This window comes from Nonomuraea sp. NPDC052129 (genome assembly GCF_040680095.1).
Classification (GTDB): Bacteria; Actinomycetota; Actinomycetes; order Streptosporangiales; family Streptosporangiaceae; genus Nonomuraea.
Genome location: NZ_JBFAVX010000024.1, coordinates 114449 through 169757 on the forward strand (window position 1 = coordinate 114449; position 55309 = coordinate 169757).

The following is a 55309-nucleotide window of genomic DNA, read 5'->3' on the forward strand; positions in this document are numbered from 1 at the left end:
CCGCCGGGCGTGCGCCGGGCCAGCTCCTCGGCCGGGACCAGCACCTCCAGCGTCCCCGCCGCCGAGTCGAGCCTGATCACGTCGCCCTCGCGGACCAGCGCGATCGGCCCGCCGTCCGCCGCCTCGGGCGACAGGTGGATGGCCGCGGGCACCTTGCCGGAGGCGCCCGACATGCGGCCGTCGGTCACGATCGCCACCCGCTGCCCCCGATCGAGCAGTACGGCCAGCGGCGGCGTGAGCTTGTGCAGCTCGGGCATGCCGTTCGCGCTCGGCCCCTGGTAGCGGATGACCGCGACGAAGTCCTGCCCGTCCAGCTCGCCCGCCTCGAAGGCGCGCAGCAGTTCGAGCTGGTCGTCGAACACCTTGGCCGGCGCCTCGATCACCAGATGCTCGGCCTTGACCGCCGACACCTTGCTGACGGCCCGGCCCAGGTTGCCCTCGACCATGTGGATGCCGCCGTCGGCGGAGAACGGCGCGGCCACCGGCCGCAGCACGTCGAGGTCGGCACTGCCGCCGGTCACCTCCGACCAGGTCAGCTTCCCGTCGGACAGCGTCGGAGCCGACCGGTAGTGGTCCAGCCCACGCCCCGCCACGGTCAGCACGTCGGCGTGCAGCAGGCCCTCGTCCAGCAGGTCGCCGATGAGCACCTGCATGCCGCCGGCGTCGCGGAAGTGGTTCACATCCGCCTGGCCGTTCGGGTAGATCTTGGTCAGCGAGGGCACGACAGCCGACAGGCAGGCCAGGTCGTCCCAGGTCAAGACGATGCCCGCGGCGGCGGCCATGGCGACCAGGTGCAGCGTGTGGTTGGTGGAGCCGCCGGTGGCCAGCAGCGCCACGCAGGCGTTCACGATCGACTTCTCGTCGACCAGCTCGCCGACCGGGGTGTACTCGGGGCCGTGCGCGGTGATCTCCACGGCCCGGCGCCCGGCCGCCTCGGTCAGCGCGTGCCGCAGCTCGGTGTGCGGGTTGACGAACGTCGAGCCCGGCAGGTGCAGGCCCATGACCTCCATCAGCGCCTGGTTGGAGTTGGCGGTGCCGTAGAAGGTGCAGGTGCCGGGGGAGTGGTACGACTTGGCCTCGGCATCCAGCAGCTCGTCCCGGCCCACCTTGCCCTCGGCGAACAGCTGCCGGGTGCGGGCCTTGACCTTGTTCGGCAGCCCCGAGGTCATCGGGCCGGCCGGCACGAAGATCGCGGGCAGGTGCCCGAAGTGCAGCGCCCCGATCAGCAGGCCCGGCACGATCTTGTCGCAGACGCCCAGCAGCAGCGACGCGTCGAACATGTCGTGCGACAGCGCGATCGCGGCCGACATGGCGATCACGTCCCGGCTGTAGAGCGACAGCTCCATACCGGCGCGGCCCTGGGTGATGCCGTCGCACATCGCGGGCACGCCGCCCGCCACCTGCGCCACGCCACCGGCCGCGCGCACCGCCGCCTTCAACTCGGCCGGGTACGTCTCGTACGGCTGGTGGGCCGAGAGCATGTCGTTGTAGCTGGTCACGATCGCCACGCCGGGCTTGGCCGTACCCATCAGGAGGGGCTTGTCGGCGGCCGGCGCGGCGGCGAAGCCGTGTGCCAGGTTGGCGCAGCCCAGGTGCGCGCGGGCCGGGCCCTTGGCGCGGGCGGCTTCACCTTCACGCCGGATCCGCTCCAAGTAGACGGTGCGGCTGGCTCGGCTGCGTTCGGTGATCCGGTCGGTGATCTCCTGGACGACGGGGTGCATCGACCCTCCTTCAGTGGGTCCTTGACCCCAAGTCGGCTTGTTCACGCTTGGTCCTCTTCGTGCCACTCGCGACCGCTGCGGGCGAGCAGCTCGTGGGCGCCCGCCGGTCCGGTGGACCCGGCGGGGTAGGGCTCGGGCAGTTCGGCGGACGACTCCCAGGCGGCCAGGATCGGGTCGATCCACTGCCAGGCGGCGGCCACCTCGTCACGGCGCATGAACAGCGTCGGGTTGCCCGCCAGTACGTCCATGAGCAGCCGCTCGTACGCCTCGGGTACGCGCGCGGTGAAGGTCTTGCCGAAGCTGAGGCTCAGCGGCACCGGCTTGAGCGCCACCTCGCCCGCTCCCGGCTCCTTGGCCATGATGTGCAGCTCGATGCCCTCTTCCGGCTGCAGTCGCAGGACGAGGCGGTTCGGCGAGCCGCCGGGGTAGATGGAGTGCGGCACGTCCTTGAACTGCACCACGATCTCCGACGCCCGGCGCGGCAGGCGCTTGCCGGTGCGCAGGTAGAACGGCACCCCGGCCCACCGCCAGTTCTTGACCTCGGCGCGGATCGCGGTGAACGTCTCCACCCGCCGCGACGCCTCGGTGGGCGGGGTGGAGGCGGGCTCGTCCAGGTAGCCGGGCATTCCGTCGGCCTCGGTGTACTGGCCGCGCACGGTGAAGCGGTCGACCTCGGTGCCGGTGATGGGCCGCAGCGCCTGGAGCACCTTCACCTTCTCGTCGCGGATCGCCTCGCGGTCGTTGCGGGCCGGCGGCTCCATGGCGGTCATGCAGAGCAGCTGGAGCAGGTGGTTCTGCACCATGTCGCGCAGCGCGCCGGCCTGGTCGTAGTAGCCGCGCCGGCCGGGCGTGCCCACGGTCTCGGCGGCGGTGATCTGCACGTGGTCGATCCAGAGGGAGTTCCAGATCGGCTCGAGGAAGGCGTTGGCGAAGCGGAGCACGAGCAGGTTCTGCACGGTCTCCTTGCCCAGGTAGTGGTCGATGCGGAAGATCTGCGCCTCGTCGAAGATGGCGCCGACCTCCTCGTTGATCCGCTGGGCGCTGGCCAGGTCGCGGCCGAGCGGCTTCTCCAGCACCACCCGCGAGCGCGGCGTCACCAGGCCCGCCTGGTCCAGCTCGCGGCAGAACGGGCCGAACGTCATCGGTGGGCTGGCCAGGTAGAACACCCGGTCGCGCTGCTCGTGCCCGCCCAGCAGAGCGGCCAGCGCGCGCCAGCCGGACCGGTTCGTGCCGCCCACGTCGACGGACACGTGGTGCAGGCGGCCGAGGAAGCGCTGCCACGCGCCGAGGTCGGCCGGGACCTGGTCCCGTACCTCGGCGTCCACCTTGCCGCGGAAGTCCTCGTCGGTCAGCCCGCCCCGGGACATAGCGATGATCCGCGTCTCGGGCGAGAGCCGGCCTTCCACGTCGCTGTGGTAGAGCGCCGGGAGCAGCTTGCGCATGGACAGGTCGCCGGTACCGCCGAAGACGACAAGGTCGGCGGCGTGCGCGGTGGCGGGGGTGGGAGAGGGGGACACGGCTGGGAACTCCGATGATCTACCAAGCAGGGACAGAACGGACACTAGTAAGAGTTGGGTAACTACACAAGCAGAGTTTTGCTATTTGAGATAAAAAAGTCGAGACTTTTCATTACCTAACCTCCTGTGATTCACTTGGCGGATGCCTCGACGTACCGCCGCGACGCTCGCCACGAGTGGCGAGGTGCTCCGCCTCATCCGCACCGGTGAGGCCGTGACGCGAGCGGATCTGGGCCGGGTGACCGGTCTGTCCCGCCCCGCGGTGCAACTGCGGGTCGGTGAGCTGCTCGACCGCGGTCTGGTCGTGGAGCGGGCCGACGCGCCGTCCACCGGCGGCCGGCCGCCGGTTCGCCTGGAGTTCAACGCCGTCGGCGGCGTGGTGCTGGTGGCCGCCCTCGGCGCCACCCGTACGCGGGTGGCGGTCTGCGACCTGGCGGGCCGCGAGCTTGAGGGGCGCGACTTCGCCATCGACGTCGAGCAGGGTCCCGACGTGGTGTTGCCGCTCGTCATGGACACCTGGGACGAACTCCTCGGCGACCGGCCGCGCTCGATGCTGCGGGGCGTGGGCATGGGCATGCCCGCCACGGTCGAGTTCGCGCAGGGCCGCACCGAGAGCGCCAGGGTGATGGCCTCGTGGACGGGCGTGGTGATCCCGCCGGTGGTCCGCGAGCGCTTCCCGGTGCCCGTACTCATCGACAACGACGTCAACCTGCTGGCCATCGGCGAGCACCGGGGCGCCTATCCCGACCTGGACGACCTGATGTTCGTCAAGGTGTCCACCCGGATCGGCGCGGGCGTCATCGCGGGCGGCGAGATCCTGCGCGGCGCGCTCGGCGCGGCGGGCGAGATCGGCCACATCCCCGTGCGCGACGGCGGCGGCGTGCTCTGCCGCTGCGGCAACATCGACTGCGTCGACTCGGTCGCCAGCGGCACCGCGCTGCTGCGCGACCTGCGGGCCGCGGGCAAGGACGTCAAGACCATCGCCGACGTGACCGCGCTGGTGCGCGCCGGGGACGCCGAGACGATGGCGATCGTCCGCGAGGCGGGCCGTCAGATCGGCGAGGTGCTGGCCATCGCCGTCAACATCCTCAACCCGTCGGTCGTGGTGCTCGGCGGCGACGTGGCCGAGGCGTTCGGGCCGCTGGTGTCGAGCATCCGCGAGGTCGTCTACCGCCGCTCCACCGCGCTGGCCACCCGTCGGCTGCGCATCGAGCCCAGCAGGCTGGGCGCCGGGGCGGGCATCAGCGGGTGCGCGGTCATGGTCCTCGACCACGTGCTCTCGCCGGACGCCGTCGACGAGAGCATGATCGCCCGCCTCAAGGTCACTTCCTGACGGTCGGGCTTCAAGATCACTTACTGACGGTCGGCCGCAAGGCCGCTTCCCGGCGGTCGGCGGCGGTCAGGCCCTCACCGCTGGGGATGCCGGTTCGGCCAGGGCTTCTTCGTCTTGCGCGGTGGCGTGATTCGGTCCGAGGGGATGCTCCTCGGTGGTTGCGTGCGGCCCATGGCCGCCTCGGGCAGCGCGGGCTGCAGCGTGGCGATGGCCGTGCGGTTGGGCTGCGGAGTCGGTGACGCGCTCTGGGTGGGGCTCGCCTGGGGGCGCGGGGTGCCGGTCGCCCGGGTGGCGTCAGGGGTGGCCGGGGCGGTCCTCTTGGCGCGGCGGGTGGGCACGGGGTCCGCGGGGGGCGGCGTGGACTGGACCGGACGCGTGACCGGGACACGATAGCGGGCGAGCTTCGACTCGATCACTCCTGGCTCGCGCCGCGCTGAGCCCGGGTGGTGGCCACGGTCGGGCAGGCTGGCCATAGTGAGCTGTGTCCCGGGGAAGACGCCGCCGACGAGGATCGCCGCGGTGGCCAGCATCAGGCAGCCGGCCATCAATCCGGCGACCATCAGAATCCGCCTGCGCCGCTCTGTGTGATCCACAGGCGCCGATGATAGTAACTCGGCACCCCATCTCGGGTGACTCCCGGCGAATCGTGATCAAGTTCCCCGGCGGTCAGCACGCGCACAGCAGACCGCGCAGCGCGGTCTCCAGGCAGAGCGCGGTGTGCGCGGGCGTCGGCCACGCGAAGCGTACGAGCTGCTCGTCCGCCCGGACCGTCGCGCCGTAGCGGTCCAGCTCCCACAGCCACACGTCCCCGGCGTCTCCGCCCAGCTGCTTGGCCACGCCGCCCGCGAGCTGGGCCCGGTGCGATTCGTTGATGTGGGCCAGCACGCGCTCGGCGGTGGTGGCCAGCGGGTCGGGGGTGGCGTCGAGGTAGTCGTCGGCGTCGAGCACCCCGGAGTCGTGCCCGGTCAGGTACACCACCTGGCCGACGTCGAGCCGCAGCAGCCGGGGCGCGTCCGGCCGGCCGTACCTCTCCAGCGCCTCGAACAGGGCCTCGTCGGCCGTGTGCGCCGCGACCGCGACGGCGGCCCCGCGCGCCTCGCTCTCGGGCACCGCCTGCGCCCATCCCTGCACCTCGAGCAGCCCGCGGGGATGCGACACCTGGCCGAGCACGCGCATGGCGGTCAGGTTCACCGCCACGACGGCGTCGTCGCGCAGGCCGTGCAGCGTCTCGCCCGGCCGCACCAGCAGCACCGGGCGGCCCCGCTCGTCGACCCCGCCGCGGGCGGGCGCGGGGGCGCCGTCGACGGACAGCCGGCCGACGCTCGCCGACGCGGCCAGAGTGCGGATCCGCTCGGGGATCGTGAGCATGGCGCCTCCTTGAGATCTCACTTAGCTATAGGTTAGCCTTGCCTAAGTAAGGACTACCTAACCATATGAGGTGAACGTGCGCTACACCGGTCCGAAGGTGCGACTGTCACGTCGCGCGGGCGTCCCGCTGACCAAGAAGGCCGTCCGCTACTTCGAGCAGCGCCCCTACCCGCCGGGCGAGCACGGCCGCAAGACCAACCGCCGCAACTCCGGCGACTACGGGCTGCGGCTGCTGGAGAAGCAGAAGCTGCGCTGGTACTACGACGTGTCGGAGCGGCAGCTGCGCCGCTACTGGGACCTCGCCGTGCGCAAGCCGAGCGCGTCGGGCGCCGAGCTGGTCACGCTGCTGGAGACCCGCCTGGCCTCGCTGGTGCTGCGGGCCGGCCTGGCCCCGTCGATCTACGCGGCCAGGCAGTACGTCAACCACGGCCACATCGCCGTCGACGGCCGCAAGGTGGACATCCCCAGCTACCTGGTCAAGCCCGGCCAGGTCATCACCGTGCGGGAGCGCTCACGCCGGATGCAGCCGTTCGTGGCCGCCGCTGAGGGCGTGTACGCCGATGAGCGGATCGCGGCCTACCTGTCCGTCGATCATTCTGACCTGCGATTCACACTGGTCAGCAGGCCCGAGCGCGAGCAGATCAGCGTACCGGTGGACGAGCAGCTGGTCGTGGAGTTCTATTCTCGTTAGCCGTGAGTGATGAAGGAGCCGCGAGTGCCGCGGGAGCCGCGAGTGGCGCGGAAGTCGCGGAAGCCGCGAGCGGCGTGGGTGAGCGCCATGCCAGCTGGCTGGAATTGTTCTTCGACCTCGTCGTGGTGGTGGCGGTCGCCCAGCTGGCGCACCGCCTGCAGCACCCGACCTGGGGCGATGTGGCGCTGTTCGCCATCCTCTACTACGCGGTGTGGAGCATCTGGACGTCCCTGACGCTCTACTCCAACGTCCGCGCCGAGAAGACGCACTTGCGCAGCATGCTGATCGGCATGTTCGGCATCGCGGTCATGGCGGCGGCGGCCCCCGACGTCGCCCACGCCATCCCTGGCGTGGGCACGCACGACAAGTGGTTCATCGCCGCCTACATCACCTGCCGGGTCAGCGCCTCCCGCTCGCTCCAGGCGGCCAGCACGGTGATGACCGCCTGGCCCGCGGCCCAGCTCGGCGCGGGCCTCACACCGTGGTTCGCCTCGCTCGGGGTGGAGGGCGAGTGGCGCTACTACCTGTGGGGCCTCGGCATCGCGCTGGACGTCACCTTCTCCATCCTGCAGAGCCGCCGGCCGGAGCGGTTGGTCAAGGAGATGACAGCACAGGCCGACCGGCTCAGGGCGCGCGAGCTGCGCCGGGCGGCCAGGGGCGGGAAGATCCTGGAGGCGCGCTACCTGGAGGCGCCGAAGGTCGCCGTGCTCGACCCCGCGCATCTGGGCGAGCGGCTCGGGCTGTTCGTCATCATCGTGCTGGGCGAGGCGGTGATGCAGGTCGTGATCGCCTCCTCCGGGCTCAACTGGGACTGGCCGCTCGGCCTGGCCGCCGTGGCCGGGTTCGGGCTGATCGTGTCGCTGTGGTGGCTCACCCTCCAGTACGGCCTGAGCGCCGTACCCGAGATCCACGAGCGGGGGCTCAAGCCGTACATCGCGCTGCCCGCGCACTACGCCATGACGGCGGGCATCACCGCGACCGCGGCGGGGCTCGGCGTGGTGGCGTCCGCGCCCGCCGAGCATCTGCACGGCGGGATCTCTTGGGTGCTGTGCGGTGGCCTGGCCGTCTACTTCGCCAGCTCCACCGTGCTCGGTGTGGCCAGCCGCGCCGGGCGCCGGTGGATCTGGGGCTGGGCCGTGCCCTCGATCGTGGTGCCGCTGCTGGTCGCCGCAATCGCGGGGCTGGTGCCGGCGTGGAGCGTGGTGGCGCTGCTGCTGGTGGTCGCCCTCTGGCGGGTGGTCTACAAGCCCGCCGCGCCTACCGTCGTCCCCGCTTGACCGAGCGGCCCCCGTTCCCGTTCCCGTTCCGGCTCCCGTTCCCGTTCCGGCTCCCGTTCCCGTTCCGGCTTCCGTTTCCGCTCCCATTCCCGTTCCCGCTCCCGCCCGGCTGAGCGGCCACTGCGGCCTCCGCCCGGTCGAGTAGCACGTTCTGCTCTTCGCGCAGCTCGGTGACCTCTTTGCGCAGTGCCGTCAGCTCGGCCAGGACCAGCTGGAGCGAAGCCGCGGTGTCGACCTCCTGCTCCGCGCGCTCGGCGGCCGACTCCTCCTCCATGGCGCTCACCACGACGGCCATGAACAGGTTGAGCACGACGAACGTGCACACCAGGATGAAGATCGTGAAGAAGATCCAGGCGGTGGGGTGGGTGTTCATCACCTCTCTGGCGATGTTGCCCCAGTCGTCGCCCGTCATCGTCTGGTAGAGGGTGAACAGCGAGGTGGGCAGGCTGCCGAAGCGGTTCGGCGCCGTGTCGCCGTACAACTTGGTGGCCATGACGGCGGCCACGTACAGGACCAGGGAGAGCAGCAGCACGATCGAGCTCATGCCAGGCATCGCGCGCAGCAGGGCCGAGACGACCCGGCGCAGGCTGGGCACCACCGACAGCAGGCGCAGCGCCCGCAGGATGCGCAGGGACCGCAGCACCGACAGGCCGCTCGTGAAGGGGGCCAGTGCGATCGCCACGATCACGGTGTCGAAGATGTTCCACGGATCGCGTGGGAAGCGCGAGCGTTCGACATAGATCTTGGCGAGCAGTTCGGCCACGAAGATGTAGAGCGCCGCATGATCGACCACGGTCAGCAGGTGACCGTAGCTCTCGACCACGGCGGGCACGGTTTCGAGGCCAAGGGTGGCCGCGTTGAGCAGGATGACGCCGACGATGAACCGCTGGAATCGCTGGTGCTCGACGAAGGCTCGGGTGCGTTCACGCACGGGAAGGGGCTCCTAAAGACGGATAAGTTGCCCCACCATGATGACGCAGGAGATCACTATGTCGGTGTCAGGCGAAAGACCCGCAGCTCCCGCCCGGACACCTCGGTGTAGCGGTCGAACAGCGGCCACCGCTCGATCAGCCACGGCCACGCCGCCTCGCGGTCGGCGCCGGTCAGCAGCGTGGCGGTGACGGGGAAGTCCTTCCCCCGGAAGCTGGCCGTGGCCGTGGGTGTCTTCAGCAGGTTGCCGCTCCACGCCGGGTGGTGGTCCTGGCCGAAGTTGCTGCCCACCACGAGGAGGGTGCCCTCGGGTTCGGGCAGGCAGGCGAGCGGCGAGCTGCGCGGCAGGCCGGACTTGGCGCCCGTGGTGACCAGGATCAGCGTCGGGATGACCGGATTGTTGCTGAGCAGCCGCCCCCGGGTCAGCCGGTGCACGGTCCGGTCGAGCTGCGGCATGAACTTGGGACCGGCCTTCATGAACCACTTGGCCGCCGCCAGCCGATGGAGGAAGAGCCTCAGAACCCGGAGCATGCGGCGAGTGTAGCAAGCGTTTGGTCAACTGCGGACGGCAGGGCGCCTGTGGTATAAAAAACCGCCTAATCGACAACGGGGGCGAGCGCAGATGTCCTATCCCAACTACGGCCCCTCCTACTACGGGCCACCGCCTCAGACGCACCCCAATGGCACCACGATCCTGGTCCTCGGCATCCTGAGCCTGGTCGTCTGTACGTTCATCGGCCCCTTCGCCTGGTCGATGGGCACCAAGGCGCTCCGGGAGATCGACCAGAGCGGCTACATCTATGAGAACCGGGGCATGGTGTCAGCCGGCCGCGTCTGCGGCATCGTCAGCACCTGCCTGATGCTAGCGGTGATCGGCCTCTACGCGATCATGTTGGTGGTCTTCGGTGGCGCCGCCATCCTCGGCGGCCTCGACGACTAGCGATCGGCGGCCATAGCCGCCGATCCCCGACTCCAGCAGGTCGAACGCCCTCGCCGCCTGCGTGCGCACGTCCGCCCAGATCTCCTGCCACTGCTCGCCCGCCATCTTGCGCCGTAGCGCGTGCCGTGTCAGCAGTCGCGTCGTGCTCAGGATCTGGTCCGCCACGAGCTGCGGAGTGAGGTCGTCGGGCCCGGCGCCGGTCTCCTCGGCGATGATGGCCGCCAGGTTGGTGGTGGAGATGTGCTCCACCTCGCGCATTTTGGCGATCAGCGCCGCGCTCTCCTCGACCATCCGGCCGAACACCTCGGCGCCCTCGCCCATCCCGTATCGCCACTCGCGGGCGTCGAGCGCGTCGAAGTAGTCGCGCCGGAAGGCGGCCACGATGCTCTCGCCGGGCCGCCGCTCGCGCACCACCTTGCTCGACAGGTCCACCACCTCGTCCTGCCGGTCGGCGAACAGGTCCTCTTTGGTGCCGAAGTAGTTGAACACCGTGTTGACCGACACGTCGGCGGCCCGCGCCACCTGCGCGACGGTGACGTTGTCGAATCCGTGGATCATGAACAGCCCCATCGCCATGTCGGCGATGCGCTGCCTGGTCTCACGCTTCTTCCGCTCGCGCAGCCCCTCTTCCATGCCTCCATACTACCAATATTGCAGTAGCACCAAAATTGTGGCTACTCTATTTTTGGAGGCGATGAAAATGATCAAGACCGTAGGTCTGCGCAAGACCTTCAAAGGCGGCGTCGAAGCCGTCAAGGGTGTGGACATATCGGTGGAGCCAGGCGAGATCGTCGGCTTCCTCGGCCCCAACGGCGCCGGCAAGACCACGACCATGCGCATGCTGACCACGCTGCTCCAGCCCACGTCGGGCACCGCCACGGTGGCGGGCCACGACCTGCTGGGCGACGCCCGCGAGGTGCGCCGCCGCATCGGCTATGTATCGCAGGGCGGAGGGATCAACCCGGCCGCCCCGCTCGGAGAGGAGCTCGAACTCCAGGCCATGCTGTACGGCCTCTCCCGCGACGAAGCCGGGCACCGGGTGCGCGAGGTGCTGGCCCGGCTCGACCTGACCGGCCTGGAGTCCAGGCCCGGAGGCGCCCTGTCCGGCGGCCAGCGGCGCCGCTTCGACATAGCGTTCGCCCTGCTGCACCGGCCCGTGCTGCTGTTCCTGGACGAGCCGACGACCGGGCTCGACCCGCAGAGCAGGGCCAACCTGTGGGACCACATCCGGGCGCTGCGCGCCGAGCAGGGCGTGACGGTCTTCCTGACCACGCACTACCTCGACGAGGCCGACGCCCTGTGCGACCGGCTGCTGATCATCGACCACGGCGGCATCGTGGCCGAGGGCGCCCCGGCCGAGCTCAAGACCGGCGGGCGCACGCTCGACGAGGTGTTCCTGGACATCACCGGCAGGTCCCTGCGCGAGGAGGCGGGCGTCTGATGCTGCGCGACACCTATCTGCTGTTCCGTCACAACCTGCGCGCCACGCTGCGGCAGAAGATCGCCATCGTCTTCGGCGTCATCCAACCGCTGGTCTTCCTCGTGCTGTTCGGGCCCATCTTCGCCACGATCGGCACCTGGGAGACGCTGGTGCCGGGCCTGATCATCCAGCTCGGCCTGATGAGCACCGGCATGGCCGGGTTCGGCGTGGTCTTCGAGAAACGTTCGGGCGTGCTGGAGCGCATGCGCGTCACCCCGGCCAGCCGCCTGGCCCTGCTGCTCGGCCGGGTGTTCAACAACGCGGTCACGCTCATCATCCAGGCCGTGCTGCTGGTCGCGGTCGGCTACGCCTTCGGCCTGCGCGCCCCTGCCGCGGGGGTGGCGGCCGGGCTCGTGCTGGTGGTCGTGCTCGGGCTCAGCCTGGCCGCGCTGTCGTACGCGGTCGCGCTGACGCTCGATGACCAGCTCTTCGCGCCGGTGATGAGCACCGCGGTGCTGCCGCTGGTCCTGCTTTCGGGCGCGTTCCTGCCCATGTCGATGGCGCCCGGCTGGCTGGACGCGCTCTCGCACATCAGCCCGTTCCGGTATGTCCTGGAGGCGCTGCGTGAGCTGTTCGCCGGACATTACGCCACCGGCACGGTCGGCGTCGGGGTGGCGGTGACCGTGGTCTTCGCCCTGGTCAGCGTCACGATCGGGACGCGGGTGTTCAACCAGGAGAACGCCTGAGCCGAGCCTGAGGTGGCGGCGGGCGCGGCCACCGCCACCACAGCGCTCGTCAGGACATGCTTCTGGCCCGGCGCTGGAGCGCGGCGATGATGCCGGCGGTGTCGACGATCCCGTAGCCGTAGTCGTAGTCGAAGCCCACCTCGCTGCGGTCCTCGCCCGTACGGCGGAGCAGCGCGCGCAGCTGCGCGGGCCGCAGCCGCGAGGCGGGCCAGCGCGTACGGATCGCCGCGACCAGCCCGGCGGCGACCGGAGTCGCGGCCGAGGTGCCCGAATCGGGCTCGGCATCGCCGAACGCCTTGGACCCGGAGAAATGGGTGTAAGCGCAGATGTCGGGCTTGCGGGCGGTCAGCCGCCCCGGCCCCTGCGAGGAGTAGCCGACCCGGGTGCCGCTCACGTCGACGCCGCCGATCGACAGGGCCCTGGGATGGGAGTTCGCGCCGGTGATCGGCCGGTTCGGGTAGGCGCACCGGCCGTCGCGGCACTCGCGCCCGCAGTTGCCGGCCGCGAACAGCACGTCGGCGCCCGCGCTGTCGAGGCTGGAGATCATCAGGTTGAACGGGTGCGCCGCGTTGTCGGAGTAGTTGCCCGGATGGCCGACGGGGAAATCCCACTCGGGGGAGAACGACCCCCACGAGTTGCTGATCACCAGCGCCCTCGACGCCTCGGGCTGCGCCTCGAGCACCATGCGCAGGTGCGCGAACGCGGCCACGGCGTCCGACAGCAGCCCGTCGAGCGCCGAGCCGCCCGGACGAGTGGAGCGCAGCACTGGGATGTCGATCAGCGACGCCTGTGGCGCGGCGATGAGCGTGTCGAAGGCGCACATCGTGCCATGGGCGACCTCGAACTCGCCCGCCCGGCCCTCGACGCCCGTGGGGTTCCAGCTCCGCTGGGCGTCGAGCGTGACGCCCCGGCCGAGCTGCCTGGCGACGTGGGCGGCGTTGATGCCGGTGTCGAGCACGGCCAGGGTCACCCCGGAGCCGTCCAGTCCCTCGGCGTGCAGTCCGGGGACGTTGAGCAGCCGTTCGACGTCGTGCCAGTCGCCGAACGGCGCGTCGCCGCCGCAGGTGAGCGAGGACTCGACGACCGGATCGGCGTAGACGCCCACGACGTCGGGCCGGAGAGTGGGCAGGAGGGTCACGCGGGTCAGGAGCTCGTCGTCGGAGATCGTGCCGCGAACCAGCACCGAGGCGTCCTCGGCCGCCAGGGAGAAGTCCAGCGGCTGGTTGAGTGAGAGCGGGTCGCCGCCGGGCGGCGGGACGGGCCGGGGGAGGGGCACGGGCGTGAAGGCGTGGTCGAGCTCGACTCCGGGCAGGCCGTCCGCGACGTCGGCCGTGGTGGCGGTCTGGCCGGGATCGGCGACTGCCGCGACCAGATCGGGAGAGGGGCGCAGCTGGATCAGGACGCGCATGAGGCACCACCGGAATGTTCGGAGGGAAATGAACCTCCCAAGATTCCTTCATCTGTCCGGGCGTGTCCAGCGCATCTCATAGGCTTTGACCTGCTGAAATGCCGTAAAAGCCGCCAAGGGGACGATATTCATTCCCGCTGTCAGGCTTCCTTGTTCTCGGTCCGTTCACTAGCGTGAGGCGGCATGACGCTCCAGGCACAAAAGACGGCAGCGGGCGAGGATGGCGACCACTGGCTGGCGGTGCGGCCGAGGCTCATTCTCGCCAGTGGGTTCATGCTCTTCCTGGAGCTGGCGCTGATCCGGTGGACCGGCTCGAACATCGTGCATCTCAGCTATTTCACCAATTTCGTGCTTCTCGGCTCGTTCCTCGGCATCGGCCTGGGGTTCCTGCGCGTGGGGCGGGCGCGGCGGCAGCCGTACTATTCGCCGGTCATCCTGTTCGGCCTGGTCTTCGTCGTGCTGACCTTTCCGGTGACCGTCGACCGCAACACCGAGGGCGTCCTCTACTGGACCAGCCTGCAGACCACGGGACCGCCCGCGTGGCTGATCCTGCCGGTGATCTTCTGCGCGGCGGCGCTCGTGCTGATGGGCCCGGCCGAGCTGGTCGGGCGCTGCTTCCCCGAGCTGCCCCGCCTGGAGGCCTACCGCTACGACCTGATCGGCAGCCTCTCGGGGATCGCGCTCTTCACCGCGCTGTCGTTCCTGAGCGCGCCGCCGGTGTTCTGGGGGCTGATCGCGGCCGCCGCCTACGGCGTCCTGCTGGTGCCCCGGCCGCGGATCATCTACCTCGGGCTCGTCACCGTGCCGTCGCTGGCGGTCGTGGGGCTGCTGCTGGCCGAGACGCTGACCGCCGGCGCGTTCTGGTCGCCGTACTACAAGGTCACCTACAAGCAGTTCCAGCAGCTCGGCGTGCCCGTCACCGACATCTCCGTGAACGGCATCCCGCACCAGCAGGCCGTGCCCGCCGCCGCCCGGCTGCAGTGGGAGCGCCAGTACGGCCTGCCGTACGAGCGGGCCGGCACCCCGCCCAAGAACGTGCTCATCGTCGGCGCGGGCAGCGGCACGGACGTGGCGATCGCCCTGTCCAAGGGCGCCACCCACGTCGACGCCGTCGAGATCGACCCCAAACTCCGCGAACTCGGCGGCTCCCTGCACCCCGACAAGCCCTACGACGATCCCCGGGTGACCACCCACGTCACCGACGGCCGCGCCTTCCTGGAGCGGACCGGCGACAAGTACGACCTGATCCTGTTCGCCCTGCCCGACTCGCTCACGCTCGTGTCGGGGGCCAGCTCGCTGCGGCTGGAGAGCTACCTGTTCACCGAGGAGGCCATGCGGGCCGCCCGGGCCCACCTCAAGCCCACCGGGACCTTCTCGATGTACAACTACTACCGCGAGAGCTGGCTCGTCGACCGGCTCGCCTCGACCGTGCAGAACGCCTTCGGCCACAAGCCGTGCGTCGACGTGGTCAGCACGGCGGGCCAGCAGGCCGTGATCACGGCGGGCGCGACGGCGTCGGCGCAGCGGTGCGCGGGGGAGTGGGCGGGCGCCGCCGCGGGCACCCCGCCGCCCACCGGTGACGACCGGCCGTTCCTCTACCTGAAGGACGGCGACATCCCGTCGCTCTACCTCATCACGCTCGGCCTGATCCTCGCGGTCAGCCTGATCGCCGTCCGCGTCGTCGCCGGGCCCTACCGGCGGATGCGCCCCTACGCCGACCTGTTCCTGCTCGGAGTGGCGTTCCTGCTGCTGGAGACCAAGAGTGTGACGGGCTTCGCGCTGCTGTTCGGCACGACGTGGGTGGTCAACGCGATCGTGTTCGCCGGGGTGCTCGTCGCCGTGCTCGCCGCCGTCGAGATCACCCGCCGCTTCCGCACCCCGCCACTGCCGGTCATGTACGGGGTGCTGTTCGGCGGCCTGCTACTGGCCTGGCTGGTGCCGAACACGTGGCTGCTGTCGCTGCCACTGCCCCTGCGGGCGGTCGCGGCGGTGACGGTGGCGTTCCTGCCGATCTTCGCGGCGAACGTGGTCTTCGCCAAACGCTTCTCCGACTCGGCGGACGCCACGACGTCCTTCGGCGCGAACCTCCTGGGGGCCATGGTGGGCGGCTGCCTGGAATACCTGGCGCTGGTGATCGGCTACAAGGGCCTGCTCATCGTGGCCGCCGTCCTCTACCTGGGCGCCTTCATCCTGCTGCCGCGCAAGTCGGTGGCGGCCTCGTAGTGCGGGCACGCTACGGACCGGATCAGACCCGCTACGGGCCCGCGCCGGGTTCGTCGTTGTGCTGGTCGACGGGGGCGGGTGGTGCGGGGCGCCGATGCAGGAGGCCGAACTTCGACCACATGCCCTCGGCCGTCTCGATCGAGGCGGCCGTCCGGGCCGGGTCCACGGTGGCCAGCTGCGTGACCAGCGCCTGCGCGACGGCCATCCCGGCGGTCAGCGACGGGAAGAACGCCACCCCCTCGGCCGGGACCATCACCACCTCCTCGGCGGCGTTGGCCAGGGCGGGGCTGGCCGCGTCCGTCAAGGCGAAGACGCGGACGCCACGGGCGCGCGCCTCGTTGGCGGCCAGCACGGTGCTCTCGTACAGCCGCCAGAAGCTGATGGCGATCAGCACGTCACCCGGGCCGATAGCCGCGACGGAGTTGGCCAGCTCGGCGTCCCCGCTCGTCACAGCCGCGACCGGGTAGCCGGCCAGCCGGGCGTTGTGCGCGAGCGCCATGCCGACCGCCGCGTAGCTGCCGTCCGCGACGATCACCGTGCGGCCCGCGGCGGCGACGGCCTCGGCGATGGTACGCAGCACGCCTTCGTCCAGGCGCCTGTTGAGCAGCGCGAGGCTGTCCAGGTCGCGCCGGAGTGAGCGGGAGCTGGGCGAGCCGGCGCCGCTGTGCTCGGCCGCCACCTGGGGCGCGCTGAGCGAGGACAGGTAGCGGGCGCGCAACTCCTGCTGGAGCGCGGGCCATCCGGCGAAGCCGAGCGCCTGCGCGGTGCGGGTCACGGTCGCCACGTTCACCCCCGCGAGCTGGGCCAGCTCGGCGGCCGCGCCGAACGACGCCCGGCGCGGCTGCGAGAGGAGCACCTCCAGCAGCGCGGCCGCCTTGGGGCGCAGCCCGCGCTCGGGCACCCGGTCGCGCAGCCAGTCCTGAAAGCTGTCCGTGACGCGCTCTGTCACCTGATCCTCTCCCGTGGCCGAGCAGCCATGCTACGCGTCCGCAACATGGATAATGTGCAAAGAACATTGCAATTTGTGGGATTTGCACTATACGTTGCCAGGCAATCGTTCTACAGGGCTGTGACCTTGGGAAGGTGCGTTGGCATGACCTTGTTGGCCCGTCTGGACCGGCTCCCACTGAGCCGTCCGCACTATCTCCTTCTGCTCATAGGCGGCCTCGGCTACACCTTCGACGGCATGGACTCCGCCGTGGTCGCCTTCCTACTGCCCAGCGCCCGCGCGGAATGGGGCCTCGACGACGGCCAGCTCGGGCTGATCGGGTCCGCGAGCCCGTTCGGGTTCCTGTTCGGGGCGGCCATCGCCGGCCTGCTCGGCGACCGCATCGGCCGCAAGAAGGTCATGATGTACGCCCTGGCGTTCTACGCGATCTTCTCCGTGGTCGCCGCGTTCGCCCCCAACTACGAGGCGTTCCTGGCCTCCAGGATCCTCGCCGGGGCGGGAGCCGGCGCCGAGAGCGCGATCATCGCGCCGTTCCTGTCGGAGTTCGTCCCGGCCAAGCGGCGCGGCTGGTTCATCGGCGCGCTGGCCGGGTTCTTCTCCTTCGGCTTCGTCATGGCCGCGCTGATCGGCCGCTTCGTCGTCCCCACGATGGACGACGGCTGGCGCGTCGCGCAGCTGATCACCGCGGTGCCGATCGTGATGCTGCTGTGGTGGCGGCGCTCGCTGCCCGAATCGCCGCGCTTCCTGCTCCAGCAGGGCCGCCACGCGGAGGCCGAGGCGGTGGTCGTCGATCTCGAACGCCGCGTCGAGCGGGCCACCGGGCAGGTTCTCCCGCCCGTGCCCGCCGCCACCGCCCAGGTCGCGACGGTCACGCCGAAGGTGAACCTGATCAGCGCGCTGCGGTTCCTGTGGAGCCCGGCCATGGCCAAGCGGACCGCCGTCATCTGGCTGATCTGGTTCGTGATCACGTTCTCCTACTACGGGTTCTTCTCCTGGATCCCGACCCTGCTCGTGGGGCGCGGCATCACGGTGACGAAGAGCTTCGAGTTCTCGATCATCATCTATCTGGCGCAGATCCCCGGCTACTTCTCCGCCGCCTGGCTCTCGGAGCGGCTGGACCGCAAGAACACCATCGCGCTCTACCTGGCGGGCTCGGCGATCAGCGCGTTCTGGCTGTCCCAGATGGACTCGCCGGTCGCCATCACGATCGCGGGCGCGGTGCTGTCCTTCTTCCTCAACGGGACGTACGCGGGCGTCTACTCCTACACGCCCGAGGTGTTCCCGACCTGGATCCGGGCCACCGGCACCGGCTTGTCCAGCGCGTTCGGCCGCGTCGGCAGCATTCTCGCGCCCACGATCATCGGCCTGTCGGCCGCGAGCCTGGGCTTCGCCGGAGTGTTCGGCCTCACCACGGCCGTGCTGGTGGCCGGGGTGATCTGCGTGATCGTCTTCGGCCTGTCCACGGCCGGACGGTCGCTGGAAGACCTGACCGAGCGGGGCGATCCCGCCGACACAGCGGGGGAGATGGCGAAATGACCGACCTGAAGGACGTGGAGGAGAAGGTCCGGGAGTCACTGGGGGTTCGGCTGTTCACGGTCCTGGCCTGGATTCCCGAACGGCGGGCGCTACGGCGCGTCCACAGCAGCGACCCCGAGCGCTATCCAGTGGGTGGGGAGAAGACCGTCGAGGTGGCCCGGGGCTGGCTGGCCCGCTGCATCGAGGCGGGGGAGCCGTACTTCGGCCCGGACCGGGCCGCCGTGCGGGAGGTGTTCGCCGACCACGAGCTGATCGAGAGCCTGGGCTGCGGGGCCATCGTCAACGTGCCCGTGATGGACGGCGACGAGGTGCTCGGGGTGCTGAACATCCTGGACGCCGAGGGCAGCTACGACGAGGAGTCGGTCGCCGTCGCCGCGTCCCTGGCGCCGCTCGCGGTGCCCGCCCTGCGCGCCGCCGTACACGGAACCGCCGAGTGATTCTGAGAGGTATCAAGTGAGTCTGCTGCTGCGTAACGCCCTCATGCTCGACGTTGTCACCGGCGACTACGCCGAAGGTGACCTGCGCCTGGAGGAGGGCCGCATCGTCGAGGCGGGCCCGGGACTGGTCGGCACCGCGGGCACGCGGGTGATCGACGTGGCCGGCGGCGTGGTCGTACCCGGGCTGATCGACGCGCACGTGCACGTCACCGCCGCGACCGCCGACCTGGGCGGCCTGCCCGCCATGTCGCCCTCCTACGTCGCCGCGCACAGCGCCCGCCTGATGGGGCAGATGCTCGACCGCGGCTTCACCACGGTCCGCGACGCCTCGGGAGCCGACTACGGGCTGTGCGACGCTCAGGAGGAGGGCCTGATCCGCGGGCCGCGGCTGCTGTTCTGCGGCAAGGGGCTGAGCCAGACCGGCGGCCACGGCGACCAGCGCGGCCGGGGCCAGAACGGGGGCGTCGACCAGTCCTGCTGCGCCGGTCTCGGCCGGGTCGCCGACGGGGTGGACGCCGTGCGCACCGCCGCGCGCGACGAGCTGCGCAAGGGCGCCCACCACATCAAGGTCATGGCCTCCGGCGGTGTCGCCTCGCCCACCGACCGCATCGACTCGACCCAGTACTCCATGGACGAGCTGCGCGCGATCGTCGAGGAGGCCGAGGCCGCCAACCGCTACGTCGCCGCGCACGCCTACACGGCCCGCGCGGTCAACCGCGCACTGGAGGCGGGGGTGCGCTCGATCGAGCACGGCAACCTGCTCGACGACCACAGCGTGGAGCTGTTCCTGCGGTACGACGCCTACCTGGTGCCCACGCTCGTGACGTACTGGGCGCTCAAGGAGGAGGGCATGGCCTTCGGCCTGCCGGAGTCGAGCTGGCGCAAGGTCGACGAGGTGCTCGGCGCCGGGCTCAGGGCGCTGGAGCGCGCCGCCCGCGCGGGCGTACGGCTGGCCTACGGCAGCGACCTGCTGGGCGGCATGCACCGGCACCAGAACCACGAGTTCCGGCTGCGTGGCGAGGTGCAGCAGCCGATCGACGTGCTGCGGGCCGCCACGGTCAACGCGGCCGATCTCGTCGGGCTGGCCGGCGAGATCGGCACGCTCGCGGTGGGCGCGCGGGCGGACCTGCTCGTGCTCGACGGCGACCCCCTGCGGGACCTCGGGGTGCTCGCCGAGCCCAAGCACATCCGCCATGTCGTGCAGGGCGGCCAGGTGGTCTCCGGGTGAGCTTGCCTCAGCCCTTGAGCCCGCTGGAGAAGCCCTTGATCACGTAGCGCTGCAGGAGGAGGAAGATCACTACGATCGGCAGCGCCCCGAGCACCAGCCCGGCGAAGACGAGGCCGTGGTCGGAGACGTACTGGCCGACGAAGGCGAAGACGCTCACCGGCACCGTCTCGAACCCCGAGCCGCCCAGGTAGAGCAGGGGAGTGAAGAAGTCGTTCCAGATGAAGACGGCGTTGAGGATCAGCACCGTACCGGTGATCGGCCGCAGCAGCGGGAAGACGACCCTGGTGAACGCGGTCAGATGCGAGGCGCCGTCGATCTGGGCGGCGCTGGCGTACTCGCGGGGCAGCGCGCGGATGAACCCGGTGTAGAGGAACACCGTGAACGGCAACTGGATCCCCGTGTAGAACAGGATCATCCCCGCGTGTGTGCCGATCAGCCCCAGGTCGGTCACCAGCTGGTAGAGCGGGATCATCCCGAGCTGGAAGGGCAGCACGATGCCCAGCAGGAACAGCACGTACAGCCCGTAGCCCAGATGGCTCTTGGCCCTGGCCAGGTAGTAGGCGGCGAAGGAGCCGAGGGCGATCAGCGCGACCAGGCTGACCGCGGTGATCACGGTGCTGTTCATCAGGGACGGGCCGAGCGCGGCCGCCGACCACGCCTTGGTGAAGTTGTCCGTCGTGGGCGGGGCGGGCAGCGCCAGCGGGGTCTGCGAGATCTGCGCCGGATCCTTCAATGACAGGGTGATCAGCGCGTACACCGGGAAGAGGAACGCCACCGCCACCACGATCATGACGATCTCCAGCAGGAACGTCCGCCTCACTGGGCCACCTCCCGGCCGCGCAGGTAGTAGACCTGCACGAGCGACACCGCGGCCACGAACAGCGCGAGCACCAGGGCGATCGCGGTGCTGTAGCCGAACTTGCCGAACACGAACGCCTGCTTGTACAGCACGGTCGACAGCGTCTCGGTGGCGTAGCCGGGGCCGCCGTTGGTCGCCGCGAAGACCTGGTCGAACAGCTTGAGACCGCCGATCGTGGAGAGCATCAGATTGATCGTCAGGGCCGGGGCGAGCAGCGGCCAGGTGACGTACCGGAAGCGCTGCAGGGTGCTCGCGCCGTCGATCATCGCCGCCTCGTGCAGCTCCTTCGGCACGCCCTCCAGCCCGGCCAGGAAGATGACCATCGAGTAGCCGGCGTACTGCCACACGACCGTGGCCGCGATCGACCACAGCGCGAGCGACGGGTCGCCGAGCCAGTCGATCTTGAGACCGAGCAGCCCGTTGAGCCCGGCGGACGGGTCGGGGTTGTAGATGTACTTCCACAGGAAGGCCACCATGACCGGGCTGACGACGACCGGCGCGAAGAAGATCACCCGCAGCAGCGCCCGGCTCTTCAGCTTCGCGTGCACGCCGAGCGCGAGCAGCAGCCCCACCGCGTTCTGCACGACGACGATCGCCACGGTCAGCAGCAGCGTGTTGCCGATGGAGTCCATCGCCTGGTCGTCGTGCAGGAGCGTCTGGAAGTTCGCCAGCCCGACGAAGGACTTGTCCGCGCCGATGCCGCTCCAGTCGGTGAAGGCGTACAGCATGCCCGCCAGGCTGGGATAGAGCACGACGACGGCGTACACCACCAGGGCGGGCGCCGCGAACAGCCACGAGGGCGAGAGCGCGGCGAACCGCCGCCGCGGCTTGCCGGCCGCGGCGGTGGATCGTCCGACGGGCGTCGCTGTCATGGTCATTTGGCGTAGGCCTCGTCCATCTTCCGTAGCGCGTCGTCAATCTTGATCTTGCCGGCGAGCAGGTCCTGGATCACCGCGAAGTGGACCGGCTGCACCTCGGCGTTGGGCCAGCGCTGGTCCATGAACGGCACGGCCCGGTCCTTGGTGAACGGCAGGAACGACTGCACGGCGGGGTCGATGGTGGAGGAGGCGTCCTGGGTGAGCGGGATGGCCGCGATCGCCTTGGCCCAGCGGTTGATGTTCTCCTGCTTGCCGAGGAAGTCGATGAACGCCTTGGCCTCGGCCAGGTTCTTGCCCTTGGCCGCGGCACCGAGGCCGACCACCACGCCGGCCGGGATCCACACCTGGTCCGCCACGTCCGCGCCGGGGACCGGGAACATCGACAGGTCGTCGGGGCTGCCCGCCGACTTGCGGAAGTCCGGCAGCACCGCGGAGACCTGGATGGCCATGCCCGCCTTGCCGGTGGCCACCATCGAGATCTGCTGCTCGAAGGTGGTGCCGTTCGGCTTGTCGTTGAAGAAGCCGCGCTTCTGCAGCTCCAGGTACATCTCCATCGCCTCGCGCCAGCCGGACTTGGCGAAGCTGGTCTGCCCCGCCGCCTGCTTGTCGTCGAAGGTGGGGTCCTTGGCGTACACGGTCGAGGGGACGAGGGCGTAGGTGATGAGCTGGGTGACCCACGGCGTCTGCGCGCCCAGGGCGATCGGCGTCTTGCCGGCCTTCTTCAGCTTGTCGCAGACCGCCAGGAACTCCGTCCAGGTGGTCGGCGGCGCGTCCACGCCCGCCTCCTGGAACACCTTCTTGTTGTAGATCGCGCCGATGACCGAGGAACCGGCCGAGTAGATGTAGGTCTTGCCGTCCTTCTGGAAGGCGGGCTTGAAACCGGTCGGGATCGTCTGCGTCCACGACTGGTCGGACAGGTCGGCCAGCAGTCCGGCCCCGGCGATCTGGTCCATCGACATCGCGCTGCCGCTGCCCGGGTAGACCACGTGCACGTCGGGCGCGTTGCCCGCGCCGAGCTGCGTACGCAGCGAGGTCTGCACCTGGTCGGTCGGCGCGAACGAGGTGGCCAGGGTGACGCCCGGCTTGGCCTGCTTGTAGGCCGCCACCAGCTCGTCCATCGGCGCCTTCTGGTCGGCCACGCCGACGAACCTCAGCTCGACGGCGGAGGCCTGCCCCTGACCGGTGGAGCCGGTGGTCTGTGGCTTGGTCGAACACGCGGTCGCCGCGGCGGCGACCGCGAGACCGCCCATCATGCGGAAGAACTGAACGCGGCTCAGCCTGGCGTCGCGTAGTTCGGTCATGGCACTGTCTCCTCGGTCTGACGGGATTGGGGGGCTCCCGAGGGATGCGAACGTTTTAATTAGTTACATCTAACGTTAAAACGTGTGAAGTTGTGAAGGTGCGAGGAGACTACGAGCCGTTCCGCAGGGGTGTCAAGGGTGCGCGCCACGCTACGATGCGCTGTCATCACAGCTGCCATCGCGCTGTCATCGTTCTGTCATCGAGACCGGGAGGGCGCGGGTGAAATCACGTCAGCACTCGGACAGGGGAGTCGTCAGGCGCCAGGCGATGGCGGAGCATCTCATGCGACACGGCTCCGCCTCGGTGAGCGAGCTCGCGGAGGTGTTCCGCGTGAGCGTGATGACCGTCCACCGCGACCTCGACGAGCTCGAGTTCCATGGCATGGTGCGCAAATACCGCGGCGGCGCGAGCGCGCAGGCGTCGAGCGTCTTCGAGAGCAACATCGCCTACCGGCTGACGGCCCAGACCGAGGAGAAGGAGGCGATCGCCCGCCACGTCGTGGGGCTGATCGAGCCGGGCAGCTCGGTCATGATCGACGACTCCACGACCGCGCTGGCCGTCGCCCGCCATCTCAACGAGGTGGCCCCTCTGACCGTGGTGACGAACTTCCTCGAGGCCATCAAGCTGCTCGCCCCCGTGCCCGGCATCCGGCTCATGGCGCTGGGCGGCGAATACCATCCGACGCACGACTCGTTCCTGGGCGTCGGCTGCGTCGACTCCGTCCAGGCCATGAACACCGACATGGTGATCGTCTCCACCTCGGCCATCTCCGACCGGCACGCCTTCCACCAGGAGCAGGAGATCGTGCTGGTGAAGCGGGCCATGGTGGCCGCGGGGACGCGCTGCGTCCTCGCGGTGGACCACACCAAGCTCGACCGGGTGGCGCTGCACCGGGTGGCGCCGCTGGAGAAGTTCGACGTCATCGTGGTGGACGCGGGGGCGCCGGCCGAGGCCGTCCAGCGCCTGCGCGACCGGCGGCACAACGTCGAGATCGCCGGCTAGCGCGCCGCCTCACATTCCGTGGTGTTGTCTCGTCGTACTGGGGAGAACACATGGGACAACGGAAAGTCGGCGACACCATGACCACCCCACCCGAGCCAGGAGGCGGCCGGCTCGATCCGGGCCTGAGCGCGATCATGAGCGAGCGGCGCAAGCTGATCAATCTCGCCTACCGCCTCCTGGGCTCCTTGGCCGATGCCGAGGATGTCGTACAAGAGACCTACGCCCGCTGGTACGCGATGACCCAGCGGCAGCAGGAAGCCATCGAATCCCCCAGCGGCTGGCTGACGACGGTCGCCAGCCGCATCTGCCTGGACCTGCTCGGCTCGGCACGCGCGAGGCGCGAACGCTACGTGGGCGAATGGATCCCCGAGCCGCTGCCCGACCCCACGGAGTGGATCACCGGGCGGTCGGCCGACCCGGTGGACCGCGTCACCCTCGACGAGTCGATCACCATGGCCTTCCTGGTCGTGCTCGATTCGATGACCCCGGCCGAACGCGTCGCGCTCGTCCTGCACGACGTCTTCCGCTACTCCTTCGCCGAGGTGGCCGAGATCGTCGGCCGTACGCCGGCGGCCTGTCGCCAGCTGGCCACCTCGGCCCGCCGCCGCATTCGCGCCGCGCGGTCCCCCTCCGCTCCGGCAGCCCAGCAGGCCGGGATCGTCAGGGACTTCAAGCAGGCGTGGGAAGCCAAGGACATCGACGCTCTCATCGGCCTGCTCGACCCCGACGCCACGGCGATCGCCGACGGCGGCGGCCTCGTCAGCGCCAGGCTCCACCCGATCGAAGGCAGCGAGCAGGTCGCGCGCTACTGCGTCGAAATCGCCGACCTGGCACCCGGTCTGACGCTTCTGGAGCGTACGGTCAACGGTCAGCCCGGTCTGGTGCTTCAGCTGGACGACATCACCGTGGCGGTGATGGCGTTCGAGGTCACGGGTGACCGGATCAAGCACATGTGGGGGGTGCGGAACCCTGAGAAGCTCCGCCCCTGGACGACAGGCTGACACTTGCCGGTAAGTGTCCTGGGGCGCCGCAGCCAGTGCGGCGCCCCATAAACCATCAGGCGGGCTCGAACCCCGGCGGGAACCAGGCTTGCAGGTTTTCAGGGTTGATCGGCACTGAGATATGTTCGTGCGTGATCAACCACTTGTCGCCTGACCGTCGGCAGCAAACTGTCGATCGCACCCATATCGCACTCTGGAGCCCGTTCTTACGTGTTCCGGAGTCCAGGTGGAGCATGTGCGCGAACGCGGTATCTTCCCCTGCCGCAATGGTAAGGTCGTGCGTTTCCAGGCCGATGGGGCCATCGTATTCGTCGAACCACCGCACAAAGTTGCCGCGGACTTGATCGGATCCCGCGAACTGGAGAGGCGGCACGACATCGTAATAAACAATGTCGGAAGAGTAATGTGACATGAGGTGGTCAATGTCCTTTGTCTGGCAGGCATCGACTCGACTCTCCAAGAGCGCCCTAACCTCGGACTCGTTCGAAGTCATCGCATCCTCCATTCGTTAATCCCGTGCCGGATCAGGCGGCGCGGCCGGCCTTGAGTGAGGCCGCGGTGTCGACGACGCGGCGGGCCTGGAAGCGAGCCGCCTGCAAGATCACCTCGCTGGGCGGGCCATCGCCGCCCACGTGGGAGGTGCCATAGGGATTGCCCGACTGGAACTGGATGGGGTCGGCGTAGCCGGGGGGCACGATGATGCCGCCCCAGTGGTAGAAGGTGTTCCCCAGTGCCAGGAGGGTGGATTCCTGACCGCCGTGGGCGGTGTTGGAGGCGGTGAAAGCCGAGTACACCTTGTCCACGAGCTTGCCCTGAAACCACAGCGGACCAGTGGTGTCGATGAACTGCCTGAGCTGGTTGGCCGGGTTGCCGAAGCGGCTGGGGGTGCCGAACATTACCGCGTCGGCCCACTCCAGATCGTCATGGCCCGCCTCGGTGACGTCGGCGGTGTCCTGGCGGTACTGGACCCAGGCCGGATTGGCGCTGATCGCCTCCGGTGGGGCCGTTTCGGCGACCCTGCGCAGTCGTACGTGTGCGCCGGCCTTCTCCGCGCCCTCGGCGACGGCTTGCGCCAGAGCGTGCACGGTGCCTGTGGCGCTGTAGTAAATGATCGCGACCTTGACGGGTTCCATGGTCAGTTCACTCCTTCGGGTTCGGTTCATCGGTAGGACGACGTAGCCCCGCGCAATGTGAGGTGACGTGTCTGCACCGGGGCATGTTGGCTCAATCGAACAGGCAGGAATTGGTTCTCCCGACGGAGCCACTTCATCGCGTAGGGTCGGGCCGCCCGGAATGATCCACCGCTAGGAGCGAGTGACGATGTCCTATCCGCCGCCCCGTTACTTGACGGAACACGGGATCGCCAGCGCGACCTACCGATCGGCCGACGCGCCGCCGGACCTGACGATCGGAGTCAAATCCCGGGTCGGCTATCTGGCGACCGGCGCGAGCACCGATGGCCAATTCGGTCTCTACCGCTGGGACATGGCCGCGATCCCGAACGGCCCCGGCGCCCACTTCCACCGGACCTTTTCCGAGTCGTTCTTCGTCCTGGAAGGCACAGTCTCGCTGTACGACGGAGAGCGATGGCTGGACGCGACACCGGGCGATTTCCTGTACGTGCCGCCAGGCGGAGTCCACGCTTTCAGCAACAATTCCGATGCGCCTGCTTCCATGCTGGTGCTGTTCACGCCGGGGGCACCCCGGGAGGCGTACTTCCAGGAGCTCGCCGAAATCGTCGCTGCCGGCCGGCAGCTCACCGACGAGGAATGGACTGAGCTTTATGCCGCGCACGACCAGTACGCCGTACCGTGAACCACGCGTAGCTCTGGCGGCTGCCTCTTGAGGCGGACGCAGTGGCATCGCCTGGACATTTAGCCTTACTGGGTGGAACCAGTCCGCAGCAGCGAACGGATCGGTGCGACTACGCGAAATGATGCACAAAGGAGTCCTGGTCGTAGCGACGCCAGCCGGGTGACTCGCCGTGGATGAAGGCGATCCATGACCGCTGGACCTGCTCGACCAGGCGTCCCAGATCGGCCCGCCCAGGCAGCAGAGCCTCAGGCACGTCACCAAGGTCCGGTGCGGCCTGCGGCGCCGACAGCCGGTCGGCCCTGCCGTACCGAATACCGGCGAACGCGCCGGTGAGGCTCATAGCCGCACCTCACGGAAGGCGAGCGCGGCGCCGCGTGCCTGGGCCGCGCCGACGAAGAATCCGCCGCCCGGCAGGTCGCGCGTGGTGAAGCCGTTGCCCTCCACCAGTGTGCGGGCGGCGGCGAGATCGGTGACCGCCACCGTCTGTCCGGCCATGTACGGCAGCGCCGGAACGTCCTCGCCGGGCAGCACCTCGGCGAAGCCGGAGACCGGGACGATCTCCATCCGCCCAAGCGCGAGCCGCAGCACCTGGCGCGGCCCATCGGCGACCGGCATCACATCCAGGATGCGGGCATAGCGGTGCACGGTGGCAGCCAGGTCACCGTCGCCCACCACCAGCAGGACGCTCTCCAGATGGGTGGCTCCGTTGGCGTGGCGCAGGTAGCGGGGCTGGTGGATGAGTTCGGGTGTCAGATGGCAGGCGGCGTGGACCAGCCCCTCGGGCGTGAGCGCCCGCTCCAGGTGGATGGCCTGGAACCGGGCCGTCGCGGTGCCGTCCGGGGTCTCCACCTCGCGCTGCAAGGGCAGGACGCCCGAGGAGGAAAGCCCGGCCGCGCGCAGCCGCTCCTCGGTCACGGCCGCGTCGGCGCAGCCGAACGAGTTGCCGTGCAGGCCCTCGTACTGAGCGATCAGCGAGCGGATGTTCCACGGATCGACGCTTCCGTCGCCGAACAGGCCGAGCAGTTCCAGGTCTGTCATGAGCCGAGACTGCACACCATCTGGCCCCGTACCCCAGTCACCCGACTTCATGTGATGAATCTCGACACGAGAAGCTCTCCCATGAGAGAAACACCCCATCCCCCTCGCCTGCCGACGGCGAAGAGGCCGCCGGGTGACCGTGGCTCTGGTCAGCGGAGGCCGTGCCGGTCCGCCCAGGCCGAGATGGCCGTGGCAATCAGGACGGGGTGGTCCTCCGGGGTGTGGTGGCCGGCGACCTCCTCGGAGTGTTCGATCTCCAGGGCGGCCATGTTGGCCGCGCACCACGCGATCATGTCCTCGTGCATCATCGCTCCCGGCCCGGGTGCGAACGTGAGCAGCAGCTTGGGCACGTCCGCACTGGCCGCCAGCCACCGGTCGTACGCCTCGACCCTGGCCACGACGTCGGCGGGCTCGCCGCCCAGCGGCATCGCGCGCGGCCACTGCAAGAGCGGCCGCCTGCTCTCGCGCGTCGGGTACGGCTTGCCGTAGACGTCGAGGTCTCCCTGGGAGATCGGTGTGGCGACGGTGCCCGGCAGCCCCTGCTCGAGGAAGGCGTTGTCGTCCAGGATCATCGCCTCGCCGACGCCCTCGGTCTTGATCGCCCGGAACAGCTCGCGGCCGCCCTCGGGGAACTCCTCCCAGGTCATCGGCTTGACGATGGTCTCGGTGAACGCGATGCCGCGCACCCGGCCCGGGTGCCGAGTGGCCCAGTCGAAGGCCAGGGCGCCACCCCAGTCATGCCCGACCAGCACCACCTCCTGGAGGTCCAGCGCGTCGAACCAGGCGTCCAGATATCGGGCGTGATCGGCGAAGGTGTAGTCGATATCGGGTTTGCCCGACTCGCCCATGCCGATCAGGTCGGGGGCCAGGAGCCGTCCGGGTCCCACGGCCGGCATGACCTCTCGCCACAGGTGGGACGAGGTCGGGTTGCCGTGCAGGAAGACGATCGGCGCCCCGGTGCCGGACTCCCGGTAGTGCAGGGTCGAGTCGAGAATGTCGAGAAAGGCCATGATCCAGTCCTTAGTCAAGGTTGAGCTGAGTGATGCGATCGACCGCGATCTCGATGACCACGCGGCCGGGCGGATGGGGTGGCGGTGATCCGTAGCGCTCGGCATAGCGCCTGACGCCCTCGGACACCCGATCGGGTACGTCGTGCACAGTGGCGAGGCCCTCGAGCGTCACCCACCGGAACCCCACCGCCTGGCAGAGCGCCACACGGCCGCCCTGCCCGGCGAGGTTTCTGGCTTTCCGGGTGCTGCCGACGGTCAGGACACGGGCCAGCCCCGCCGCCTCGTCCCAGGTGAAGCGCACCGCGACCACATGCGGCGAGCCGTCGGGACGCAGGGTGGTCAGGGTGGCGACGTGCGGCTCGGCGAGGAAACCCGCGACACCCGCCGCCGCGCCCACCGGAAGGCGGCGAGTCGTGCCCGCCGGAAGGCTCGGAAGGCGGCGAGTCGTGCTCATCGGAAGGCGGGGAGGTTGCGCGCGGCCCAGTCGGCGAAGGTGCGCGGCGCGCGGCCGAGCACGCGCTGGGCGTCGGGGCTGACGGTCTGCTCGGCCGCGGTCGGCTCGCCCAGGATGGCGAGCGTGCCCTCGACGACGGGTTCGGGCATCACCTGGAGCATCTGCGCGCGTGCCTCCTCGCGGGTCTGCTCCACGAACCGCACCGGCTCGCCGAGCGCCGCGCCGAGCGCCGCCGCCCGCTCGCGCGGGGTGACCAGCGCGGGTCCGGTCAGCTCATAGGTACGGCCGGAGTGCCCGGACTCCCGCAGGACCGCGGCCGCGACCGCGGCGATGTCGGCCGGGTCGATGGTCGGCAGCCCGATGTCTCCGAAGGGCGCGGCGGCGGTGCGCCGCGTCCGGACGGATTCGGCCCAGGCGTAGGCGTTGGAGTCGAAGCCGCCGGGCCGCAGGATCGTGAAGTCCAGCCCCGACTCGCGCACCGCCCGCTCGAACAGGGCCGGGTGCCGGTAGACCTCGGGACGGGTGCCCGCTCCTTGCGAGGAGAGCAGGACGACCCGCTTGACGTCCGCGGCCTCCTTCAGGATGCCGTGCGGGTCGTCTCCGGCCACGAGGAGGAAGAGCGCGTCGGCGCCTTCCAGCGCGGGGCGGAGGCTCGTGGGGTCGTTCAGGTCGGCCGGGATGTGCCGTACACCCTCGGCGAACTGGGCGGACTGGCGGGACACGGCCGTGACCTGCTCGCCCGCGGCGGCGAGGACGCTGACGAGCTCGCGTCCGACGTTACCCGTGGCGCCCGTGACAACGATCATGATGTAATTCCTTAGTTAGTTGGCTGACTGAGAAAAACCCTAGTGCGTCCGAGCGGTGCTTGTCCATAGTTAGTTGGATAACTGACTCAGATACGCCCGGACGGTCCCCGCCGGCACCACTGTTACGATTCAGCCCGGAGCCGTACTGGGGGGATGGATGGCAGCCAGGCAGCGCCGGATCACCTCGATCGATGTGGCCAGGGAAGCCGGGGTCTCGCAGACCACGGTCAGCTATGTGCTCAACAACGTGCCGCACCAGAAGATCTCCGAGGAGACCCGGAGCCGGATCTTCGCGGCGGTCGACAAGCTCGGCTACGCCCCCTCCGCCGCCGCGCGCACCCTGCGCCGGGGCCGCAGTGACCTGGTGCTGATCGTGCTGTCCGACGTGCCGCTCGGCGCCACGCTCGCCCAGCTCGTCGAGCACCTCACCGACGACCTCGAACGACACGGCCTGACCGCGATCACCCGGCGCGAACGCCGCCTGCCCGTGACGGCGCTCGCCCGCGAGCTGGAGCCGACCGCCATCGTCGCGTTCACCGCCATCTCCCCCGAAGACCGGGCGAGCCTGCGGGCGGCCGGCATCAAGGTGGTCAGCGCCCGGCTCGACGGCGGCGGCGAGAACGTCCTGACGCTGCCGCAGACCGAGATCGGCCGCCTTCAGGCCGGACATCTCGCCGCCACCGGCCGCCGCCGCATCGGCTACGCGGCGCCGGACGATCCACGCGTCCGCGACTTCTACCACCTGCGTCTCGGCGGCGTCCGCCAAGCCTGCGCCGAGCTGGGGCTGGAGCCGCCGGACGTACGCGATGTGCCGCTCGACACGGCCACGGCCGCCGAGGTGGCGCGCGGCTGGCACGGTGCGGGCGTCGACGGCGTCTGCGCCTACAACGACGAGACCGCGTTCGCGCTGCTGGCCGGGATGCGGGCGGCGGGCCTGGCCGCCCCCGGCGACCTCGCGGTGATCGGCGTGGACGACATCCCGCTCGCGCCCTTCGCCGTGCCGCCCCTGACCACGGTCGACCAGCACACCCAGACGGTGGCCGAGCACCTGACGGAGATGATCCTGCGGGCCGACGGCGCGCGCTCCCCGCAGTCTCCTCGGACGGAGACCGCGAGCCTGGTGATCCGCGAGTCCGCCTGATCCGGGGTCCGAGGAGAGCGGCCGGCTCCTCGCGGCATAGCGCGTAGACGCGAAAACGCGTTGCCGTAGATCCCCGCGAAACGTAGGGTTTTGCGCTCGTGGTCACTGTGGTGGAGAGGGTCCTTCCTGCCCGGCTGGGGACAGGGTTTCGGTGGTTGCTGGCCTCGAGCTGGCTGACGAATCTCGGTGACGGGGTGGCGGCGGCCGCGGGCCCGCTGCTGATCGCGACATTGACTCGCGACCCGCTGCTGATTTCGCTGTCGGCCCTGGTGGGCTGGGCGCCGCCGTTGCTGTTCGGCCTGTACGCGGGCGTGCTGTCGGATCGGCGCGACCGGCGCAGGATCGTGCTCGTCGCGAACGCGGTACGGGTCATGGTGCTAACGGTGCTGGTCGCGCTCATGGTGACCGGCACCGTGACCGTGGTGACGGCACTGGCGGCGCTCACGCTCCGATCCATCGCCGAGGTGTTCGCCGACAACGCGACGGCCACGCTGACGCCCATGATGGTCGGCAAGGACGATCTCGTCATCGCCAACGCCCGCCTGGGCACGGGGTTCATCACGCTCAATCAGCTCGCCGGGCCGCCGATCGGCGCGGCGCTGTTCGGCCTGGGCTTCACCTGGCCATTCGCGAGCCAGCTGCTCCTGGTGATGGCGGGGATCGTCCTGGTCTCGCGGATCACCTTGCCGCCGCACGGCCGACAGGCCGACGGCCCCAAGCCCGACACCGTACGGGAACTCATCGCCGGGTTCACCTGGACCATGCGGCACGCGCCGGTCCGCACGCTGGCGCTCACCATCCTGATCTTCAACTTCACGTTCGGCGCGGCCTGGTCGGTTCTCGTCCTCTACACCCAGGAACAGCTCGGTCTGGGCGCCATGGGGTTCGGCCTGATGACCACCGTCGGCGCGATCGGCGGCCTGATCGGCACCGGCCTGTACGGGGCCATCACCCGCGGCGTGAGTCTCGGCGCCCTGATGCGGATCGGACTCATCATCGAGACGTTCACCCACCTGGGCCTGGCCCTGACCCATTCACCGTGGGTCGCCGGGGCCATCTTCCTGGTCTTCGGCGCGCACGCGTTCATCTGGGGCACGACCTCGACCACCGTCCGCCAGCGCGCGGTCCCGCACGAACTCCAGGGCCGGGTGGGCAGTGTCTACACCATCTGCTGCTACGCCGGTCTGGTGGTCGGCACGTTGATCGGCGGTGTCCTGGCCACCCGCTTCGGTGTCGCGGCGCCCTTCTGGTTCGCCTTCGCCGGCTCCGCGGTGTTCGTCGTGCTGCTGTGGCGGCAGCTCATGCTCATCGCCCACGACGACTGAGTAGGCTGGCCGCTGCTTCCCGACCAGTGAAGGAGACGCTGATGACCGCCGACGCGACGATGGCCCGGATCGGCCAGGGGGTGGAGTTACATCACCACCGAGGTCAGCCTGACGCCGCTCGCGAGCTGTTCGCGCAGATCTGGGATGACATCGGCGGCGAGCAAGGCGATCCGCTGCATGTCTGCGTTCTCGCCCACTCGATGGCCGATGTGCAGGACGACGTGCACCAGGAGCTGATGTGGGATCTGCGGGCGCTCGCCGCCGCCGATCGGGTCACCGATGAGCAGGTGGCGCAGGTCGGGGTGGCGCTTCCGGTGGCGGGCCTGTATCCGTCGTTGCACCTGAACTTGAGTGAGTGCTACCGCAAGCTGGGCGATCTCGGTCGTGCCCGTGAGCACCTCCAGCAGGCCAGAGCCGGGATCGGCGCGCTTGGTGACGACGACTACGGGCGGCTCATCAAGGACGGCCTGGAGCGGGTGGCCGAGCAGCTGGATGACGCCACCTGATCGCGAGCCTCCGCGCGCGTTGCGCCCTATACCACGGCGTTATAGGCAAATTGGGAGGTATCACTTAGGTCACTCGCGATGCGAGTCTGAGTGCAACCCCAGCCGGCCGGGGCTCGTCCACTCCACCCCCCTGAGGAGCAACGAGCGTGAACCCCAAGCTCAGGTTGGGCGCTGCCGCCATACTCGCGTTAGCCCTGACCATCACCGCACCGGCGGGCGTCACAAGCGCGACCGCCCAGGCGGCCGACCCACCCTCACCCTCGGAACGCGGCACCGCGGTGGCGACCGCGCAGAGCGTCATCGCGTCCAACCGGACGCAGCTCCTGGCCGCCGACCAGGACGCCTTCTCCCTGTCGTCGACCATCGCCGGCGTCAACGGCATCCAGCACCTCACGTACACGCGTACCTACGCCGGCCTGCCCGTCTACGGTGGCGAGGTAGTCGTCACGACCGACAAGTCCGGCAAGGCCGTCAGCACGATCGACACCGGCCAGCAGGCGAAGATCGCCCTGGACACCAAGCCGCAGATCGCCGCGCAGGCGGCGGCGGACACGGCCCGCAACGTGGCGCCCAAGGCCACCTCGATCAGCACGCCGACTCTCGTGGTGCACGCCGCCACGACCACGCCACGCCTGGCATGGGAGGTCGTGGCCGCCACCGCCGACCAGTCGAGCATCATGCACGTGTACGTGGACGCGCGTGACGGCCAGGTCATCGACAAGTGGGACCAGGTGGTCGACGGCACCGGCAACAGCTACTACAACGGCAACCCGGTCACCATCGCCACGTCCCCGTCGTACCGGATGGTCGACCCCACGCGCACCGGCGTCCAGTGCGGTGGCCAGAACGGCTCGGTGTACACCAAGACGACCGACAGCTGGGGCAACGGCAGCGGCACGAACCTGGAGACGGCCTGCGTCGACGCGCTCTTCGCGGTCCAGCACGAATGGAGCATGCTCAGCGAGTGGCTCGGTCGCAACGGCATCAACGGCTCGGGCCGCGGCTACCCCGCGAGGGTCGGGCTGAACGACGCCAACGCCTTCTGGAACGGGTCGTACGCCTCCTTCGGCCGCAACTCCGCGAGCACCAGGCAGGCCACGTCGATGGACGTCGTCGGGCACGAGTTCGGCCACGGCGTCTTCCAGTTCTCCGGCGGCAGCAGCGGCAGCGGCAACGAGGCCGGCGGCCTGAACGAGTCGACGGGTGACATCTTCGGGGCGCTGACCGAGGCGTACGCCAACGAGCCGGCCAGCCTCGACCCGCCCGACTACCTGGTCGGCGAGGAGGTCAATCTGGTGGGAAGCGGCGAGATCAGGAACATGTACAACCCGTCGGCGGAGGGCGACCCGAACTGCTACAGCTCCTCCATCCCGAGCACCGAGGTGCACGCGGCGGCCGGACCGCAGAACCACTGGTTCTACCTGCTGGCCGAGGGCACGAACCCGAGCGGTAAGCCGGCCAGCAGCCGGTGCGACGGCGGCGCGGCCATCACCGGCGTCGGCATCCGCAAGGCGGGCCAGATCTTCCAGACCGGCCTGAACATGAAGACGGCGCCGTGGACGCACGCCAAGGCCCGCGTGGCCACGCTGCGGGCGGCCAAGACGCTGTTCACCGGCTGTGTCGAGTTCAACGTCGTCAAGGCGGCCTGGAGCGGGGTGAACGTACCCGCGCAGAGCGGCGAGCCGACCTGTCCCTGAGCATGATGGCGCCCTGTTCAGCACGGATCTACCGTAATCCGCCTGAGCAGGGCGCTTCCGGCCGTCTCAGGGCGCTTGTTCGCTCGTCACCTCGGCGGGTGACTGAAGCTTGGCCATGATCCGGTCGAGGGCGGCCAGTTCCGCCGGCTCCAGCGCCAGCAGGGAGCGCGGTGGCCGGGCCAGGATGCGTTCGGCCTGTTCGGCGGCGGCGACGCCGTCCGGAGTGAGGGTGACGAGCTTGGAGCGGCGATCGTCGGGATGCACGCTGCGCTCGACGTAGCCCGCCTGCTCCAGGTTGTCCACGACCAGCGTGGTGTACGGCTTCTCCGTGCCCAGGCGGGCGGTCAGCTCGCGCATGGTGAGCGGGCCGCCCAGCAGGCGGCGCAGCGCCTTGGCCCGGAAGAAGCTCATGCCGAGCGTGTCGGCGACCTCCTTGCGGCGGTTTTCCTGCTTCAGGACGAGGAAGCACATGGCCGCCCAGGAACGGGCGACGGCGTCCTGCGTGGCCTCGCCGGTCCCGCTGTCGTTCGTCGCGTCGCTCATACGGTGCCCGCCATCCTGTGGATGAGCCGCTCCGTCGTGTGCTCGGCGGTACGCCTGGCCCAGCGGCTCGTGGTGAGGATACCGAGCACCAGCACGACCGCGCCGGATGCCGTGCAGATCCACCAGCCGATGTGGCTGGCCTGCGGGAAACCCGTACGCCATGGTCCCTGAACGGCGGCGGCGACCAATGATCCGAGCACCGCGACGCCCAGTGCCTGGCCGATCTGGCGGCTGGTGGAGGCCACGGCGGCGGCGACCCCGGCCTGGGCGTTCGGCATGCCGGAGACGGCGGTGTTCGTGATCGGGGCGTTGACCATGCCGAAGCCGAGCCCGAAGACCACGTACGAGGCTATGAGCTGCCACGTCGGGGTGTCGGCGGTGAGCCCGGTCAGGATCAGCGCGCTCACGGACATGGCGCCGCCCGCGACGATCAGCGGCACGCGCGGCCCGGCGCCGCCGACGATCCGCCCGGACAGCGGCGCGCACACCACCGTCAGCCCGGCCATCGGCAGGGTCAGCAGCCCCGCGTGCAGCGCCGAGTAGCCGAGGACGTCCTGCAGGTAGAGGGTGTTGAGGAAGAGGAACCCGCCGAGCGAGGCGAACGCGCAGATCGCGATGACCGTCGCCCCCGCGAAGGGGACGCTGCGGAAGAACCTCGGGTTGATCAGTGGTTCCGCCCGGCGCAGCTCGTACGGGATGAGCAGCGTCAGTGCCAGCGCGGCCGCCCCGCAGCAGGCGATGGTCTGCCCCGAGCCCCACCCGGCGGACGGCGCCTCGATGACACCGTACGTCAGCCCGGCCAGCAGCACGATGACCAGGAGCTGCCCGACGGGATCCATCGGGCGGGCCCGCGGGGCTCGCGACTCGGGCACGAACAAGGCGCACAGGACGAGCGCGGCCAGCCCCACGGGAATGTTGATCCAGAAGATCGTCTGCCAGGTGCCCCAATCCACCAGCACCCCGCCGATCACGGGCCCCAGGGCCATGCTGATCCCGACCACGCCACCCCACACGCCGATGGCGCGCGCCCGCTCCCTCGGATCGGTGAACGTGTTCGTGATGATCGACATGGCGACCGGGTTGAGCATGGAGCCGCCGACGGCCTGCAGCGCCCGCGCGGCGACCAGCCAGCCGAGGCTCGGCGCGAGCGAGCACAGCAGGGAGCCCAGCGTGAACAGCGCCAGACCGGTCTGGAAGGTGCGGCGTCGCCCGAACCGGTCCGCGGTCGAGCCGGAGAGCATGAGCATGCTGGCCAGCACGACCGTGTAGGCGACGATGATCCACTGCAGGCCGGAGACGGAGGCGTGCAGGTCGCGCTGGATGGCGGGCAGGGCGACGTTCACGATCGTATTGTCCAGGCCCACGATGAACAGGCTCAGGCAGCAGATCGCGAGGATGAGCAGCCGCCGCCGGCGATCCGGCCCGGGCGGCTCGGTCTCCTGGAGGGTGGCGACGGGCTCATTAGTTGCTGGCATATAACAATTATATTCATGGAACCAAATGTCGGGCTAGGCGCGGGTCTTGTGCTCCTCTCGGGGCTGCGGCTACGTTTACGGATACGTCTCACTTCTACGTATCAGTAATAGGGGTGAAAGACGTGCCCCAACGCCGTCACCCCCGACCTCAGGGACCCCTCATGAAGCTGGAAAGCCTTGTCGCCGCCCTTCCCCTGGAGCGGAAGGTGAGGCTGCTCACCGGTGCCGACTTCTGGTCGCTCCACCCCGAACCGGCCGTCGGCCTGCGCCGGCTGGTCGTCTCGGACGGCCCGGCCGGTGTCCGCGGCGAGATCTGGGACGAGCGCGACACCTCCGTGAACGTGCCCTCGCCCACCGCCCTAGCCGCCACCTGGGACGAGACCCGCGTCGAGGCGATCGGCCGCCTGCTGGCCGCCGAGTCGCGGCGTAAGGGGGTGGACGTCCTGCTCGCCCCCACGGTCAACCTGCACAGGTCCCCGTACGGCGGGCGCCACTTCGAGTGCTTCAGCGAGGACCCGCTGCTGACGGCCAGGATCGGCGTCGCGTACGTACGGGGCGTGCAGGGCGGGGGAGTGGGCGCGACGGTCAAGCACTTCGTCGCCAACGACTCCGAGACCCAGCGGATGACCCTCGACGCCCGTGTGGACGAGCGGACGCTCCGCGAGCTCTACCTGGCGCCCTTCGAGGCCATCGTCCGGGAGGGCGAGGTGTGGGCGGTGATGGCCGCCTACAACGGCGTGAACGGCGCGACCATGACCGAGAACCCGCTGCTGCAGGACGTCCTGCGGGAGGAGTGGGGGTTCGACGGGGTCGTGATGTCCGACTGGTTCGCCACCCGTTCGACGGCGGCGGCCGGTAACGCGGCGCTCGACCTGGTGATGCCCGGGCCGTCGGGTCCGTGGGGCGAGGCGCTGGTGGCGGCGGTACGGGCGGGCACGGTTCCGGAGTCGGCCGTGGACGAGAAGGTGCTGCGCATCCTCCGCCTGGCCGCCCGGGTCGGCGCCCTGGACAACGACACTGCCGACACCGCCGGCACCGCTGCCGGCGCGGCGTACACGGAGGAGCGGGTCGCGGCCGAAGTGCGTGCCACGGCGGCCGCCGGGTTCGTGCTGGTTCGCAACGAGGGTGGGGCGCTGCCCCTCGCCCCCGCCGAGCTGCGCGGGATCGCCGTCCTGGGGCCCAACGCGGAGGTCGCCAGGACCCTGGGCGGTGGGAGCGCCACCGTGTTCCCGCCGTACACGGTCTCCCCGCTGGACGGCCTGCGGGCGGCGGTCGGCGACGGTGTCGAGGTGACGCACGCCATCGGCGTCGTCGCGCACACCCGCACGCCGATCGCGCGGGCCCCCTGGCTCTGCCTGCCCGACGGTACGGATCACGGTGCTGAGGTGAGATACCTCGACGAGAACGGCTCCGTGCTCGCGGTGGAGCGGCGCGACGGGGGCGCGTTCAACTGGGTGATGGGCTCCTACCCAGAGGGGGTCGTGCCGGAGCGGCTCGCCGCGATCGAGGTCCGTGCCCTGATCAGGGCCACGGAGGCGGGTACGTACCTGATCGGCTCCTCCGGGCTCGGCCGGCACCGGCTCCTCATCGCGGGGGAGGAGGCCTACGACGCCGTGCTCACGCTGCCGCCGGGCGCGGACATGGTCGAGGCCATGCTGACGCCGCCGCAGCGGACCCACCCCGTCCGGCTCGCGGCGGGTGAGAGCGTCGAGGTCACGCTGGTACATGATCGCGAGCGTACGGAAGGCGGGCTGCCCGGCCCCGCGCTCCAGCTCAATCTGCAGACGCCGCACGGCACGGACGAGGAGGAGATCGAGCGGGCTGTCGCGCTGGCCCGCGCCGCCGACGTCGCCGTGGTGGTCGTGGGCACCAATGAGGAGGTCGAGAGCGAGGGGTTCGATCGGACGAGCCTCGCGCTGCCGGGGCGGCAGGACGAACTCGTCCGCCGCGTCGCCGCCGCCAACCCGCGCACGATCGTCGTGGTCAACTCCGGCGCCCCCGTCCTGCTGCCCTGGCACGAGGAGGTCGCCGCGGTCCTGCTCACGTGGTTCCCCGGGCAGGAGTACGGCAACGCGCTGGCCGACGTACTGCTCGGCCGCGTGGAGCCCGGCGGGCGGCTGCCCACCTCATGGCCCCTCCACGAGGGAGACCACGCCGCCACGCAGCCGGTCGACGGCGTGCTCGCCTACGACGAGGGACCGGCGATCGGCTACCGCGGCCAGATCGAGGCCCTGTACCCCTTCGGCCACGGCCTCGGCTACACGACCTGGGAGTACGGCGCCGCAGAGGTCCGCCACGTCGATGATGGTGCGGCGGGCGAGGTCACCGTTCGCGTACGGAACGCCGGCGACAGGTCCGGGCGTGAGGTCGTGCAGGTGTACGCGAGCCGCCCCGGCAGCGCCGTCGAGCGTCCCCGGCGCTGGCTGGCCGGGTTCGCCACGGTCGACGCGGCCCCCGGTGAGGAGGCCGCGGTGACGGTGACCGTCCGGCGGCGCGCCTTCGAACACTGGGACGTCGCGGCGGGCCGCTGGACCGTCGAGCCGGGCACCTTCCAGCTGGAGATCGGCTCCTCCTCGAACCCGAAGGCGCTTTCCGAGGCTCCCGGCCTCACCTTCGGGTAGCGAGCTTCGCTTCGGGTAGCGCCGAGGAGGTCGCGGACGTCCTCGGTGCTGCCTACCCTGTTGATCCAGGCGGCCTCCAGCCCCGATGCTTGTGCGTATGGGCGGTCGTGGGACGGTGTCGCCGGTCACGCTGGCGGCCGCGGGCGTCGCGCTGGGCCTGGTGGGCAACATGGCGACCGGCACCGTCGAAGTGGACGCGTGGTGGTGGAAGCCGCTCACCTGGGGCCTGACCGGCCTGTTCGGCCTGGTCGTCGTGATGGGCGCACTTGGCGCGAGGAAGGTCGCCCAGGTCACGCCGGTGGAGCCCGCGCTCGCCAAGCTCAGGGAGATGGTGAACAACCAGTGGTACAACGAGGCCACCCGGGTGCTGGGGCTGGGGCTGGACCCGATGCCCGTGCGGTGGAACCTGCGCGACGAGGCGCGCTTCGTCGAAGGTCCGCGCATCGGAGGGGAGATCACCTGGTCGGGATCGGGTGACCAGATCGAGGGGCTGGCTGACCGGTTCCGCGTGTCAGGCCGCCGCCTGGTCGTGCTGGGCGGCCCCGGCGCCGGCAAGACGACGCTGGCGATCCAGCTCGTACGCGAGTTGCTGAAGAGCCAGGACGGCTCGGTGCCGGTGCTGCTGACAATGAATGGCTGGGACGTCAAGGAGTATCCGCAGTTCGAGGATTGGCTGGTCGACCGGCTGGAGCAGACCTATCCGGCGCTGCCCGCGTACGGCAAGGACATGGCGCGCCGGCTCTTCCGCGACGGCAAGATCGTGCCGGTCCTCGACGGGCTGGACGAGATGCCGGCCGCCTCGTTACCCGGGGCGCTGGCCGAGCTCAACCAGGCGCTCCCCCCGGAGACCCAGCTCGTCCTCACCAGCCGCACCGCCGAGTACATCGCCGCTGCGCAGGCGCTGGGCCGGGCCGCCGTGATCGAGGCGGAGCCCATGTCGGCCGCTGCAGCCGCCGACTACCTGGACGGCATCCTCGCACGGACCGCTCCGCATCCCGGTTGGGAACGTCTGCTCGACCGGCTACTCGAGGACGGGCCGACGCCGCTGTCCGAGACCGTGTCCAGCCCTTTGGGGCTGTGGCTGCTGCGCACCGTCTACGGACCGGCCGCCGATCCGTCCCGGCTGCTCGACCCCGCCCGCTTCGCCACCGCGGCCGAGCTCCGCGCCCACCTGTTCGACCGGCTCGTCCCGGCGCTCATCGAGGCCCGCCCTCCCGCGCGGAAGGACGAGGCCGACCTGTTCCGGCCCAGCCGCGTCTACCAGCCCGAACAGGTCACCCAATGGCTCAGCTACCTGGCCACGCTGCTCGACCGCACCCCCGTCGAGGCCGAGGCCGTACCTCTGGGCGGCAAGAGCATCGGGGTCAGGGACTTCGCCTGGTGGCGGCTCGCGGCCTTGACCATGCGCCGGTCGCCCCCGGGGCCGGGAGTCACGGTCTTGGTGCTGGTGGCGAGCGTGGCCTGGGGAGGGGTACTCGCCACACTGGCGTTGGACGCCTTCACGTGGTGGTTCCTCGGCGGCGGTCTGGGGATCATCACCATGTATCAGGAAAGGTCCGGCAACCCGTACTGGGTGCGTGACCGGCCCGGCTACGCCGACCTGCGGATCAGGCGGCGGATCTTCCCACTGCTCAACAAGCTGCTGGCCGGCTTCGCGATCGCGAGCGGGATAGCGCTTGGGTCCGCGCTGCTGGGCGGCGTCGTGCAGGCGGTGGTCAATCTCGTGACGGGCGCCGCGCTCACAGACGCGCTGGTGGGGGCATTCGTCGTGGCGGTGGTGTTCGGGCCGGGGATGCTGCTCGTCTTCGCGACGGAGGCGGTGGCCGAGTGGGCCGAGATTCCGGTGATGGACGGAAAGGCCAGCACGCCGCTCACGAGCTGGCGCGCGGACCGCAGGCTCAACCGGGTACGGCTGCTCGCCGGAGGGGCGCTCGGCGCGATCATCGGCGCCGCCCTGATCGGGGCGACGGGCGGATCCGCAGGTGAGATAGCGGTCGCGACCCTGGTCGCGACCATGGCCGGCATGACGTCCGGGCTCGTGTCAGGGCAGCACCACGCCTGGCCGGTCTACGAGCTGGCCGCCTTCCGCCTGGCCCGGCAGGGGCGGCTGCCGCGGCGGTTGATGGCGTTCCTGGACGACGCGCACCGCCTCGGGCTGCTGCGCGCGGTCGGGCCGCTCTACCAGTTCCGGCACGCCGAGTTCCACGACCATCTCGCTGGGCGTGGGACGCCGGTTACCACTTCCCGGCAGGCCATCACACCTCGTCCGCCTGTGCCTCGCCGCGCCGGCCGGGTGGTCACCCCCGTGCCCTTGCGTACGATCGAGACCCCTCGGAAGGTCAGCGGCCTCGCGTTCAGCCCGGACGGCACCCGCCTGGCCTGGACCGGCGAGGGCACCACCACGCTGGCGGACCTGACCGGCGGCCCCGAGCGCGTCTTCCGTCACAGCGGCCGCCTGTTCGCCCGCCTGCTGGACACGGGACCGATGGCGGCGATCAGTCCCGACGGCCGGCTGATCGCCTTCACCAGGGAACGCCTGGGCCTCAGGGACTTCGACGCCACCACCGGCAAGATCTGGATCGCCGACCTCGCCACCGGCGCCGAGCTCGTGGAGCTCGGCAACGACGGCGGCGTACAGGCGATGGCCTTCAGCCCTGACAGCGCCCGCCTGGCCGTCGGCGACACCGAGGCCGCCACTCGCATCTGGGACGTGACGGACGGCACCGAACTCCTGCGCATCGCGCACCTCGGCGGCCCTCACGGCCTCGCCTTCAGCCCCGACGGAACCCGCCTGGCCACCGCCTCCTCCAGCTCCTGGGGACGCGACCGGACCTGGGAGGCGGAGATCTGGGACTCGGAGACCGGCATAGCGCTGCTGCGGCTGCACGCATCGGATACCGAACTGTTCTCGTGGACGCGTGACGTGGCGTTCAGCCCCGACGGCACCCTGCTGGCCACCGCAGGCTCCGACGCCACCCGCGTCTGGGACGCCGGCTCCGGCGCGGCCCTCGTCACGCTGCGCGAGAAGGCCCGGCGCGTCGTGTTCAGCCCTGACGGCACCCTGCTGGCCGCCGCCGGATACGGTTCCGACGTCCGGCTCTGGGATGTCGGGGACGGTACGGAGGTATGGGAGATCCTGCGGGTCCCGCAGGGCCAGTGGTCCACCGCGGCGGCCTTCAGCCCCGACGGGCACCTGTTCGCCACCGTCGCGGAAGACAAGATCATCCAGTTGTGGGAGCTGTCTGGCTGACCCGTGAGCGGCGGCCGAGCAGTGCCAGCAGGCCGATCATGACCAGCCCGAGCGCCGTCAGTTCGGCCCGCTCGGTGAGGGTCGCGGCGTTGGCCAGCACTCCGAAGGCGGTGTGCGCCACCAGCGCCCCACCGGCCAGCGCGAGGCTGTGCCGGTCCGTCCACGCGCCGCTCGTCGTCCAGCGGCGGACCAGCCGCCACGCGAGCACCGCGAGGGCCGCGGCGGCCAGCATCGGCACCACCACCCAGTTGCCCCGGGTGAAGGCGGGCTGCGTGGCGCCGCCGAAGGGGAACAGGAGCGCCAGATAGCCGAACGCGACGAGGCCCCCGAAAGCCGCCACGGCCCACGAACCGGGCACCGCGCCCGTACCGGCGGCCGGAGCCGATGAGTGCCGCGCGGTCTGCGCCGTGTGCGGGGCGGTTTGCGATGTGCCGGGAACAGGGTGCGAGGCGCGGGGGACGACACGCAGTGCCAGCACCGCGAGCAGGGCCACGGCCGCCAGGCAGCCCGCAACCACCGGGAGCGGCGCCTGGTAGCCGGGGTCGATGAAGCCCGTCACGCTCAACCGCAGCAGCGCCGCGCCCAGCACGAACACCACCCCGGTCACCACCAGCCCGGTCCGCTTCAGGTACGGCCTGTCGCGCATGCCCGGGAACACCAGGTCGACCAGCAGGATCGGCAGCGCCACACTGAACACGGCGTGGTAGGGGAGGTTTAGCTCGGTGTACGCGCTGTTCAGCCCGAGGATCCTGGGCGCCCACCCGGCGACGCCGTACAGGGTGGGGCTGCTGAGCGCCTGCAACGCCAGGCCCTCCTCGACGATGCCGTACGCGAGCCCGAGCAGCACGATCGAGAGCCAGCCCGCGCCGCGCCGGCGTACCAGCTCGCGGATCAGCACGGTGCCCGCGCCGTAGATCGGCACCCACAGGAGCATCAGCCAGATCTGGCTCAGAGGCGGGTTGCCGAGGGTGAGCTCGGCGACGAGCGGGGTGATCACCGCGAGCAGCAGCGCGGCCCACCGGCGGCGTCCGCTGGAGTCTGTTGTGGTCATGCGGCCACGGTGCCGCGCGACGGGTGATCACCGCTGCTGCCGGAAGACCGCTCCATGGCAGCCTTGGTCGTCGTCCGGCAGTGACTTTGGTTGCTTACGCACGGGTCGGTGGCGGGCTAGCATCAGCGGTCATGTTCGTGGCCGGTGCGGAAGACGTACGGCCCGGCTGGATTCGGTCGCGGCGCGACTGGGCGGTCGGGGCGGGTGGGTTCATGCTCGCGCTCGCCGGCGCGGTCGGGGTCGTCTGGGGTGATCTGACGGGCGGCACGCCGGGCTGGTATCTGGTGGCCGATGTGGCGGGCGGCGCTCTGGCCTGCGCGGGGCTGTGGTTGTGCCGCAGATGGCCGGTGACCATGGGGCTGGCCGTCATCGCGCTGTCGGTGCCGGCCGCGGCCGCCTCGGTGGCGGCCGGGATCGCCACGCTGATCGTGGCCCTCTACCGGAAGCCGCCCGCCGCGATCGCGGTGGGGGTGGCGGGGGTGGCCGCGACGCTGGGCAGGTTCGCCTGGCGGCCGCCGGGGCTGGCGCCCTATCCGGTGTGGGCGTTGGTGGGCGTGCTGTTCGGCGGGGCGCTGACCGGCTGGGGGATGCTGGCGCGCACCCGGCGGGAGCTGGTGCTGTCGCTGGCCGAGCGGGCCCGCCGGGCCGAGGCCGACCAGCGGCTGCGAGCCGAAGAGGCGCGCCGGGCCGAGCGGATCGGCATCGCGCGGGAGATGCACGACGTCCTCGCCCACCGGCTGTCGTTGCTGGCGGTGCACGCGGGGGCGCTGGAGTTCAACGCGGACGCCACGCCGGGGGAGGTGGCCGACGCGGCGGGGGTGATCCGGTCGAGCGCGCGGCTGGCGCTGGAGGAGCTGCGGGCGGTGATCTCGGTGCTTCGCGAGGCGCCGCCGTCCGATGACGGCTCGCTGTCGCCCGGCCGCCCGGATCTCACGTCGCTCGTGGCGGAGTCCCGGAGCGCCGGGATGCGGGTCGAGCTGCGCGATCACGGGCTCCGGCTGGCCGACCTGCCGGAGGTCACCGGGCGCGCCGCTTACCGCATCGTCCAGGAGGGGCTCACGAACGCGCGCAAGCACGCGCCCGGCCAGCCGGTCACGGTCGTCATCTCCGGTACGGCGGGCGCCGAGCTGCGGGTCGAGGTACACAATCCGTCGCCTAGCGGGGCGGCTTCATCAGATCCGGGTGTGGGGAACGCCGGTCTCGGGACGACCGGGGCGGGGGCCGGGCTGGCCGGGTTGGCGGAGCGGGCGGTGCTGGCCGGCGGGCGGCTTGAGTGCGGGCCGGTGGTGGGTGGCGGGTTCCGGCTGGCGGCGTGGTTACCATGGCCGGTGTGAGTGAGCCGCAGCCGCAGTCGCCGCCACGGCCGTCGATCCGGGTGCTGATCGTCGACGACGACGCGCTTGTCCGCGCCGGTCTGACGTTGATGCTCAAAGGCGCGGCCGACCTCCAGGTGGTGGGGGCGGTGGCCGATGGCGGGGAGGTGGTGGCCGCGGTCGACGCGCACGCTCCCGACGTGGTGCTGATGGACATCCGGATGCCCGGCCTCGACGGCATCGAGGCGACCCGGCGGCTGCGTAGCCGGCCCCAGGCGCCCGAGGTGGTCGTGCTCACCACGTTCGACGCCGACGAGCACGTGTTCAAGGCGCTGCGGGCAGGGGCCGGCGGGTTCCTGCTCAAGGACACCCCGCCGGAGGGGATCGTCGATGCCATCCGCCGGGTCGTGGACGGCGAGCCGATCCTGTCCCCGAGCGTCACCCGGCGGCTGATCGCCCACCTGGTGCCCGAGGAGGAGAGCCGTCGCCGTGCCGACGCCCGGACGGTGCTGGCGCGGCTCAGCGAGCGGGAGCGTGAGGTCGCGCTGGCGGTGGGGCAGGGCAAGCCCAACGCGGTCATCGCCGCTGAGCTGCACATGAGCGTCGGCACGGTCAAGGGCTACATCTCGCGCATCCTCACCAAGGCGGCTCTGGACAACCGGGTCCAGCTCGCCCTGGTCGTCCACGATGCCGAAGGCGCGTCATGAACCCCGCGTGGAGGCTCGCAGGGTGAGCTCGATGGGGTGGATCCGCTCCGTCCCCGCCGAAGCCGTGCCCGACAGCAGGTCGAAGAGCAGCTCCGCGCACCGTACCCCCGCCTCCCTGGGCCGCAGGTCGATGGCGGTGATGGGCGGGTCGGCCAGCTGCATGGCGGGGCTGTCGACGCACGACGCGAGCAGCAGCTCGCGGCCCCCCTCGCGACGCGGGTCGCTTTCGTCCTCACGGCGGAGCAGGTCGCGGCCCTCCTCGCGCAGGAGCGGCAGCAGGTCCGTGGCCGATCCGGCGGGCCCGCACACCAGCGCGTCGATGCGCGGCTCCAGCGCCAGCAGCTCGCGGGCGGCCTCGTGGACCTCGCCCGCCGAGCAGTCGAAGGGGACCGTACGGACCAGCGGATCAACGTCGTGCCGGACGCACCAGTCGCGGAACCCCCGGTGTACGGAGGCGGCCCAGTCGCTCACGTCGCCGGCCACGATGAGCGCGGGACGGGTCGCGCCGGAGGCGCGCAGGTGGTCCATCAGGCGGCCCAGCATCTCGGCGTGTTCGGAGCGGACCACGCCGTCGGCCCGGCCGGTGCCGGTGAAGCGTTCGCAGGTGACCGTGGGCAGGCCGGTGTCCATGAGCTTGGCCACGATCGGGTCGTCGCCCAGGGGGTCGCCCAGCACGAGGCCGTCGACGCGCGGGGTGCGGCGGCCCGAGGTGATCAGCGTGACGTCGTAGTCGTTGTCGGCCGCCCCCTGCACGACCCCGAACACGAACGACATGTAGTAGGACGAGCGGGTGAGCACCTCCGGCACGTGCAGGCCGATGGTGCCGGTGCTCGCGCGGCGCAGGTGCCTGGCCGACCCGTTGGGTACGTAGCCGAGCGCGTCGGCGGCCTCCATCACCCTGGCCCTGGTCTCCTCCGACACCCGGCCGGACCCCCTGAGCGCGTCGGACGCGGTCGTCTTGGAGACCCCTGCCGTCTTGGCGACCGTGAGGATAGTGGCCGGCTCGTCTGCATGCACGCCCCGATGCTAGCCCCACCGGTGATCTGTTTCCGCCATGTATCGACCTGGCGAAAGGTCTTGTCCTCGTCCTGAGGCGGAAGTATGTTGGCCCGCATGCCGGAACGTTCCGGCAAGAAAGGGGCGGAGAGCCGGATGGCAGCTGGACGGCGGGTTCTCGGGGTCGGGGAGCGGTCGCATCCGCTCGACCCGCTCAGTGCGCAGGAGATCGAGGACGCCAGGCGGATCATGGCGGACGACGGAGTGCTGGCCGCCACCGGCCGGGTGGCCTACCTCGGGATCGAGGAGCCCCCGAAGGAGGACGTGCTCGGCGAGGCGCCCGCTGCCCGGCGGGCCCGCGCCCTCGTGCTCGACCTGGCGAGCGAGCAGGCGCAGGACGTGGTCGTCTCGCTCACCGAGGGACACGTGGTGGAGCGCCGGCCGATCGACCCGATCACCGACGGCCAGGTCCCCATGCTGGACGAGGAGCACGAGCTGGTCAGGCGGGTGCTCGGCGCCGACGCCGGCTGGGCCGCGGCGCTGGCCCGGCGCGGCCTGGACGACACGGCCCTGGTGTGGCTCGCCGCCCTGTCGGCGGGTAGCTACGGCCTGCCGGGCGAGGAGGGCAGGCGGATCGCCCGCGTGCTGGCCCACCTGCGCCCGACCGAGGAGAGCCTGCCCTGGGCGCACCCGATCGACGGCCTGGTGGCCTTCGTCGACCTGCTCAAGGGCGTGGTGATCGAGATCGTCGACACCGGCGTGCTGCCCATCCCCGCCGAGCCGGGCGACTACCACCTGGAGCGCGAGCACCGCACCAGCCAGCGCCCGATCCACATCACCCAGCCGGAGGGCCCCAGCTTCGGCATCGACGGCAACCTCGTCACCTGGGAGAAGTGGAACGTCCGCCTCGGCTACGACATGCGCGAGGGCCTGGTCCTGCACCAGATCGGCTTCGACGGGCGGCCCATCGTCTACCGGGCGTCGGTGGCCGAGATGTTGGTGCCCTACGGGGACCCGAGCCCGGTCCGGTTCTGGCAGAACTACTTCGACACCGGCGAATACCAGCTCGGCAAGCTGGCCAACGCGCTGGAGCTGGGCTGCGACTGCCTGGGCGAGATCACCTACTTCGACGTCACCGTCACCGGCGGCGACGGCTCGCCCAAGGTGCTGCCGAACGCGATCTGCATGCATGAGGAGGACTACGGCGTGCTGTGGAAGCACACCGACCCGGCCAACGAATCCCGCGAGACACGCAGGCAGCGGCGGCTGGTGATCTCCTTCTTCGTCACCGTCGGCAACTACGACTACGGCTTCTACTGGTACCTCTACCTCGACGGCACCATCGAGCTGGAGGTCAAGGCCACCGGCATCGTGTTCACTGGCGCCTACGACGAGCGGGCCGCGCCGTACGGCTCGCAGGTGGCGCCGGGGCTGGCGGCGCCCTACCACCAGCACCTGTTCTCCGCTCGGCTGGACATGATGGTCGACGGCCCGGCCAACGCGGTGGACGAGGTGGAGGTCGTACGCCTGCCCATGGACGAGCGCAACCCGTACGGCAACGCCTTCGGCCGCAAGGCCACCAGGCTGCGCACCGAAGCGGAGGGCAGGCGCGACGCGGACCTGGCCACGGGCCGGACCTGGCACGTGGTCAACCCGCAGGTGACCAACCGCCTGGGCGACCCCGTCGGCTACGCGCTGTACCCCGAGGGCCTGCCCACCCTGCTCGCCCACGAGAACTCCTCGATCCGCGCCAGGGCGGAGTTCGCCACCAGCCATCTCTGGGTCACCAGGTACCATCCCCAGGAGCGTTATCCGGCCGGTGACCTGGTCAATCAGCATCCGGGTGGCGCCGGGCTGCCCGCGTACACGGCCGCGGACCGCGACATCGACGGCCAGGACATCGTGCTGTGGCACACGTTCGGGCTGACCCATTTCCCCCGTACCGAGGACTGGCCGATCATGCCCGTCGACACGTGCGGATTCACCCTGAAGCCCGTCGGGTTCTTCGATCGCAACCCCACGCTCGACGTTCCGCCGAGCAGCCAGGGCTCCTGCCACTAGAGATGAGGCGTCATGCGATACAGACTGGCCGGTAGCGTCGCGGCGGTCGTGTTGGCCACCTCCGCCTGCGGCGGCGGCACGGAAGCGGCCCCGCCGGGCACCGCGGCGACCGGCTCGGCCGCCGCCCCTGGCTACCTGGCCGTGGCCGACGGCAAACTGCCCGCGGGCGGCGCGCTCAACGTCGCGGTGCACATCGACAGCGGCGCGGCGACCGGGCTCGACCCGCAGCTCGCCGACGTGGCCACCTCCTGGCAGCTGATGTCGCTGGTCTACGAGACGCTGGTCACCGTGGGACCCGACTTCAGCCCGCAGCCGCGGCTCGCCGAGAGCTGGGACAACCCCACCCCGACCACGTACGTCTTCCACCTGCGCAAGGGCGTCGCCTTCTCCAACGGCAGGCAGATGACCGCCGACGACGTGGTGGGCAGCCTGAAGCGGCTGCTGGCCGCCAAGTCGGTGTGGCGGGGGCAGCTCGGCCCGGTCGAGAAGGTGACCAAGGTCGACGCGGCCACGGTCAAGGTCACGCTGGCCAAGCCGTACACGCCGTTCCTGGCCGCGCTCGCCAACGTGCCGGCCGCGATCCTGCCGATGAAGGAGATCGAGGCGAAGACCCTCGACCCGGCCAAGGAGATGCTGGGCACCGGGCCGTTCAAGGTGCAGGCACATCGCCAGGACGTGTCCTGGAATTTCGTCCGCAATGAGCATTACTGGGACAAGGGAAAGCCGGCCGCCGACAGCCTGACCGTCACGATCGCGCCCGAGGAGGCCGCCCGCGTCGCCGCCGTGCAGAACGGCAGCTCCGCCCTGGCCGCCCTGGGCAACGTCGACTCCGCCGCGATGCTGGCCGGCGCCGCGAACGTCAAGGTCGCCACCCAGGCCACCACCGACTTCTACTACCTGATGCTCAACTCCAAGAACCCCAAGTTCGCCGACCCCAGGGTCCGGCAGGCGCTGAACATGGCGCTGGACCGCAAGCAGATGGCCGAAGTGGCCCTCGGCGGCCAGGGCAAGCCCACCGGTGTCACCCCCGCCGGCCTGCCCGGCGCCTGCGACCCGGCCACGCTGCCCTCGGCCACCGCCGGCGGCGCCGCGAAGGCCAAGGAGCTGCTCGCCCAGGCGGGCGTCGCGAACCTGTCGTTCACGCTCAGCATCTACTCCACCGAGCCGGCCCCCGCCGTCGCCCAGGTGATCCAGCAGAACCTCCAGCAGGCCGGCGTCACCGTCAAGATCGAGCAGATGGACGAGGCGAGCTGGGCGGGCAAGGTGTACGGCAAGGTGCCAGCCACGTTCGACGCCGCGCTGTCGTGGTTCGCCGGATACGCCGACCCCGGCATGGTCACCACCTGGTGGAACCCCGACGTCGCCGGCTTCAACGCGGGCTTCATGCAGGCCGACAAGGACCTCAACTCGCTGATCACCACCGCGACGGAGACCCCGTCGGGCGCCGAGCGCGACAAGGCGCTGGCCGCGGTGTGCGCCAAGGTGGACACCGACGCGCAGATGATCCCGCTGGTCACCCGCCCGGCCACGATCGCCTATCGCGCCGACGGGGTCAGCCCGAGCCTGTACGCCACCGAGGGCTACGGCAACCTGCTCCGGCTGGTCGCCGACGCCCGGGTCAAGAAGGGCTGACGATGCGGCTCCTGCTGTGGTGGGCGGGCCGGGCGCTGAGCTCGGCCGTCACCCTCCTCGGCATCTCCGTCCTGATCTTCGCGGCGCTCCGGCTGATGCCGGGCGGGTTCGCCGAGACGATCCTGGGCCCGTTCGCCACGCCCGCGCAGAAGGCCGAACTGGCCGCCAGGTACGGGCTCGACCAGTCGGTGTTCGCCCAGTACGGGCACTGGCTGGCGGCGGTCGGCACCGGGGACTTCGGCACCTCGATGATCAGCAGGCAGCCGGTCGCGGCCGAGCTGTGGGCCCGGCTGCCGGTGACGGGGCAGCTCACGCTGTTCGCCGTCGCAGCCGCCGTACTGGCGGGGGTGCCGCTCGGCGTGCTGACCGCGCTGCGCGCCCGCCCAGGAGGCGGCGGCGCGGCGGGACGGCTGCTGAGCGGGCTGGGCGTGAGCGTCCCCGAGTTCGCGCTGGGCAGCCTGGTGGTGTTCGTGGTCTCCCGGTACGGCCTGCAGACCAGCGGCTACCTGCTGCCCGCCGCGGTGCTGTCGATCTTCGCCATCTCGGCTACGGCCAGGACCACCCGCGACGCCGTGCTGAACGTGCTGGTCGAGCCGCACGTCACGGCCGCCGTCGCCCGGGGCGAGACACCGTGGTTCATCGTCCGGCACCACATCCTGCGCAACGCGGCGGGGCCCGTGCTGACGCTCACCGCGACGATCACCGCCTACCTCCTCGGCGGCGCGCTGATCGTGGAGTACCTGTTCAACCTGCCGGGCATCGGCTCGTACGTCGTCCAGGCGGTGGGGCGCAGAGACTACGCGGTCGTGCAGGCGGGCGTGCTGCTGGCGGCCACCGTGTTCATCGTCATGAACGTCCTGATAGACCTGCTCGTCGGCCTGGTCGACCCAAGGCTCGGGAGACGCGCATGAATTTCGGGAGACGCGCATGAAGGAGGCGGGCATGAAGAGGAGTCGGGCCAGGCGGCTCGATCCGTTGTCGATGACCGGCCTGGGCTGCCTGCTGCTCCTCGTGCTGGTCGCGCTCGGCTCGCTCGTACACGCCGGTGGAGACCCCGACGCGATCGTGGGCCCACGGCTGCGACCGCCGGGTCCCGGCTGGTGGCTGGGCACCGACAACCTGGGCCGCTCGATGCTGCCGCGCGTCATGGAGGGTGCCGGCACCACGCTGCTGCTCTCCTCGGCCGCCGTCCTGGTGACCGCCGCGCTCAGCGCGGGCTTCGGCATCCTGGCCGGATACCGGGGCGGCTACCTGAACGAGCTGATCATGCGGGTGGTGGAGCTGCTCTACTCCTTCCCCGCCATCGTCCTGGCGATCCTGGTGGCGGCCGTCGCCGGGCCCGGTCAGCTCGCCGCGCTGGCCAGCATCGTGCTGGTCACGATCCCGCTGATGACCCGGCTCGTACGCGCCGCCGCCGTCGCCGTGGCCGAACGCGACTACGTGACCGCGGCGGCCATCAGCGGCGCGGGACTGCCCCGCATCCTCGGCCGCCACGTACTCCCGAACGTGGCCGGCACGATCGCGGTCCAGGGCACCTACGCGCTGTCGGTCGGCATCTCGGTCGAGGGCGGCCTGAGCTTCCTCGGCTTCGGCGTGCAACCGCCGCAGGCGTCGCTCGGCGTGCTGATCCGCCAGGGCGGCACGTACATGATGGCCGCCCCCTGGCTGATCATCGGGCCCGGCGTCGTGCTGGTGCTCGCCATCCTGTCCATCAACGTGCTGGGCGACGGGCTGCGCGACCGGTTCGAACCGAGGGAGACGAGGTCACTGATATGAGCGCGCTGCTCGAAGTGGACGGCCTGGAGGTCGACTACGGGACGGCCCGCGCCCTCGACGGCGCCGGCCTGCGCGTTGCGGCGGGCGAGGCCGTCGGGGTGGTGGGCGAGAGCGGGTCGGGCAAGTCCACACTCGGCGCGGCGATCGGCCGCCTGCTGCCCCACCAGGCGGTGGTGGCCGCCGGTACGGTACGCGTGGCCGGCGAGCCGGTGCTGGACCTGCCGCCCACCGCGTTGCGGCGGCTGCGCAGGCAGCGGCTCGGCTTCGTCTTCCAGGACCCGATCGCCTCACTCGACCCGACCATGCGGGTCGGCGCCCAACTCCGGCTCGTCCTGCGAGCACACGGCCGCGAAAGTCGCGACGGGCGCGACGGCCCCGAGGGGCCGGACGGGAGTGCGGGCCTTCAGGCTCAGGTGGCGTTTCACCTGGGGCGGGTCAAGCTCGATGACCCGCGCGTGGCCGCCGCCTACCCCCACCAGCTGTCCGGCGGCATGGCCCAGCGGGTGGCGATCGCGCTGGCCATGGCCGCCTCGCCCGAGTTGCTGGTCGCCGACGAGCCGACCGCCTCGCTCGACAGCCAGGTGCGCGAAGAGGTGCTGAACGTGGTGTTCGCGCTGGCCCGGCAGGCGGGCACGAGCATCGTCTGGCTCAGCCACGACCTGCCGGCCGTCGCCCGCAGGTGTGACCGCGTGGCGGTCATGTACGCCGGGCGCGTCGTGGAGAGCGGCCCGGCGGCCGACGTGCTCGGCGATCCCGTGCACCCCTACACCGCCGCCCTGGCCAGGTCGGCACCCGCCGTGGCCGTTCCCGGGGTACGGCTGGAGCCGGTGCCGGGCCGCCCGCCGGTCCTGACCGGTCCTTCGCCCGGCTGCGCGTTCACCCCCCGCTGCCCCTTCGCCGAGGACCGCTGCGCCACCGAGCGCCCCGAGCCGGTCCGCGTCGGCGCCAAGGACGTGCTCTGCCACCGGGCCGCCGAGCTGGAGGTGATCGCGTGATCCTCGACCTCACCGACGTCACGGTCTCCTTCACCACCGGCCCGCCGCTGCGCCGCACCCGGCTGGACGCCATGCGCGGCGTCTCGCTCACCGTCGCCGAGGGCGAGACGCTCGGCCTGGTGGGCGAGTCCGGCTCGGGCAAGACGACCACCAGCCGGGTCGCGCTCGGATTGCAACGGCCGACCACCGGCACGGTCAGGTTCGACGGCCGCCCCTTCCCCCGGCGGCGCAAGGACCTGGCCGGGCGGATGCAGGCCGTGCTCCAGCACCCGCACTGGTCGCTGAACCCCAGGATGCGCATCGGCCAGAGCGTCGCCGAGCCACTCGCCGTACTCGGGAAGGCCGCCGGCGAGCTGGTACCCGAGGCGCTCGAACAGGTCGGCCTGGAGGCGGGGTTCGCCGACCGCTACCCGCACGAGCTGTCCGGCGGTCAGCGGCAGCGGGTGTCGATCGCCCGCGCGCTGATCACCCGGCCGAGCTTCATCGTCTTCGACGAGGCCGTCAGCGCCCTGGACGTCTCCGTCCAGGTGCAGATCCTCAACCTGCTCAAGGACCTGCAGGCGGAGTACGGCTTCGCCGCGCTGTTCATCTCCCACGACCTCGGCGCCGTCCGCTACGTGGCCGACCGGATCGCCGTCATGCGCGGCGGCGAGGTCGTCGAGACCGCCGACGCCGCCACCTTCTACGCAGCCCCCGAACATCCGTACTCGCGACAACTCCTGGAGTCCCTGTGACCCTCGCTCCCGTGTCGGCCTTCGCCGCCGGCGTGCCCGGTAACTCCGACCTCCCGCTGACCCCGCAGCCCAGCCCGGGGCGCGGCTCGGTCGCGTTCGACCTGCCCGGCGTGTTCGTCGGCACGGCGGAGTACGGCGAGGGCCCCACCGGCTGCACCGTCGTGCACGTCCCGGCGGGCGCGCGGACCGCCGTGGACGCCCGCGGCGGCGCGGTGGGCCTGAGCGGCGGCTACGACTACAACCACGCCATCTGCCTGACCGGCGGGTCGGTGTACGGGATGTCGGCGGTGGCCGGGGTGAGCGAGGAACTGCTGGCCCGCCGGAGCAACCAGACCAAGTGGGACGAGCTGCAGCTCGTCTCCGGCGCGGTGATCTACGACTTCTCCACGCGGGACAACGCCGTACACCCCGACGGGCCGCTGGGCCGCGCCGCGCTGCGCGCCGCCGTCGAGGGCGAGTTCCCCGTGGGCAGGTGCGGCGCCGGACGCAGCGCCAGCGCGGGCAAGGTCGACTTCGCCAGGGCCGAGTTCGCCGGGCAGGGCGCCGCGTTCGGCACCTTCGGAGCGGTCAAGGTCCTGGTGGCGACGGTGGTCAACTCCGTGGGCGTGGTCGTCGGCCGCGACGGGACGATCCTGCGCGGCAACTACCACGCCGACGAGGACACCAGGCGCCACCCCACCGTGGACTACGCGATCGCGTCGGACGCTCCGGCCGTCATGGGCAACACCACGCTGACGGTCCTGGTCACGAACGTACGGCTGCACGACGTCGAGCTCACCCAGCTGAGCCGCCAGGTACACGGCTCGATGCACCGGGGCATCCAGCCGTTCCACACCCAGAACGACGGCGACGTGCTGTTCGCGCTGACCACCGACGAGGTGGACATGGGCGGCCTCAAGCCCGCCGGGCTGGGCGCCCTGGCATCGGAGATCGCCTGGGATGCCATCCTGAGCAGCGTGGAGTAGGAGGAATGTACAGCTTTCCCCGTTTCGCGGCGCCAGACCACGCGCACGTGGCGCGGCTGGTGCGGACGAACCCGTTCGCGCTCGTGATCACCGCGACCGGCGGCGTGCCCGTGGCCAGCCACGTACCCGTCATCGTGGAGAGCGGCGGCGAGTCCACGTTCGTGGGCGCGACGCTGCTCGGTCACATGGCCAGGATCAACCCGCAGTGGCACGCCTGGGACCCGCCCTCCTCTGAAGCGCCCGAGGTGCTCGTGGTCTTCTCCGCCGCGCACGGCTACGTCTCGCCGACCAGCTACGCGGTCGATCCCGCCGTACCGACGTGGGACTACGCGGCCGTCCACCTGACCGGCCTGATCGAGCCGTACCCCGACCCCCTGGACGTGGTACGGCGCACGGTGGCGGAGCTGGAGTCGGCACGGACGCCCAGCTGGCGGCCCAGCCCGGCCTCCGAGGAGCGCTTCGCCAAGCTCGTGCCCGGCGTGGCGGCCTTCCGGGTGCGGGTCACGGCCGAGCAGAGCGTGTTCAAGCTGAGCCAGGACAAGGACGACGAGCAGCGGCACCGGGTCCACCGCGACGCGGACGCCGCCGTCGCGGCACTGATGGACGAGGTAGCCCCCAGATGACGACATTTC

General features: G+C 70.7%; 53 protein-coding genes (2 of these 53 cut by a window edge). 30 read left to right on the forward strand and 23 right to left on the reverse strand.

What is annotated here, in order from left to right; all coding sequences use genetic code 11:
- Positions 1-1721: the 5' portion of a phosphogluconate dehydratase gene (edd, locus tag AB0L53_RS39280; RefSeq protein ID WP_357952639.1), read on the reverse strand. The gene continues 220 nt to the left of window position 1, outside the view; 1721 of the gene's 1941 nt are visible here — the first part of the coding sequence; its start codon is at positions 1719-1721; its stop codon lies off the left edge, out of view.
- 41 nt (positions 1722-1762) lie between these two features.
- Positions 1763-3238, reverse strand: a complete 1476-nt coding sequence (zwf, locus tag AB0L53_RS39285; protein ID WP_357952640.1) for a glucose-6-phosphate dehydrogenase — start codon at positions 3236-3238, stop codon at positions 1763-1765.
- 142 nt (positions 3239-3380) lie between these two features.
- Between zwf and AB0L53_RS39290 the strand changes: the two genes are divergently transcribed.
- Positions 3381-4571 (forward strand): ROK family transcriptional regulator, encoded by a 1191-nt coding sequence (locus tag AB0L53_RS39290; RefSeq protein ID WP_358553548.1) that lies wholly within the window; start codon positions 3381-3383, stop codon positions 4569-4571.
- Positions 4572-4645: 74 nt separating this feature from the next.
- On the opposite strand, the gene AB0L53_RS39295 is transcribed toward AB0L53_RS39290, so the two are convergent.
- Both AB0L53_RS39295 and AB0L53_RS39300 read right to left on the reverse strand, forming a co-directional pair.
- A complete protein-coding gene (locus tag AB0L53_RS39295; RefSeq protein ID WP_364005477.1) occupies positions 4646-5164 on the reverse strand; it encodes a hypothetical protein in 519 nt (172 codons plus the stop codon).
- A gap of 73 nt (positions 5165-5237) precedes the next feature.
- On the reverse strand, positions 5238-5939 hold the full coding sequence (locus tag AB0L53_RS39300; protein ID WP_364005480.1) for a DUF2470 domain-containing protein: 702 nt from the start codon (positions 5937-5939) through the stop codon (positions 5238-5240).
- 76 nt (positions 5940-6015) lie between these two features.
- Here AB0L53_RS39300 and rpsD point away from each other — a divergent pair, with 76 nt between their 5' ends.
- Positions 6016-6630 (forward strand): 30S ribosomal protein S4, encoded by a 615-nt coding sequence (gene rpsD / locus AB0L53_RS39305; RefSeq protein ID WP_358184842.1) that lies wholly within the window; start codon positions 6016-6018, stop codon positions 6628-6630.
- A gap of 2 nt (positions 6631-6632) precedes the next feature.
- On the forward strand, positions 6633-7907 hold the full coding sequence (locus AB0L53_RS39310) for a low temperature requirement protein A (protein WP_364005483.1): 1275 nt from the start codon (positions 6633-6635) through the stop codon (positions 7905-7907).
- Here the strand turns inward: AB0L53_RS39310 and AB0L53_RS39315 are convergent.
- The gene (locus AB0L53_RS39315) at positions 7888-8838 is read right to left on the reverse strand and encodes an ion transporter (RefSeq protein WP_364005486.1); all 951 of its coding nucleotides are present in this window, start codon (positions 8836-8838) and stop codon (positions 7888-7890) included. The genes AB0L53_RS39310 and AB0L53_RS39315 overlap by 20 nt on opposite strands.
- Positions 8839-8894: 56 nt before the next feature.
- Positions 8895-9368, reverse strand: a complete 474-nt coding sequence (locus tag AB0L53_RS39320; protein ID WP_358553558.1) for a nitroreductase family deazaflavin-dependent oxidoreductase — start codon at positions 9366-9368, stop codon at positions 8895-8897.
- Between the two features lie 91 nt (positions 9369-9459).
- Here AB0L53_RS39320 and AB0L53_RS39325 point away from each other — a divergent pair, with 91 nt between their 5' ends.
- Positions 9460-9777, forward strand: a complete 318-nt coding sequence (locus AB0L53_RS39325) for a DUF4190 domain-containing protein (protein WP_357952647.1) — start codon at positions 9460-9462, stop codon at positions 9775-9777.
- Here the strand turns inward: AB0L53_RS39325 and AB0L53_RS39330 are convergent.
- Complete coding sequence (locus tag AB0L53_RS39330; protein WP_364005491.1) at positions 9700-10410, reverse strand: TetR/AcrR family transcriptional regulator; 711 nt, start codon at positions 10408-10410, stop codon at positions 9700-9702. The two genes, AB0L53_RS39325 and AB0L53_RS39330, sit on opposite strands and share 78 nt — an antisense overlap.
- A 67-nt stretch (positions 10411-10477) precedes the next feature.
- On the opposite strand from AB0L53_RS39330, the gene AB0L53_RS39335 reads away from it, so the two are divergent.
- Positions 10478-11218, forward strand: coding sequence for an ATP-binding cassette domain-containing protein (locus AB0L53_RS39335; protein WP_364005494.1), 741 nt, complete (start codon positions 10478-10480; stop codon positions 11216-11218).
- Positions 11218-11943, forward strand: coding sequence for an ABC transporter permease (locus tag AB0L53_RS39340; protein ID WP_364005497.1), 726 nt, complete (start codon positions 11218-11220; stop codon positions 11941-11943). The genes AB0L53_RS39335 and AB0L53_RS39340 overlap by 1 nt, the downstream gene beginning before the upstream one ends.
- Positions 11944-11992: 49 nt before the next feature.
- Here the strand turns inward: AB0L53_RS39340 and AB0L53_RS39345 are convergent, their stop codons facing one another.
- Positions 11993-13351 (reverse strand): S8 family serine peptidase, encoded by a 1359-nt coding sequence (locus AB0L53_RS39345; RefSeq protein WP_364005500.1) that lies wholly within the window; start codon positions 13349-13351, stop codon positions 11993-11995.
- 183 nt (positions 13352-13534) lie between these two features.
- On the opposite strand from AB0L53_RS39345, the gene AB0L53_RS39350 reads away from it, so the two are divergent.
- Positions 13535-15574 carry a spermidine synthase gene (locus tag AB0L53_RS39350; RefSeq protein ID WP_364005503.1) on the forward strand — a complete coding sequence of 680 codons (2040 nt, stop codon included), beginning with the start codon at positions 13535-13537 and terminating at the stop codon, positions 15572-15574.
- Between the two features lie 31 nt (positions 15575-15605).
- Here AB0L53_RS39350 and AB0L53_RS39355 read toward each other — a convergent pair whose 3' ends face one another.
- On the reverse strand, positions 15606-16523 hold the full coding sequence (locus AB0L53_RS39355) for a MurR/RpiR family transcriptional regulator (protein ID WP_364005506.1): 918 nt from the start codon (positions 16521-16523) through the stop codon (positions 15606-15608).
- A 144-nt stretch (positions 16524-16667) separates the two neighbouring features.
- On the opposite strand from AB0L53_RS39355, the gene AB0L53_RS39360 reads away from it, so the two are divergent.
- The 3 genes from AB0L53_RS39360 to AB0L53_RS39370 are packed head-to-tail and all read left to right on the forward strand — an operon-like array spanning position 16668 to position 19724.
- Positions 16668-18059 carry an MFS transporter gene (locus AB0L53_RS39360; protein ID WP_364005509.1) on the forward strand — a complete coding sequence of 464 codons (1392 nt, stop codon included), beginning with the start codon at positions 16668-16670 and terminating at the stop codon, positions 18057-18059.
- On the forward strand, positions 18056-18496 hold the full coding sequence (locus AB0L53_RS39365; RefSeq protein ID WP_364005512.1) for a GAF domain-containing protein: 441 nt from the start codon (positions 18056-18058) through the stop codon (positions 18494-18496). Before AB0L53_RS39360 ends, AB0L53_RS39365 begins: the two co-directional genes overlap by 4 nt.
- Before the next feature lie 16 nt (positions 18497-18512).
- A complete protein-coding gene (locus tag AB0L53_RS39370) occupies positions 18513-19724 on the forward strand; it encodes an amidohydrolase family protein (RefSeq protein WP_364005515.1) in 1212 nt (403 codons plus the stop codon).
- A 7-nt stretch (positions 19725-19731) separates the two neighbouring features.
- Here the strand turns inward: AB0L53_RS39370 and AB0L53_RS39375 are convergent, their stop codons facing one another.
- The 3 genes from AB0L53_RS39375 to AB0L53_RS39385 are packed head-to-tail and all read right to left on the reverse strand — an operon-like array spanning position 19732 to position 22762.
- Positions 19732-20544, reverse strand: coding sequence for a carbohydrate ABC transporter permease (locus AB0L53_RS39375; RefSeq protein ID WP_364005518.1), 813 nt, complete (start codon positions 20542-20544; stop codon positions 19732-19734).
- Positions 20541-21455, reverse strand: a complete 915-nt coding sequence (locus AB0L53_RS39380; protein WP_357952658.1) for a sugar ABC transporter permease — start codon at positions 21453-21455, stop codon at positions 20541-20543. The genes AB0L53_RS39375 and AB0L53_RS39380 overlap by 4 nt, the downstream gene beginning before the upstream one ends.
- A 2-nt stretch (positions 21456-21457) precedes the next feature.
- Positions 21458-22762 carry an extracellular solute-binding protein gene (locus AB0L53_RS39385; RefSeq protein ID WP_358432439.1) on the reverse strand — a complete coding sequence of 435 codons (1305 nt, stop codon included), beginning with the start codon at positions 22760-22762 and terminating at the stop codon, positions 21458-21460.
- Positions 22763-23030: 268 nt separating this feature from the next.
- On the opposite strand from AB0L53_RS39385, the gene AB0L53_RS39390 reads away from it, so the two are divergent.
- Together AB0L53_RS39390 and sigJ are read left to right on the forward strand one after the other, a co-directional pair.
- Complete coding sequence (locus tag AB0L53_RS39390) at positions 23031-23765, forward strand: DeoR/GlpR family DNA-binding transcription regulator (protein WP_357952660.1); 735 nt, start codon at positions 23031-23033, stop codon at positions 23763-23765.
- Between the two features lie 50 nt (positions 23766-23815).
- Entirely contained in the window at positions 23816-24766 is a 951-nt protein-coding gene (gene sigJ / locus AB0L53_RS39395; protein WP_364005522.1) for an RNA polymerase sigma factor SigJ, read from the forward strand.
- Between the two features lie 55 nt (positions 24767-24821).
- Here sigJ and AB0L53_RS39400 read toward each other — a convergent pair whose 3' ends face one another.
- Both AB0L53_RS39400 and wrbA read right to left on the reverse strand, forming a co-directional pair.
- Entirely contained in the window at positions 24822-25259 is a 438-nt protein-coding gene (locus AB0L53_RS39400; protein ID WP_364005525.1) for a nuclear transport factor 2 family protein, read from the reverse strand.
- Between the two features lie 31 nt (positions 25260-25290).
- A complete protein-coding gene (gene wrbA, locus AB0L53_RS39405) occupies positions 25291-25899 on the reverse strand; it encodes an NAD(P)H:quinone oxidoreductase (RefSeq protein WP_357952663.1) in 609 nt (202 codons plus the stop codon).
- 187 nt (positions 25900-26086) lie between these two features.
- Between wrbA and AB0L53_RS39410 the strand changes: the two genes are divergently transcribed.
- On the forward strand, positions 26087-26581 hold the full coding sequence (locus AB0L53_RS39410) for a cupin domain-containing protein (protein WP_364005528.1): 495 nt from the start codon (positions 26087-26089) through the stop codon (positions 26579-26581).
- Positions 26582-26690: 109 nt separating this feature from the next.
- Here the strand turns inward: AB0L53_RS39410 and AB0L53_RS39415 are convergent, their stop codons facing one another.
- The 5 genes from AB0L53_RS39415 to AB0L53_RS39435 form a co-directional block, all read right to left on the reverse strand.
- Positions 26691-26921, reverse strand: coding sequence for a hypothetical protein (locus AB0L53_RS39415; RefSeq protein WP_364005531.1), 231 nt, complete (start codon positions 26919-26921; stop codon positions 26691-26693).
- Entirely contained in the window at positions 26918-27619 is a 702-nt protein-coding gene (locus AB0L53_RS39420) for a VOC family protein (protein ID WP_364005534.1), read from the reverse strand. The genes AB0L53_RS39415 and AB0L53_RS39420 overlap by 4 nt, the downstream gene beginning before the upstream one ends.
- 149 nt (positions 27620-27768) lie before the next feature.
- Positions 27769-28629: a haloalkane dehalogenase gene (locus AB0L53_RS39425; protein ID WP_364005537.1), complete on the reverse strand. Its 861-nt coding sequence runs from the start codon at positions 28627-28629 to the stop codon at positions 27769-27771.
- A gap of 10 nt (positions 28630-28639) precedes the next feature.
- Positions 28640-29083 (reverse strand): TIGR03618 family F420-dependent PPOX class oxidoreductase, encoded by a 444-nt coding sequence (locus tag AB0L53_RS39430; RefSeq protein ID WP_364005540.1) that lies wholly within the window; start codon positions 29081-29083, stop codon positions 28640-28642.
- The gene (locus AB0L53_RS39435) at positions 29080-29889 is read right to left on the reverse strand and encodes an NAD(P)H-binding protein (RefSeq protein ID WP_364005543.1); all 810 of its coding nucleotides are present in this window, start codon (positions 29887-29889) and stop codon (positions 29080-29082) included. Before AB0L53_RS39435 ends, AB0L53_RS39430 begins: the two co-directional genes overlap by 4 nt.
- A gap of 157 nt (positions 29890-30046) precedes the next feature.
- Here AB0L53_RS39435 and AB0L53_RS39440 point away from each other — a divergent pair, with 157 nt between their 5' ends.
- The 4 genes from AB0L53_RS39440 to AB0L53_RS39455 all read left to right on the forward strand — a co-directional run bounded on the left by AB0L53_RS39440 (position 30047) and on the right by AB0L53_RS39455 (position 34558).
- Positions 30047-31030, forward strand: a complete 984-nt coding sequence (locus tag AB0L53_RS39440) for a LacI family DNA-binding transcriptional regulator (RefSeq protein WP_364005546.1) — start codon at positions 30047-30049, stop codon at positions 31028-31030.
- A 155-nt stretch (positions 31031-31185) separates the two neighbouring features.
- A complete protein-coding gene (locus AB0L53_RS39445; RefSeq protein WP_364005549.1) occupies positions 31186-32355 on the forward strand; it encodes an MFS transporter in 1170 nt (389 codons plus the stop codon).
- Between the two features lie 41 nt (positions 32356-32396).
- Complete coding sequence (locus AB0L53_RS39450; RefSeq protein ID WP_364005551.1) at positions 32397-32861, forward strand: hypothetical protein; 465 nt, start codon at positions 32397-32399, stop codon at positions 32859-32861.
- A gap of 146 nt (positions 32862-33007) precedes the next feature.
- Positions 33008-34558, forward strand: coding sequence for a M4 family metallopeptidase (locus tag AB0L53_RS39455; protein ID WP_364005554.1), 1551 nt, complete (start codon positions 33008-33010; stop codon positions 34556-34558).
- 66 nt (positions 34559-34624) lie between these two features.
- Here AB0L53_RS39455 and AB0L53_RS39460 read toward each other — a convergent pair whose 3' ends face one another.
- Both AB0L53_RS39460 and AB0L53_RS39465 read right to left on the reverse strand, forming a co-directional pair.
- Positions 34625-35101, reverse strand: a complete 477-nt coding sequence (locus tag AB0L53_RS39460) for a MarR family transcriptional regulator (RefSeq protein ID WP_364005557.1) — start codon at positions 35099-35101, stop codon at positions 34625-34627.
- Positions 35098-36576, reverse strand: a complete 1479-nt coding sequence (locus AB0L53_RS39465; RefSeq protein WP_364005560.1) for an MFS transporter — start codon at positions 36574-36576, stop codon at positions 35098-35100. The genes AB0L53_RS39460 and AB0L53_RS39465 overlap by 4 nt, the downstream gene beginning before the upstream one ends.
- A gap of 161 nt (positions 36577-36737) precedes the next feature.
- Between AB0L53_RS39465 and AB0L53_RS39470 the strand changes: the two genes are divergently transcribed.
- Together AB0L53_RS39470 and AB0L53_RS39475 are read left to right on the forward strand one after the other, a co-directional pair.
- Positions 36738-39197, forward strand: a complete 2460-nt coding sequence (locus tag AB0L53_RS39470) for a glycoside hydrolase family 3 C-terminal domain-containing protein (RefSeq protein WP_364005563.1) — start codon at positions 36738-36740, stop codon at positions 39195-39197.
- Between the two features lie 97 nt (positions 39198-39294).
- Positions 39295-42447, forward strand: a complete 3153-nt coding sequence (locus tag AB0L53_RS39475; RefSeq protein ID WP_364005565.1) for an NACHT domain-containing protein — start codon at positions 39295-39297, stop codon at positions 42445-42447.
- Here AB0L53_RS39475 and AB0L53_RS39480 read toward each other — a convergent pair.
- On the reverse strand, positions 42419-43498 hold the full coding sequence (locus AB0L53_RS39480; protein ID WP_364005568.1) for a hypothetical protein: 1080 nt from the start codon (positions 43496-43498) through the stop codon (positions 42419-42421). The two genes, AB0L53_RS39475 and AB0L53_RS39480, sit on opposite strands and share 29 nt — an antisense overlap.
- A gap of 131 nt (positions 43499-43629) precedes the next feature.
- Between AB0L53_RS39480 and AB0L53_RS39485 the strand changes: the two genes are divergently transcribed.
- Together AB0L53_RS39485 and AB0L53_RS39490 are read left to right on the forward strand one after the other, a co-directional pair.
- Positions 43630-44832, forward strand: coding sequence for a histidine kinase (locus tag AB0L53_RS39485; protein WP_364005571.1), 1203 nt, complete (start codon positions 43630-43632; stop codon positions 44830-44832).
- Entirely contained in the window at positions 44820-45518 is a 699-nt protein-coding gene (locus tag AB0L53_RS39490; RefSeq protein ID WP_364005574.1) for a response regulator transcription factor, read from the forward strand. The genes AB0L53_RS39485 and AB0L53_RS39490 overlap by 13 nt, the downstream gene beginning before the upstream one ends.
- Here AB0L53_RS39490 and AB0L53_RS39495 read toward each other — a convergent pair.
- The gene (locus AB0L53_RS39495) at positions 45513-46535 is read right to left on the reverse strand and encodes a LacI family DNA-binding transcriptional regulator (RefSeq protein WP_364005577.1); all 1023 of its coding nucleotides are present in this window, start codon (positions 46533-46535) and stop codon (positions 45513-45515) included. The genes AB0L53_RS39490 and AB0L53_RS39495 overlap by 6 nt on opposite strands.
- Before the next feature lie 96 nt (positions 46536-46631).
- On the opposite strand from AB0L53_RS39495, the gene AB0L53_RS39500 reads away from it, so the two are divergent.
- The 9 genes in view from AB0L53_RS39500 to AB0L53_RS39540 are tightly spaced (at most 31 nt apart) and all read left to right on the forward strand, a layout consistent with a single transcriptional unit that may run on beyond the window.
- A complete protein-coding gene (locus AB0L53_RS39500; protein WP_364005580.1) occupies positions 46632-48575 on the forward strand; it encodes a primary-amine oxidase in 1944 nt (647 codons plus the stop codon).
- A 12-nt stretch (positions 48576-48587) separates the two neighbouring features.
- Positions 48588-50207, forward strand: a complete 1620-nt coding sequence (locus AB0L53_RS39505; RefSeq protein WP_364005583.1) for an ABC transporter substrate-binding protein — start codon at positions 48588-48590, stop codon at positions 50205-50207.
- Between the two features lie 2 nt (positions 50208-50209).
- A complete protein-coding gene (locus AB0L53_RS39510; protein ID WP_358553629.1) occupies positions 50210-51118 on the forward strand; it encodes an ABC transporter permease in 909 nt (302 codons plus the stop codon).
- A gap of 31 nt (positions 51119-51149) precedes the next feature.
- Positions 51150-51983, forward strand: a complete 834-nt coding sequence (locus tag AB0L53_RS39515) for an ABC transporter permease (RefSeq protein WP_364005587.1) — start codon at positions 51150-51152, stop codon at positions 51981-51983.
- Positions 51980-52978 (forward strand): ABC transporter ATP-binding protein, encoded by a 999-nt coding sequence (locus tag AB0L53_RS39520; RefSeq protein ID WP_364005589.1) that lies wholly within the window; start codon positions 51980-51982, stop codon positions 52976-52978. Before AB0L53_RS39515 ends, AB0L53_RS39520 begins: the two co-directional genes overlap by 4 nt.
- On the forward strand, positions 52975-53712 hold the full coding sequence (locus tag AB0L53_RS39525; RefSeq protein WP_364005592.1) for an ATP-binding cassette domain-containing protein: 738 nt from the start codon (positions 52975-52977) through the stop codon (positions 53710-53712). Before AB0L53_RS39520 ends, AB0L53_RS39525 begins: the two co-directional genes overlap by 4 nt.
- Positions 53709-54677: a P1 family peptidase gene (locus AB0L53_RS39530; RefSeq protein ID WP_364005594.1), complete on the forward strand. Its 969-nt coding sequence runs from the start codon at positions 53709-53711 to the stop codon at positions 54675-54677. Before AB0L53_RS39525 ends, AB0L53_RS39530 begins: the two co-directional genes overlap by 4 nt.
- Before the next feature lie 5 nt (positions 54678-54682).
- A complete protein-coding gene (locus AB0L53_RS39535; RefSeq protein WP_364005596.1) occupies positions 54683-55300 on the forward strand; it encodes an FMN-binding negative transcriptional regulator in 618 nt (205 codons plus the stop codon).
- Positions 55297-55309, forward strand: the 5' end (the start) of a protein-coding gene (locus AB0L53_RS39540) for a C45 family peptidase (RefSeq protein ID WP_364005599.1). 1052 nt of this gene lie beyond the right edge of the window; the window shows 13 of its 1065 coding nt (coding positions 1-13); it begins with the start codon at positions 55297-55299; the stop codon falls past the right edge of the window. The genes AB0L53_RS39535 and AB0L53_RS39540 overlap by 4 nt, the downstream gene beginning before the upstream one ends.

What these genes read in the sequence shown, in the direction of transcription:
- AB0L53_RS39290 (WP_358553548.1), top strand. Translation starts at nt 3,381, where the DNA reads ATGCCTCGACGTACCGCCGCGACGCTCGCCACGAGTGGCGAGGTGCTC.
- AB0L53_RS39300 (WP_364005480.1), bottom strand. Translation starts at nt 5,939, where the DNA reads ATGCTCACGATCCCCGAGCGGATCCGCACTCTGGCCGCGTCGGCGAGC.
- AB0L53_RS39320 (WP_358553558.1), bottom strand. Translation starts at nt 9,368, where the DNA reads ATGCTCCGGGTTCTGAGGCTCTTCCTCCATCGGCTGGCGGCGGCCAAG.
- AB0L53_RS39325 (WP_357952647.1), top strand. Translation starts at nt 9,460, where the DNA reads ATGTCCTATCCCAACTACGGCCCCTCCTACTACGGGCCACCGCCTCAG.
- AB0L53_RS39330 (WP_364005491.1), bottom strand. Translation starts at nt 10,410, where the DNA reads ATGGAAGAGGGGCTGCGCGAGCGGAAGAAGCGTGAGACCAGGCAGCGC.
- AB0L53_RS39335 (WP_364005494.1), top strand. Translation starts at nt 10,478, where the DNA reads ATGATCAAGACCGTAGGTCTGCGCAAGACCTTCAAAGGCGGCGTCGAA.
- AB0L53_RS39340 (WP_364005497.1), top strand. Translation starts at nt 11,218, where the DNA reads ATGCTGCGCGACACCTATCTGCTGTTCCGTCACAACCTGCGCGCCACG.
- AB0L53_RS39345 (WP_364005500.1), bottom strand. Translation starts at nt 13,351, where the DNA reads ATGCGCGTCCTGATCCAGCTGCGCCCCTCTCCCGATCTGGTCGCGGCA.
- AB0L53_RS39350 (WP_364005503.1), top strand. Translation starts at nt 13,535, where the DNA reads ATGACGCTCCAGGCACAAAAGACGGCAGCGGGCGAGGATGGCGACCAC.
- AB0L53_RS39360 (WP_364005509.1), top strand. Translation starts at nt 16,668, where the DNA reads ATGACCTTGTTGGCCCGTCTGGACCGGCTCCCACTGAGCCGTCCGCAC.
- AB0L53_RS39365 (WP_364005512.1), top strand. Translation starts at nt 18,056, where the DNA reads ATGACCGACCTGAAGGACGTGGAGGAGAAGGTCCGGGAGTCACTGGGG.
- AB0L53_RS39380 (WP_357952658.1), bottom strand. Translation starts at nt 21,455, where the DNA reads ATGACAGCGACGCCCGTCGGACGATCCACCGCCGCGGCCGGCAAGCCG.
- AB0L53_RS39385 (WP_358432439.1), bottom strand. Translation starts at nt 22,762, where the DNA reads ATGACCGAACTACGCGACGCCAGGCTGAGCCGCGTTCAGTTCTTCCGC.
- AB0L53_RS39390 (WP_357952660.1), top strand. Translation starts at nt 23,031, where the DNA reads ATGGCGGAGCATCTCATGCGACACGGCTCCGCCTCGGTGAGCGAGCTC.
- sigJ (WP_364005522.1), top strand. Translation starts at nt 23,816, where the DNA reads ATGGGACAACGGAAAGTCGGCGACACCATGACCACCCCACCCGAGCCA.
- AB0L53_RS39400 (WP_364005525.1), bottom strand. Translation starts at nt 25,259, where the DNA reads ATGACTTCGAACGAGTCCGAGGTTAGGGCGCTCTTGGAGAGTCGAGTC.
- wrbA (WP_357952663.1), bottom strand. Translation starts at nt 25,899, where the DNA reads ATGGAACCCGTCAAGGTCGCGATCATTTACTACAGCGCCACAGGCACC.
- AB0L53_RS39410 (WP_364005528.1), top strand. Translation starts at nt 26,087, where the DNA reads ATGTCCTATCCGCCGCCCCGTTACTTGACGGAACACGGGATCGCCAGC.
- AB0L53_RS39415 (WP_364005531.1), bottom strand. Translation starts at nt 26,921, where the DNA reads ATGAGCCTCACCGGCGCGTTCGCCGGTATTCGGTACGGCAGGGCCGAC.
- AB0L53_RS39420 (WP_364005534.1), bottom strand. Translation starts at nt 27,619, where the DNA reads ATGACAGACCTGGAACTGCTCGGCCTGTTCGGCGACGGAAGCGTCGAT.
- AB0L53_RS39425 (WP_364005537.1), bottom strand. Translation starts at nt 28,629, where the DNA reads ATGGCCTTTCTCGACATTCTCGACTCGACCCTGCACTACCGGGAGTCC.
- AB0L53_RS39430 (WP_364005540.1), bottom strand. Translation starts at nt 29,083, where the DNA reads ATGAGCACGACTCGCCGCCTTCCGAGCCTTCCGGCGGGCACGACTCGC.
- AB0L53_RS39435 (WP_364005543.1), bottom strand. Translation starts at nt 29,889, where the DNA reads ATGATCGTTGTCACGGGCGCCACGGGTAACGTCGGACGCGAGCTCGTC.
- AB0L53_RS39440 (WP_364005546.1), top strand. Translation starts at nt 30,047, where the DNA reads ATGGCAGCCAGGCAGCGCCGGATCACCTCGATCGATGTGGCCAGGGAA.
- AB0L53_RS39450 (WP_364005551.1), top strand. Translation starts at nt 32,397, where the DNA reads ATGACCGCCGACGCGACGATGGCCCGGATCGGCCAGGGGGTGGAGTTA.
- AB0L53_RS39460 (WP_364005557.1), bottom strand. Translation starts at nt 35,101, where the DNA reads ATGAGCGACGCGACGAACGACAGCGGGACCGGCGAGGCCACGCAGGAC.
- AB0L53_RS39465 (WP_364005560.1), bottom strand. Translation starts at nt 36,576, where the DNA reads ATGCCAGCAACTAATGAGCCCGTCGCCACCCTCCAGGAGACCGAGCCG.
- AB0L53_RS39470 (WP_364005563.1), top strand. Translation starts at nt 36,738, where the DNA reads ATGAAGCTGGAAAGCCTTGTCGCCGCCCTTCCCCTGGAGCGGAAGGTG.
- AB0L53_RS39475 (WP_364005565.1), top strand. Translation starts at nt 39,295, where the DNA reads ATGGGCGGTCGTGGGACGGTGTCGCCGGTCACGCTGGCGGCCGCGGGC.
- AB0L53_RS39480 (WP_364005568.1), bottom strand. Translation starts at nt 43,498, where the DNA reads ATGACCACAACAGACTCCAGCGGACGCCGCCGGTGGGCCGCGCTGCTG.
- AB0L53_RS39485 (WP_364005571.1), top strand. Translation starts at nt 43,630, where the DNA reads ATGTTCGTGGCCGGTGCGGAAGACGTACGGCCCGGCTGGATTCGGTCG.
- AB0L53_RS39490 (WP_364005574.1), top strand. Translation starts at nt 44,820, where the DNA reads ATGGCCGGTGTGAGTGAGCCGCAGCCGCAGTCGCCGCCACGGCCGTCG.
- AB0L53_RS39500 (WP_364005580.1), top strand. Translation starts at nt 46,632, where the DNA reads ATGCCGGAACGTTCCGGCAAGAAAGGGGCGGAGAGCCGGATGGCAGCT.
- AB0L53_RS39505 (WP_364005583.1), top strand. Translation starts at nt 48,588, where the DNA reads ATGCGATACAGACTGGCCGGTAGCGTCGCGGCGGTCGTGTTGGCCACC.
- AB0L53_RS39510 (WP_358553629.1), top strand. Translation starts at nt 50,210, where the DNA reads ATGCGGCTCCTGCTGTGGTGGGCGGGCCGGGCGCTGAGCTCGGCCGTC.
- AB0L53_RS39515 (WP_364005587.1), top strand. Translation starts at nt 51,150, where the DNA reads ATGAAGAGGAGTCGGGCCAGGCGGCTCGATCCGTTGTCGATGACCGGC.
- AB0L53_RS39520 (WP_364005589.1), top strand. Translation starts at nt 51,980, where the DNA reads ATGAGCGCGCTGCTCGAAGTGGACGGCCTGGAGGTCGACTACGGGACG.
- AB0L53_RS39535 (WP_364005596.1), top strand. Translation starts at nt 54,683, where the DNA reads ATGTACAGCTTTCCCCGTTTCGCGGCGCCAGACCACGCGCACGTGGCG.